The 43,974-nt window shown below is 48.7% G+C and carries 39 protein-coding genes and 1 pseudogene; 23 read left to right on the top strand and 17 right to left on the bottom strand.

All coding sequences use genetic code 11. The annotated features are described in order from the left end of the window. Positions 1-351: 351 nt before the first annotated feature. Both WG89_RS21280 and WG89_RS21285 read left to right on the top strand, forming a co-directional pair. Positions 352-1,185 carry a LuxR C-terminal-related transcriptional regulator gene (locus WG89_RS21280; RefSeq protein WP_062269590.1) on the top strand — a complete coding sequence of 278 codons (834 nt, stop codon included), beginning with the start codon at positions 352-354 and terminating at the stop codon, positions 1,183-1,185. A gap of 198 nt (positions 1,186-1,383) precedes the next feature. Then, entirely contained in the window at positions 1,384-2,679 is a 1,296-nt protein-coding gene (locus WG89_RS21285) for an MFS transporter (RefSeq protein WP_062269592.1), read from the top strand. A 15-nt stretch (positions 2,680-2,694) separates the two neighbouring features. Here the strand turns inward: WG89_RS21285 and nadB are convergent, their stop codons facing one another. Beyond that, entirely contained in the window at positions 2,695-4,323 is a 1,629-nt protein-coding gene (gene nadB / locus WG89_RS21290; RefSeq protein WP_062269594.1) for an L-aspartate oxidase, read from the bottom strand. 84 nt (positions 4,324-4,407) lie between these two features. Here nadB and WG89_RS21295 point away from each other — a divergent pair, with 84 nt between their 5' ends. The 14 genes from WG89_RS21295 to acpS all read left to right on the top strand — a co-directional run bounded on the left by WG89_RS21295 (position 4,408) and on the right by acpS (position 16,506). Beyond that, positions 4,408-4,668 carry a hypothetical protein gene (locus WG89_RS21295; protein ID WP_153301736.1) on the top strand — a complete coding sequence of 87 codons (261 nt, stop codon included), beginning with the start codon at positions 4,408-4,410 and terminating at the stop codon, positions 4,666-4,668. A 383-nt stretch (positions 4,669-5,051) separates the two neighbouring features. Then, entirely contained in the window at positions 5,052-5,636 is a 585-nt protein-coding gene (gene rpoE / locus WG89_RS21300) for an RNA polymerase sigma factor RpoE (protein WP_062269597.1), read from the top strand. Positions 5,637-5,721: 85 nt separating this feature from the next. Then, the gene (locus WG89_RS21305; protein WP_062269599.1) at positions 5,722-6,402 is read left to right on the top strand and encodes a sigma-E factor negative regulatory protein; all 681 of its coding nucleotides are present in this window, start codon (positions 5,722-5,724) and stop codon (positions 6,400-6,402) included. Positions 6,403-6,406: 4 nt separating this feature from the next. Beyond that, entirely contained in the window at positions 6,407-7,453 is a 1,047-nt protein-coding gene (locus tag WG89_RS21310) for a MucB/RseB C-terminal domain-containing protein (protein ID WP_153301737.1), read from the top strand. Beyond that, positions 7,450-7,929 (top strand): SoxR reducing system RseC family protein, encoded by a 480-nt coding sequence (locus tag WG89_RS21315; protein ID WP_062269603.1) that lies wholly within the window; start codon positions 7,450-7,452, stop codon positions 7,927-7,929. The genes WG89_RS21310 and WG89_RS21315 overlap by 4 nt, the downstream gene beginning before the upstream one ends. An 81-nt stretch (positions 7,930-8,010) precedes the next feature. Continuing rightward, the gene (locus tag WG89_RS21320; protein ID WP_062269605.1) at positions 8,011-9,432 is read left to right on the top strand and encodes a DegQ family serine endoprotease; all 1,422 of its coding nucleotides are present in this window, start codon (positions 8,011-8,013) and stop codon (positions 9,430-9,432) included. Between the two features lie 267 nt (positions 9,433-9,699). Beyond that, positions 9,700-11,499, top strand: a complete 1,800-nt coding sequence (gene lepA, locus WG89_RS21325) for a translation elongation factor 4 (protein WP_062269607.1) — start codon at positions 9,700-9,702, stop codon at positions 11,497-11,499. A 126-nt stretch (positions 11,500-11,625) separates the two neighbouring features. Beyond that, positions 11,626-12,444, top strand: a complete 819-nt coding sequence (gene lepB, locus WG89_RS21330; protein WP_062269609.1) for a signal peptidase I — start codon at positions 11,626-11,628, stop codon at positions 12,442-12,444. A 233-nt stretch (positions 12,445-12,677) separates the two neighbouring features. Then, on the top strand, positions 12,678-13,055 hold the full coding sequence (locus WG89_RS21335) for a DUF4845 domain-containing protein (RefSeq protein ID WP_153301738.1): 378 nt from the start codon (positions 12,678-12,680) through the stop codon (positions 13,053-13,055). Beyond that, the gene (gene rnc, locus WG89_RS21340; RefSeq protein ID WP_216638536.1) at positions 13,052-13,741 is read left to right on the top strand and encodes a ribonuclease III; all 690 of its coding nucleotides are present in this window, start codon (positions 13,052-13,054) and stop codon (positions 13,739-13,741) included. The genes WG89_RS21335 and rnc overlap by 4 nt, the downstream gene beginning before the upstream one ends. Then, positions 13,738-14,679, top strand: coding sequence for a GTPase Era (era, locus tag WG89_RS21345; protein ID WP_245662951.1), 942 nt, complete (start codon positions 13,738-13,740; stop codon positions 14,677-14,679). Before rnc ends, era begins: the two co-directional genes overlap by 4 nt. After that, positions 14,679-15,392 carry a DNA repair protein RecO gene (gene recO / locus WG89_RS21350; protein WP_062269615.1) on the top strand — a complete coding sequence of 238 codons (714 nt, stop codon included), beginning with the start codon at positions 14,679-14,681 and terminating at the stop codon, positions 15,390-15,392. The genes era and recO overlap by 1 nt, the downstream gene beginning before the upstream one ends. Then, the gene (gene pdxJ / locus WG89_RS21355) at positions 15,389-16,135 is read left to right on the top strand and encodes a pyridoxine 5'-phosphate synthase (protein WP_062269617.1); all 747 of its coding nucleotides are present in this window, start codon (positions 15,389-15,391) and stop codon (positions 16,133-16,135) included. The genes recO and pdxJ overlap by 4 nt, the downstream gene beginning before the upstream one ends. Next, the gene (acpS, locus tag WG89_RS21360; protein WP_062269619.1) at positions 16,132-16,506 is read left to right on the top strand and encodes a holo-ACP synthase; all 375 of its coding nucleotides are present in this window, start codon (positions 16,132-16,134) and stop codon (positions 16,504-16,506) included. The genes pdxJ and acpS overlap by 4 nt, the downstream gene beginning before the upstream one ends. A gap of 50 nt (positions 16,507-16,556) precedes the next feature. On the opposite strand, the gene WG89_RS21365 is transcribed toward acpS, so the two are convergent. Further along, positions 16,557-19,301: a response regulator gene (locus WG89_RS21365; protein ID WP_062269621.1), complete on the bottom strand. Its 2,745-nt coding sequence runs from the start codon at positions 19,299-19,301 to the stop codon at positions 16,557-16,559. 145 nt (positions 19,302-19,446) lie between these two features. On the opposite strand from WG89_RS21365, the gene cysM reads away from it, so the two are divergent. Then, a complete protein-coding gene (gene cysM, locus WG89_RS21370; RefSeq protein ID WP_062269623.1) occupies positions 19,447-20,337 on the top strand; it encodes a cysteine synthase CysM in 891 nt (296 codons plus the stop codon). A gap of 132 nt (positions 20,338-20,469) precedes the next feature. Here cysM and WG89_RS21375 read toward each other — a convergent pair whose 3' ends face one another. Together WG89_RS21375 and WG89_RS21380 are read right to left on the bottom strand one after the other, a co-directional pair. Continuing rightward, positions 20,470-21,150 carry a hypothetical protein gene (locus WG89_RS21375; protein WP_062269625.1) on the bottom strand — a complete coding sequence of 227 codons (681 nt, stop codon included), beginning with the start codon at positions 21,148-21,150 and terminating at the stop codon, positions 20,470-20,472. A gap of 4 nt (positions 21,151-21,154) precedes the next feature. Next, on the bottom strand, positions 21,155-21,769 hold the full coding sequence (locus tag WG89_RS21380) for a hypothetical protein (protein WP_153301739.1): 615 nt from the start codon (positions 21,767-21,769) through the stop codon (positions 21,155-21,157). Positions 21,770-22,121: 352 nt separating this feature from the next. Between WG89_RS21380 and rlmD the strand changes: the two genes are divergently transcribed. From rlmD to mazG, 3 genes are all read left to right on the top strand, one after another. Continuing rightward, a complete protein-coding gene (gene rlmD / locus WG89_RS21385; RefSeq protein ID WP_062269629.1) occupies positions 22,122-23,462 on the top strand; it encodes a 23S rRNA (uracil(1939)-C(5))-methyltransferase RlmD in 1,341 nt (446 codons plus the stop codon). 144 nt (positions 23,463-23,606) lie between these two features. Continuing rightward, on the top strand, positions 23,607-25,853 hold the full coding sequence (gene relA, locus WG89_RS21390) for a GTP diphosphokinase (protein ID WP_062269631.1): 2,247 nt from the start codon (positions 23,607-23,609) through the stop codon (positions 25,851-25,853). Next, the gene (gene mazG / locus WG89_RS21395; RefSeq protein ID WP_062269634.1) at positions 25,850-26,671 is read left to right on the top strand and encodes a nucleoside triphosphate pyrophosphohydrolase; all 822 of its coding nucleotides are present in this window, start codon (positions 25,850-25,852) and stop codon (positions 26,669-26,671) included. Before relA ends, mazG begins: the two co-directional genes overlap by 4 nt. A gap of 30 nt (positions 26,672-26,701) precedes the next feature. Here mazG and WG89_RS21400 read toward each other — a convergent pair whose 3' ends face one another. The 8 genes from WG89_RS21400 to rarD form a co-directional block, all read right to left on the bottom strand. Then, positions 26,702-28,246 (bottom strand): hypothetical protein, encoded by a 1,545-nt coding sequence (locus tag WG89_RS21400; protein ID WP_062269636.1) that lies wholly within the window; start codon positions 28,244-28,246, stop codon positions 26,702-26,704. Positions 28,247-28,404: 158 nt separating this feature from the next. Further along, positions 28,405-29,577 carry a glutathionylspermidine synthase family protein gene (locus tag WG89_RS21405; protein ID WP_062269637.1) on the bottom strand — a complete coding sequence of 391 codons (1,173 nt, stop codon included), beginning with the start codon at positions 29,575-29,577 and terminating at the stop codon, positions 28,405-28,407. 3 nt (positions 29,578-29,580) lie between these two features. Continuing rightward, positions 29,581-30,102, bottom strand: a complete 522-nt coding sequence (locus tag WG89_RS21410; RefSeq protein WP_062269640.1) for a DUF1190 domain-containing protein — start codon at positions 30,100-30,102, stop codon at positions 29,581-29,583. 14 nt (positions 30,103-30,116) lie between these two features. After that, positions 30,117-30,527, bottom strand: a complete 411-nt coding sequence (locus tag WG89_RS21415; protein ID WP_062269642.1) for a DUF350 domain-containing protein — start codon at positions 30,525-30,527, stop codon at positions 30,117-30,119. Positions 30,528-30,685: 158 nt separating this feature from the next. Next, positions 30,686-31,342: a DUF2491 family protein gene (locus WG89_RS21420; RefSeq protein WP_062269644.1), complete on the bottom strand. Its 657-nt coding sequence runs from the start codon at positions 31,340-31,342 to the stop codon at positions 30,686-30,688. Between the two features lie 110 nt (positions 31,343-31,452). Further along, positions 31,453-32,139, bottom strand: coding sequence for a PspA/IM30 family protein (locus WG89_RS21425; protein ID WP_062269646.1), 687 nt, complete (start codon positions 32,137-32,139; stop codon positions 31,453-31,455). A 47-nt stretch (positions 32,140-32,186) separates the two neighbouring features. Continuing rightward, positions 32,187-32,810 (bottom strand): YjfI family protein, encoded by a 624-nt coding sequence (locus WG89_RS21430; RefSeq protein WP_062269648.1) that lies wholly within the window; start codon positions 32,808-32,810, stop codon positions 32,187-32,189. 221 nt (positions 32,811-33,031) lie between these two features. Next, positions 33,032-33,958, bottom strand: a complete 927-nt coding sequence (gene rarD / locus WG89_RS21435) for an EamA family transporter RarD (RefSeq protein WP_245662952.1) — start codon at positions 33,956-33,958, stop codon at positions 33,032-33,034. 243 nt (positions 33,959-34,201) lie between these two features. Between rarD and WG89_RS21440 the strand changes: the two genes are divergently transcribed. Next, a complete protein-coding gene (locus WG89_RS21440) occupies positions 34,202-35,110 on the top strand; it encodes a hypothetical protein (protein ID WP_245662953.1) in 909 nt (302 codons plus the stop codon). Positions 35,111-35,121: 11 nt separating this feature from the next. On the opposite strand, the gene WG89_RS21445 is transcribed toward WG89_RS21440, so the two are convergent. Beyond that, on the bottom strand, positions 35,122-35,541 hold the full coding sequence (locus tag WG89_RS21445; RefSeq protein WP_062269649.1) for a GNAT family N-acetyltransferase: 420 nt from the start codon (positions 35,539-35,541) through the stop codon (positions 35,122-35,124). Then, positions 35,541-36,299 (bottom strand): tRNA (cytosine(32)/uridine(32)-2'-O)-methyltransferase TrmJ, encoded by a 759-nt coding sequence (trmJ, locus tag WG89_RS21450; RefSeq protein ID WP_062269650.1) that lies wholly within the window; start codon positions 36,297-36,299, stop codon positions 35,541-35,543. Before trmJ ends, WG89_RS21445 begins: the two co-directional genes overlap by 1 nt. Before the next feature lie 177 nt (positions 36,300-36,476). Between trmJ and cydD the strand changes: the two genes are divergently transcribed. After that, positions 36,477-38,252, top strand: a complete 1,776-nt coding sequence (gene cydD / locus WG89_RS21455; RefSeq protein ID WP_079253974.1) for a heme ABC transporter permease/ATP-binding protein CydD — start codon at positions 36,477-36,479, stop codon at positions 38,250-38,252. After that, positions 38,242-39,933, top strand: coding sequence for a heme ABC transporter ATP-binding protein/permease CydC (cydC, locus tag WG89_RS21460; RefSeq protein WP_079253975.1), 1,692 nt, complete (start codon positions 38,242-38,244; stop codon positions 39,931-39,933). Before cydD ends, cydC begins: the two co-directional genes overlap by 11 nt. Here cydC and WG89_RS21465 read toward each other — a convergent pair. From WG89_RS21465 to WG89_RS32285, 3 genes and pseudogenes are all read right to left on the bottom strand, one after another. Beyond that, entirely contained in the window at positions 39,926-40,897 is a 972-nt protein-coding gene (locus WG89_RS21465; protein ID WP_062269651.1) for a hypothetical protein, read from the bottom strand. The two genes, cydC and WG89_RS21465, sit on opposite strands and share 8 nt — an antisense overlap. A 63-nt stretch (positions 40,898-40,960) precedes the next feature. Beyond that, the gene (locus tag WG89_RS21470; protein ID WP_062269652.1) at positions 40,961-43,657 is read right to left on the bottom strand and encodes an inositol phosphate phosphatase SopB; all 2,697 of its coding nucleotides are present in this window, start codon (positions 43,655-43,657) and stop codon (positions 40,961-40,963) included. Positions 43,658-43,853: 196 nt separating this feature from the next. Next, positions 43,854-43,974: pseudogene (locus tag WG89_RS32285) on the bottom strand (IS5/IS1182 family transposase); the annotation flags it as partial.

Below are 43,974 nucleotides of genomic sequence, written 5' to 3' on the forward strand. Positions count from 1 at the left end.
CGGTAACGGAAATGACTGAGAGTTAACTCTATCCATCGGTAACACTCATCTTTAGACTCCCAGCCAGGTTCTATGTCTGGGACATGTTCAAGGAAGTCGCTGACCTGATCCAGGGTCTTGATGAGTTTGGTGTTCATGATAATCTTCATCCTCTCATCATGAACGACATCCTGGACCTTTACAGGCTCAGTTCGTATTGGAAACCGGGCTTTTGTTCAGGCTCATTTTATATTGGAAGAGACTGTTCGCACAGACATGGTCAATATTGGTCTATTCTTGTTCTTTCGTAGGTTGGGTTTGCCTGAATTTCAACTGATGGATTGGGACTGATGTTACTCTGGATAAGGCCATATGTGTCTTTCCGGGGAGCTATCCGGGTTGTTATTCGAACGTTATGTCAGGGTTGGCAATAGCAAGCCTTTTGAATTGAGTCATACTGATTGTGATAACAAAATGACCCGTATCGATAGCGTGCCTTCTTCTCCAGAGATCTCCAATGACTTCATGCAATTTATGGAACAAGACCGCGTGCAGGCTTGGGGGGTCCATGATTGCCATGCCAGAGCGTTTTATTTGAATGAGCATTCTTCATGGTTGTTTGGTATTCCCCGCCGTTACAAGGTTTGCGGTAAACGATTTACCGATATTCCTGCCCCTATTTTCAGTCGTTGCTCAGATCAGATTGTTGAGCAGAACAATATTTGCATCCGGGAGAAAAAAGAGATCACCGTTTTGAATGTTCATCCCGGTGGTAATGGCTGGTTCGCTTATATTTCCAAGAAAAAGCCTCACTACAATCACCTTCATCAGGTGGATGGTGTGCTGAGTCATGGCTATTCGGTGACCCAGTCCTGGATGAAGGCTGCTATGAATATTCGTTGTCTCATGAAGCTGGATGGCAGGGCAAATGGCCAGTCCTCCTTTCGTGTAGGGATTATGCCCAGTCTCAGCCCCAGAGAGTCAGAGGTGTTGTTCTTTCTGATCTGTAATCAGCAGATCAAGCAGATTGCGGGTATTCTCTCCCTGTCTGAAAATACCATTCGCTCTCATATTGAGCACCTTAAGAAAAAGTTTGAAGTGCACTCGATTGCCCAGCTTATTGAGGCTGCAATTTCAGTGGGCTGCCACGACTTCTTGCCTTCAACCCTGCGTCTCAACCAGCTCTCCATGATTATGGCGAACTGATCGGCGGTCGGGGAAAAGAGGGATAAACTTCCAGCCTGAGTTGTCAAAAGAAAGGTGTTGCACTGCGGGTAAATTGAGCAGGCAGCATCTTTTTTATTGGTTGCGTAGTTTGAATGCAAAGTCGAGATGGTGCCGTCAGTCATTCAAATATGAATGGTATTTTAAGTTCGCTTTAACCCATTACAGCAGGAAATCGTTATGGCGTTACCCCAGAGAAAAGTGATTGCAATTACCTCCCTGGGTGGACTTCTCGAAGCCTACGATTTTACTGTTTATGCCCATCTGGCTACCTATATTTCCCTGGTTTTTTTTCCCGCTGCGGATTCGGCCAGCTCATTGATCAATACTTTCATTACGTTTGCCGTGGGTTATCTTTCCAGACCGCTAGGGGCCATCGCTTTCAGTCATTGGGGGGATCGTCATAGTCGCAAAGCCAGCTTTACGGTCACCATTCTGCTCATGGCCGTTTCCACTCTCTTTATAGGACTTTTGCCTGGGTATGCTCATCTGGGCATTGTGGCGCCGGTATTATTGGCCGTGTTTCGATTCTTACAGGGCTTCTCATTTGCGGGGGAGTTTTCCGGAGCTTTCACCTATCTCTATGAAACAGTTCCTGTTCGCTCTCAGGGTTTTGCGGTCAGCATGCTGGGGGCAGGATCATTAGCCGGAATTCTCCTCGGAGTCATCGTTCATGGTGTTTTGATTCATGTCCTTACTATGGAGCAGGTTGTGGATTGGGGGTGGAGAGTACCTTTCCTGCTGGGCGGGTCGCTGGGTGCTATCAGCTATGTCATCAGGAGACGATTTGCTGAGCCCAGAGTGTTCAGTGATCTTGTGGCACAGGGGGGCGTCGAAAAGCTCCCTCTTTTAACTTTGCTCAGGTCTTATAAATCTCAGATTTTGACGGGGCTGCTATTAGTAATGCCTGTCCTGGTATCAGTGACCGTTCTGGTGTTGTTTATTCCAGGTTACCTCACACGCTTGCTTGATTATCCAGCCAGAGATGTTGCCTTTGCAAATGGGTTAAGTATGTTTGCAGGGGTGCCGGTTTGCCTGCTGATTGGTTGGTTGGCCGATAAAATGGACCGGCGTTATCTGATGCTGGGGTCGTCGCTGATGATTGCTGTAGCGGCCTGGCCACTTTTCTTCTGGTATGCCTCGGGAGAGGCTAACTTGCTGATCACAGCACTTGTCGGTGCTGTACTTTGGGGGAGTATCGAAGGTATTTCCTTGCTGTTGGTGGTTTCTTCTTTTCCCATTGGTATTCGTTATACCGGCATGGCTTCGGTATACAACATAGGGGCCATGATCTTTGCAGGCTTTGGGCCTGTTATCGCTATGGGGCTGATTCAAGTGTCTGAGCATCAGGCGGCTCCTGCTTTCTACCTGATGGTGAGTGGTTTGGCGGGTTGTCTGGGAGCCTTGCTGCTGGCTCCCGAACAAAGAAGAAATGCTGCGGTATCCGATGAAGTCGAGCCTCAATCCATAGGGTAAAGAGGTTCTTTTAGATTAGAGAGAAAGGGCGTTCTCGGGTTCAAAGTTTTCAGGGATAAGGATGGTTTCCTTGCTGTCTTCCTGAGTGAAAGGGAAGTCCAGGTTAAAGTGTAAGCCTCTGGATTCCTGTCGAGACAGAGCACAGTCGATAATCAACTCCGCGACTTGAGAAAGGTTTCTCAGCTCAATCAGATCATTACTGATCTTGAAGTGGCTATAAAAGTCATGGATTTCATGTTGCAACAGTCGTGAACGGTTCCTTGCCCTGAGCAGTCGCTTGGTGGTCCGAACGATGCCTACATAATCCCACATGAAACGTCTCAGCTCGTCCCAGTTATGAGAGATAACGACATTCTCGTCAGAATCGGTGACCTGACTGTCATCCCACTCAGGCATTTCCGGGCAAGGGGACAGGTTGGCAATGGTCTTGTTGATGTCTGCAGCGCAGCTTCTGGCACTGACAAAACATTCCAGCAAGGAGTTGCTGGCCAGACGGTTAGCACCATGAAGTCCTGTGAATGCACATTCACCGATGGCGTATAGGCCAGGAACATCTGTTTTTCCTTTCAGGTCGACCAGAACACCACCACAGGTGTAATGGGCCGCTGGGACAACCGGCAGGGGTTCACGGGTCATATCGATGCCGTATTCCAGGCAGCGCTCATAAATATTGGGGAAGTGAGAGATAATGAAGTCTTTCGGTTTATGGCTGATATCCAGGAACAGGCAGTCAGCCCCCAGTTTCTTCATCTCATGGTCAATGGCTCTGGCGACAATGTCTCTGGGAGCCAATTCACCCCTGTGATCGTAATCATCCATAAAGCGAGTGCCATCCGGACGAACCAGAAGACCGCCTTCGCCCCGAACCGCTTCGGAAACAAGGAAGGACTTCGCTTTAGGGTGGAACAGGCAGGTGGGATGAAACTGATTGAACTCCAGGTTGGCAACACGGCAACCCGCTCGCCATGCCATGGCGATACCATCTCCGCTGGCTCCGTCAGTATTGCTGGTGAAGAGGTAGGCTTTGCTGGCGCCACCACTGGCAATAGCGTGTGCTCGACCTTTAAAGAGTTTGACTTGATCCGACTTTACATCCAGTACATAAACACCCACGCATCTTTGGTCATTCAGGCCCAGTTTGCTGGTGGTTATCACATCGATGGCCAGGTGATGCTCGTAAAGATCAATGTTGGGCTGTTTGCGGGCTTTATCGATCAGGGTCTCGGAGATAGCACGGCCCGTAGCATCGGCTGCATGAATAATTCTTCTGGCGCTGTGACCGCCTTCCCGGGTCAGATGAAAATCGAAGTTCTTTTCTTCTTCTTGTTCACGGGTAAAGGGAACGCCCTGATCGATCAACCACTGGATGCTGGCATTACCTTGCTCAACCATATGTTTGACAGTAGATTCTTTGCAGAGTCCGGCGCCGGCAATAAGAGTGTCTTCTATATGCTTTTCGAGGCTGTCGTCCTGGGTATCCAATACTGCGGCGACGCCCCCCTGGGCACCGGCTGATGAGCCAGCGGTCAGCTCTCCCTTGCTGAGAATGGCCACTCTCAGGTGGCTGTCCAGGTGCAGAGCCAGGGTCAGTCCGGCTGCGCCACTGCCAATTATTACTACGTCATAGTCAAGTGTTGAATGCATGTATGTTCCCTGGTCCTAAAAATCACAGGCGACAAGACCTGTATCAGGAAAGCTGCCACTTTCAGGCTGTGATTCAGAATAATCATGAACACGATCTGGCATTCTATGCTCAATAATGTGTTCAGGAGCCTGTACAGTTTCCTGCACCAAAAACCTGACATTGTCGTAGGCTTTCGGTTTTCTGCTGTAAATATTGTTCAGCTTGCGGGGCTGAATAATGTTTCAGTAGATTTTGGCTGTTCTCTTCAGATGTTAATCGCTGGCCTGTCTTTCGGTGGCGTTCTGGTCGTTTTGCAGTTGAAACTGGAACTCGGAACCATGACGGTTAAACTCACTTCAATCTAAAGCTGCGTCACGGGTTGCCGATGGCTTGTACGGAGAATGTCTCACGTTTTTTCCAGGCAGGCTCAACGTACGGCGTTATAAAACACTGAGAAATCGGTATCAAGTATATAGAAATTATGGTGAGCACTATAGTACGCTGTAATGATCCGAATCAGTTTTCAGCCGATACTGTGAAATTTTTTTGAATGAGTTCGGGAACTTTCTGGCCGAAACATGGTCTATATAGAAGCAGATAGAATTCGCAGCACAGGCATGTGTTTGTGGAAGGGGGGAGAGTATGGTCAGCCTGAGTACAATAAATTGTACGCAGAGCCGATTATAGCATCTGTCCTTTCCTTCCCCGTTCGCCCGTGTTTTTTCTGCGATAGCGGGAGACCCCCTCTATGGTAGAGCATCCACAGGCGGATCAGCAGCTGGTACAGCGCGTGCAGAAGGGTGATAAAGCGGCCTTCGATATGCTCGTGCTCAAATATCAGCACCGGGTGCTGGGTCTGGTAGGCAGTTATATAACGGACTACCAGGAAGTGCAGGATGTAGCCCAGGAAGCTTTTATCAAAGCTTACCGGGCGATAGACAAGTTTCGCGGCGACAGTTCCTTTTACACCTGGTTGTACCGGATTGCCGTGAACACTGCCAAGAATCATCTGGTTTCCAAGGGGCGTAAGGTTCCGGAGTCTGACATTGATGTTCATGATGCCGACTTTCTGGATACCGCAGCTTCTCTCAGGGTGGTGGATACCCCTGAAAGGAATCTGTACCGGGATGAAATTGAGCAGGTGATCCACGATGTAATCCGGCGTTTGCCGGATGAGTTGCGAACTGCTGTGATGCTGAGAGAGTTTGATGGTCTCAGCTATGACGAAATTGCCAATGTCATGGACTGCCCGGTGGGAACGGTAAGATCAAGAATCTTTCGGGCCCGGGAGGCAATCGACAAGGAAGTGGAGCCACTGTTGCGTCGTGGCTGACAGGCAGTTAATGTGAAACACTGATCAAAGTGTCAGCATCATTTGCATCCGGTGCTGGCCTGACAAAGAGACCAGAGGTATGCCTATGAGTGAGAAACACTCTCACAATCATGCCCAGGAAAGGTTGAGTGAGTCACTGTCCGCAACAATGGACGGTGAGGCCGGTGAGTTCGAACTCCGGCGCGTGCTCGATAACATTGGCAGTGACGAAGACCTTCGGGATAAAGCCCGCCGGTATCAGATGATGGGCGACGCTCTCCGGCACGAAACCAATGAATTTATGAATATTGATCTGTCAGCAGGTATCCGTGACAGGCTCGAAAACGAAGCTGCACATTCTGTATCTGAAAAGACGCCAGGCACAAGTCGCGGTGCTCTGGCCACTGTCGAACAGTGGTGGTCGAAAGCAGGTCGCGTTGCTGTAGCGGCATCTGTTGCATTAGCGGTATTGCTTGGGGTGCAAAACTACAATACTTCCCCTGATTCAGTGCCACTGGTAACCGGTGTTACTGATCAGACTACCTTGTTGCAGCCCGTTCAAATTGCCCAGAATGGCTATGGTGCTGCAGGCATCAAAGCTGGATATAACTCCCGACAGCATGACAGCATTACACCAGAACAGCTGGCTCAGGCTCAGAGTGTTGCTGACCGTGCCACCAAGGAACGCTTCAGGGCTTACGCGCTGCAGCATGCTGAAATGAGTGCCATGAATTCAGGACAGGGGATTCTCCCTTTTGCGCGATTGACCACATTTGAATCACAATGAGTTTATGAAAGGAATTCGATTGAACAGGGGGCGCTTTATCCCGATGCTGCTGGTTTTGCTGGCGGCTTTGAGTGGGCAGACTTATGCTGCCGACGCTGCATCTGAACCCGCCGATACGCCTGAAAAATGGTTGGAAACCATGGTTCAGGCCACGCAAAACCTTACCTATCGCGGACACTTTGTTTACCAACAGGGTGCTAACCTAGAAACCCTGGCTGTTACGCATACGCTTCAGACAGTGAATGGTAAGTCAGAGGAGCTGGAAAGCATTGCTTTTCTTGATGGGCTGCCCAGAGAAATGGTGCGTCAGGGAAGTAATATAACCTTTGCCAGTGCCGGAAGAGAACCAGCGAGATTTGAGCATGAGTCTCTGGTCCCGATGGTAGGCCGTTTTACTGCCGGTAACTTTGATCAACATTACAAACTGAAACCGGCTGCTCTGGATCGTGTAGCAGGCCGAGAGGCAGTTCAGGTTCTGGTGGTGCCAACGGATCGTTTTCGTTATGGCTACCAACTCTGGCTTGATCGTCGAACCGGTCTTCTGCTGAAATCCGTCATGGTGGATAATGAAGGCAGGATCATTGAGAGAATGCAGTTCACCAGCCTGGAGTTTCCCGGGGTGTTATCCAGTGAAGAACTGGAACGTCTGAAGCGAAAGCTGCCACAGTCGCCAGACAAGAATGTGGTAAAACTGAAAAGTGATTCCGTTCCCGAGAAAGTGGAGTGGAACTGGGAGGCCAGCTGGGTACCGGAGGGCTTTAAAGCCCGCGGACACAGTAGTCGCAACTCTGCTGTGAGTAATCAGAAAGTCGATACGCTGAATTTTTCTGATGGACTGGCCAGCTTTTCAGTGTTTGTTGAACCGGACGAAACCCGGGTTTTGAGTCAGGCAACCGAACAGATTGGTTCCATGGCTGCAGTCTCCAAAGTGTTTCGTAATGGTGAAAAATATTTTCATGTCACTGTTCTTGGAGAGATACCTCTGGGCACCGCCGAGAGAATTGCAGTATCCGTCCGTCCCAGGGAACAGAGTCAGCAGGCAGATAAATGATTGAGGAAGAGGGCAGGGTTGTAGCCGTTGAGCAGGGAGCCGTGTGGGTGGAAACCATTCGCAAGAGTACCTGTTCCAGTTGCAGTGCACGTAATGGCTGCGGGCAGAATCTGCTTGAGAAGTATCGAGCCAGCAAACAGCAAGCCTATATTCGGGCAACCAGTGAATGGTCGATTGATGAAGATGATCGGGTCATTATTGGTATTCCGGAAAGCGCCCTGATGAAAGCTTCTTTGCTGGTTTATCTCATGCCGCTGATATTCATGATGGGGTCGCTCTGGCTGGCTAATGCCGTTGGCTGGAATGATCTGCTTACCGCCTTGTCTGCTATGGCAGGCCTTGCTGCCGGGTTTATACCGGTGCGAATGCTGGGCCACTCAACCAGCGACATGTGTCGCGTTAAAGTGATTAAGGTACTGCCTCGTAAGGTAGTCGGACCTGAACTTATAACAATCAGTCAGTCCTGGTCCGCTTAGTCTTTAATCCGTTAAAATAACTTCCACTCACAATACCCATTCTGGGTCTTTAACCACAGGATGTAAGGAGAAGTCAGGTTCATGAACAGGGTCAACCTTCTCTTCAGGAACTTTATTTATTTTCTGAGTCTCTCACTGCTCTCTGTACAGATGGTACAGGCCGGCAATCTTCCGGATTTTACCCGACTGTTTGAAGAGGCTTCGCCCGCTGTCGTTAATATCAGCACGCTTTCAACGCCAAAACAGGGGCGGTCTCAGGTTTATGGGCCGGGTGGTGAGGAAATACCGGAGATATTCCGCCGTTACTTCGGTATTCCAATGCCTGATGCGCCCTCTGGCAAGCAGCAGCCGATGTCCTCGGGTTCGGGTTTTATTATTTCAAACGACGGTTATATTCTGACTAATAACCATGTGGTGGACGGTGCCGAAAAAATTATTGTTCGCCTGCATGATCGCAGCGAAAGGGTTGCCGAACTGATTGGTGCCGACAAACGTTCTGATCTGGCTCTGTTGAAAATTGAAAGTGACCGGAAGCTCCCCGTTGTTAAAATGGGCGACTCTGAGAACATAAAACCAGGGGAGTGGGTTGCCGCTATTGGTTCACCTTTCAACTTCGAGTACTCCATCACCAAGGGTATCGTCAGTGCTTTGAACAGAAGTCTGCCCAGTGATGCTTATGTGCCCTTTATTCAAACCGATGTGCCTATCAATCCCGGTAACTCGGGTGGCCCACTCTTCAATATGAAGGGTGAAGTGATTGGTATTAATTCCCAGATTTTTACCCGCTCAGGTGGTTTCATGGGGCTCTCTTTTGCTATTCCATCCGACCATGTTGAGTGGGCTGTGGATCAGCTGAAAGAGAAAGGTTATGTCTCTCGAGGCTGGCTGGGTGTAGCGATTCAGGAAGTGGACCGCGATCTGGCGGAATCTTTCGGGTTGGAAAAGCCAATGGGGGCTCTGATCAGTCAGGTGGTGCCAGGAGGCCCTGCCGACAAGGCCAAGCTGCATCCCGGAGACATTATTACGCGCGTCAATGGTCGTGACATTATGAGGTCAGGCAGTCTGCCTATGGCCATCGGTGTGATCAAACCCGGTGACAAGGCAACGCTTGAGTTAATTCGTAATGGCAAGAAAAAATCTGTCCAGGTTGAAGTGGGCGAGTTGCCTGATGAGCAGGGCCAGAGCGCTGATCGTCCAACAACACCTGACATGAAAAAGAATCGCATGGGTATTCAGGTGGAAGAGCTGAATGATGATTATCGTAATAAACTGAGACTGGATCAGGACGTGAAAGGGGTAGTCGTCACAGGTGTTATTTCGGGTGTAGGTCGTTCCATTGGTCTCCGTCAGGGTGATGTGGTGACGGATCTGAATAATAACCGGATCGAATCCGTTAAGGCGTTCAATAAAGTGGTGGCCGATCTTCCCAAGGATCGTTCGATTTCCATGAGGGTCCTGCGCGGTGGTCAGTCAGGTTATATCTCTTTCCGGTTGTCTGAGTAACAGGCTATGACCTGATGCAGTGTTCTGCTTCAGGTCATTATCAGCTTTGAAGATTATTTCCTGTCTATTGCCACTCTGATGGAGAGCAGTAGTCGGTCTTTCAAGACTTCAGGGGTGATCTGATTCTTCAGATGCTGTAGAATCGTCCTGATATACAGCAGCTTCGCGCCTGTAATAAGGCTGGCGAAGACCCTGCAAGCTGAACAACTGTCCTCGTGAAAGAGATTGAACTCTGAGCGGGGACAAATTTTTTGTAGTGATGACAACGTGAGCGACTTAAGCCATATCCGGAATTTTTCCATAATTGCCCATATCGACCACGGTAAGTCGACACTGGCAGATCGCTTTATCCAGAACTGTGGAGGCTTGAGCGATCGCGAAATGCAGGCTCAGGTGCTTGACTCCATGGAGCTTGAGCGTGAGCGTGGTATTACCATTAAGGCTCAGAGTGTAACTCTGGACTATACCGCGCAGGATGGTAAAACCTATCAGTTGAATTTTATCGACACGCCCGGGCACGTAGACTTTTCCTATGAAGTGTCTCGTTCTCTTTCTGCCTGTGAAGGTGCGCTGCTGGTGGTCGATGCTGCCCAGGGTGTTGAAGCTCAATCCGTAGCGAACTGCTATACCGCTATTGAGCAGGGGCTGGAAGTGATGCCCGTACTCAATAAAATGGATCTGCCCCAGGCTGAGCCAGAGCGAGTAGCTCAGGAAATTGAAGAGATTATCGGCATTGATGCCCTGGATGCAGTGCGTTGTTCGGCCAAAAGTGGTCTGGGTATCGAAGATGTTCTTGAGCGTCTCGTTCAGACTATCCCCGCTCCGGAAGGTGATGTGGACGGTGAACTGCAAGCTCTGATTATTGACTCATGGTTTGATAATTATCTGGGCATTGTCTCTCTGGTGCGGGTCAAGAATGGTACCTTGAAAAAAGGTGATAAGATTCTTGTCAAGTCTACCGGTCAGACTCATGGCGTCGATAATATCGGCATCTTTTCTCCCAAAATGGAAGTTACCGGTGAGCTGAAAGCGGGTGAAGTGGGCTACGTTATAGCCGGTATCAAGGACATTCATGGTGCTCCTGTAGGTGATACCCTGACTCTGGCAAAAACCCCGGATGTTCCGGAACTGCCGGGCTTCCAGAAGGTCAAACCTCAGGTTTATGCCGGTTTGTTCCCGGTCAGTTCCGATGACTTTGAGTCATTCCGTGAAGCGCTGGAAAAACTGAGCCTGAACGATGCCTCCCTGTTCTATGAACCTGAGAGCAGTGATGCCTTGGGTTTTGGTTTTCGTTGTGGCTTCCTGGGTATGCTGCACATGGAAATCATTCAGGAACGTCTGGAACGTGAATACAACCTCGACCTGATTACTACGGCGCCAACGGTAATCTATGAAGTTGAGATGAAGAACGGTGATCTGGTTGAGGTGGATAACCCCTCCAAACTTCCAGATCCGGCCGGCATCCAGGAAGTCAGGGAGCCGATTGTTCAGGCCAATATTCTGGTGCCACAGGATTATCTGGGTAATGTGATCACCTTGTGTGTTGAGCGCCGTGGTGTTCAGAAAGACATGCAGTTCACTGGCAGTCAGGTGGCGATCACCTATGATATGCCCATGAACGAGGTGGTTCTGGATTTCTTTGACCGTCTAAAGTCTGTAAGCCGTGGCTTTGCTTCTCTGGATTACAGTTTTGATCGTTTCGAAATGGCCAACATGGTGAAGCTGGACATTCTGATCAATGGCGAAAAGGTGGATGCCCTGGCCTTGATTGCTCACAGGGATCATGCGGTTTCCCGTGGTCGCTCTCTGGCAGAGAAGATGAAAGAAATCATCCCTCGGCAGATGTTTGATGTGGCTATCCAGGCTGCTGTGGGTGGCCAGATTTGTGCTCGAACCACCGTTAAAGCCCTGCGCAAGAACGTGACGGCTAAATGTTACGGTGGTGACGCTTCTCGTAAGCGTAAACTGCTTGAGAAACAGAAAGCAGGTAAGAAGCGGATGAAGCAGGTAGGTCGGGTTGAAATTCCGCAGGAAGCTTTCCTTGCGGTATTGAAGGTCGATAAATAAAAGTGATGAGCCTGCCGTTTGGCAGGCTTTTCTGAAAGTGCCAACTTCTCCCGTTAAAACAGTGGTGTTATCTGTTTTGACAGATTATCGGTAGAAAATAGATCGGGTATCTGAGAACAAATTACCATGGATATTAATTTTCCCCTGCTGCTGGTTCTGGCGGTTTTTATAACGGGTTTGATTGCACTGTTCGACAGGCTGGTTCTGTTACCCAAGAGAAAGGCTGCCGTCGAAGGATTCAAGTCCAGTACCGGAGCTGATCCTGATCAGGATGCTCTGGCCAAACTGGAGAAAGAGCCCAGTATTGTTGAGACTTCAAAATCGATTTTCCCGGTTTTGGCACTGGTGCTGATACTGAGATCTTTCCTCTTTGAACCGTTTCAGATTCCCTCAGGCTCCATGATTCCTACGCTTCAGGTAGGTGACTTTATTTTGGTCAACAAGTTCGATTATGGACTTCGCCTGCCAGTTGTTGGCACCAAAATCCTGTCGGTGAATGAACCTGAGCGTGGCGATGTTATGGTCTTCAAGGAGCCTGCCAATCCTAATATCAATTTCATCAAGCGTGTCATTGGTATTCCAGGTGATGAAGTTCGCTACCAGAACAAGAAGCTGACCATCAACGGCAAGCCGGTTCCTGAGAAGTACATCGCGGAACTGAGGGATGAAGGTGGACCTTACCAGCTGTTTGAAGAGACTATTGATGGCAAAAGCCATGAGATTCGCAAGGATCTGGCATTGAGAAGCCTGCGTGCCGAAGGCGTCTGGGTGATTCCTGAAGGCCAATATTTCATGATGGGTGATAACCGTGACCGCAGTAATGACAGTCGTTACTGGGGCACTGTACCTGAGAAAAATATTGTCGGTAAGGCCGTTTATATCTGGATGCATTGGCCAAGCTGGACTCAGCTGCCTAGCTTCAAGAATAATGGCACAATAGAGTAATTACTCTTCAGTTTCGGCTTCTGCCCGCTTCTGGCGGGCAGAGTTGTCTGGAGAGTCAGCAAAGAGAGTGCTGTTTATCATTTCAGTAGAGGTATTTCAGTTTTGAGATGTCTGTTTCTGAAATTATAAAAAGTATTTTCGCAGGGATATTGCTTTGAGAGCTTTTCTGAAAAGTCGGGCTCTTGGGTGATCAGGATTGTCCGGCAAATAAAAATAACCCGGCGGGAGGGATAATGACCGTTGCAAAAAGCAGACAAAAAGGACTGAGTACTTTGGGCTGGCTGGTAGCTATACTGGTCGGTGGTTTTATGATCATGTTGACCTTTAAGGTAGCACCGATTTATCTGGATGATTATGCGGTGTCAAAAGTCCTGAATTCTCTGGATACCAAGCCCGGAGTTGAAGAGGCCGGTGTACCGCAGGTAAGAGAGTGGCTCAACAAAGGGCTGCTGACAAACCGGATCAAGCTGGCCAAGGGAGAATCTAAAGTTCTCCGTGACAAAGGCAAGGCGGTAACTGTTGATATCAACTACGAACGCCGTTTACACCTGATGTACAACATTGATCTTGTATTAACTTTTGAACATAACTGGAAAGTAAAATCTCAGTGAAGACTGATGAACTTGCCCGGCTTGAACGTCGGCTGGGCTATACATTTTCTGATCGCAGCCAGCTGGAGCTGGCTCTGACCCACAGAAGCTGTGGCAGCCGTAATAATGAACGACTCGAATTTCTCGGGGATTCCATTGTTAACTTTGTGATCGCAGAAGCCTTGTTTGAGCGTTTTCCTGATGCCCGGGAAGGTCAGCTCAGCCGGTTGCGTGCCCGTATGGTACGGGGTGCCACCCTGGCGGAAATTGGCCGTGAGTTTCAATTAGGAGACTGTCTGCGACTGGGTTCAGGTGAGTTGAAAAGCGGCGGCTATCGTCGCGAGTCCATTCTGGCAGATGCGGTAGAGGCGATTATTGGTGCCATTTACCTGGATGCTGGTATGGAAACCTGCCGTGAGCGTATTCGCAGCTGGTTTACTGACCGACTGGCCGGGTTGTCTATTACGGATCAGCAGAATAAGGATCCCAAAACCCGTCTGCAGGAGTTTTTGCAGGCACGCCAGAACCCTCTGCCCAAATATAAGGTGCTGAATATCGAAGGTGACGCCCATGATCAGGTGTTTACTGTCGTCTGTGAGCTGCAAAGTCTAGACATCAGCAGTGAGGGGCAGGGGCCAAGTCGCCGTGGGGCAGAGCAGCAGGCTGCCCGTTTTGCATTGGAAAAACTGGGAGTAGACAGCCAATGAACTCAGCCGTGACCGAATCTGAAGAAGTAATGGATGGTCAACGATGTGGCTATGTGGCTATTGTCGGACGCCCGAATGTTGGTAAATCAACGCTTTTGAACCATATTCTTGGTCAGAAGCTATCGATTACTTCTCGTCGCCCACAGACCACACGACACCAGGTGTTGGGCATTAAAACGGAAAATAATGTCCAGACCATTTTTGTGGATACCCCGGGTATGCACAAAGTGGAAAAAAGAGCGATTAACCGTTACATGAACCGGGCTGCCAGTAGTGCGCTGACAGGTGTTGATGCGGTTGTATTTGTAGTGGATCGCCTGAATTGGACGGAAGAAGATCAGCTGGTACTGAACAAACTGAACCCAGCCAAGTATCCAGTCATTTTGGTGTTGAACAAGGTTGACCGACTCAAGGAACGTAAAGAAGAGTTGATGCAGTTTCTTCAGGAAGTCTCTGAAAAAGCAGACTTTAAAGCCATAATGCCGGTTTCAGCCCTGCATGGACATAACCTGAAAGAACTGGAAACCATGATTGATGAGCTGATGCCGGAAGGGGTCCATTTCTTCCCGGAAGATCAGATTACCGATCGAAGCTCCCGTTTCATGGCTTCTGAACTCATTCGTGAAAAGATTATGCGTCAGCTCGGTGATGAGCTGCCCTATGAAATGACGGTAGAAATAGAAGAGTTCAAACAGGAAATGCGTCCTAAAGGACCGCTGCTGGTGATCAGTGGCCTGATTCTGGTGGAGCGTTCCAGTCAAAAAGCCATTGTCATTGGTGACAAGGGCGCCAGGCTTCGCCAGATTGGTCAGGAAGCTCGTATTGATATGGAGAAGATGTTTGACAATAAAGTCATGCTGAATCTCTGGGTCAAGGTCAAGGGTGGCTGGTCTGATGATGACAGAGCCTTGAAAAGTCTGGGTTACGACTTTACCTGATGAACGAATTGAGCGCAGCCTGGATGCTGCACAGCAGGCCTTACAAGGAACGTTCTGTTATTGCTGAATTTCTGGTGAAGGACCATGGCCGTATAGCCATGGTCATCAGAGGTGTTCGCCAAGCCAAATCCCGCTCCTGTGCTGTTCAACCATTTACCCGGGTCTATGTCAGTTGGAGAGGGCGCTCTGAGCTTAAAACCCTGAACAGTTTTGAAACGGCTGCCGCTGTTCATCTGAAAGGAAAATCCCTCTATTGTGGTTTCTACCTTAATGAGTTACTGATGCGTTCAGTGCTACCAGGGCAGCACATTGAAGGTTTGTTTGACCTTTACAGTGTTGTTTTGGAGCAACTGGCCAGTGATGCTCCTGTTCAGCCTTTGTTGAGAGTGTTTGAACTGGAATTGTTGGAAATGACGGGCTACGCGCCTTCATTTACCTGCGATGGGGCCACTGGCGCTGCGATTGAGCAAGGCTGCCTCTATGAATTCAAAGCGGGTGTGGGCTTTATTCCCGTACTCAGGCCAAGGGAAAAGGATCAACCTCGCTACTTTTCCGGAGAGTTGCTGTTGTCTCTGGCTGAAAGACGTTTCAATGACGTCCGCCACTTTCCGGGTTTTAAACGATTAACCCGTCTGGCGCTCACCCCATTACTGGGTGAAAAGCCTCTAAAAAGCCGGGAACTATTCCGTACCAGGGAGAAGTCTGTCTCATGATTCCTCACAACCGCATCCTGCTGGGTGTGAATATCGATCATATCGCTACTATCCGTCAGGCCCGTGGTGGAACCTATCCTGACCCGGTTCAGGCAGCTATTGAGGCTGAGCAGGCTGGGGCCGATGGTATTACCCTGCATCTTCGTGAAGATCGACGTCACATTCTGGATCGTGATGTCCGCCTGATCCGTAATGTGCTGCAAACCCGTATGAATCTGGAAATGGCCGTCACAGAAGAGATGATTGCCATTGCTGAAGAGGTGTTGCCACAGGCCGTTTGTCTGGTTCCTGAAAAACGTGAAGAGTTGACTACTGAAGGTGGTCTGGATGTTGTTGGACACATGTCTTCCGTTTCTTCGGCTTGTGAACGATTGGGTAAAGCAGGCATTGAAGTTTCACTGTTTATTGATCCTGATCTAGGCCAGATTGAGGCTTCTGTTGCTGCGGGAGCACCAGTCATTGAGCTTCATACAGGAGCCTATGCTGAAGCAGAATCTCCGGAAGCGATGCAGGCAGAGCTGGATAGGCTCAAGAAGGCGACCGAATTTGCTCTGTCAAAAGGTTTGATTGTGAATGCCGGGCACGGACTGAATTATCAGAATGTTGAGCCAGTCGCTGCTATCAATGGCATCAATGAATTGAATATTGGTCATTCCATTATTGGTCGTGCGTTCTTTACCGGTTTGAAAACCGCTGTAAAAGAAATGAAGACACTGATGTTGAGAGCTGCTCTCCATAAATGATTGCGGGTATTGGTACAGACATCGCCCGTATAGGGCGATTTCAGAAGATTGTGGAACGGAATAAAGAGGCTTTTGCCCGTCGTGTACTCACGGATTCCGAGCTGGAAATCTTTAAATCCCATCCTCAGCAGGCAGCCTGGCTGGCCAAGCGCTTTGCTGCAAAAGAGGCTGCGGCTAAAGCTTTGGGTACAGGGATTGGTAAGGTGTCATTTCAACATCTCGAGACGTACAGTGATGAGCTGGGTGCGCCTCATATGCGGTTTCACGGTTATGCTCTGGAGCTTCAGAAACAACGGGGTATTTCAGCCATTCATCTGAGTCTTTCTGATGAAGAAGATCATGCATTAGCTTTCGTTGTGCTAGAAACCTGACTTAGGTATTAAGCTGCTTCAGTCTTGAAACAGCTTAATACACCCATTGCTCAAGCTAAAATGGCTTCCTCTCTTTTGGCCTGCCACTCCAGTAATTCCCTGATCGATCCGATCACTTCCTCAACGCCATGAATAATGTTGGGGGAATTCAGGTGGATGGTCTGCTTAAGACTGGTTTCCAGTTCAAGGCAGGCATCCAGCAGTTTAGGAGCAGCGCAGTAACGGCAAGCACCATGGAGTCTGTGGACACGCTCCAGTAAAGGTTCATGTAAGTTGTTTCTGAAACTCTCTTCGATAGTTTTAAGGTCTTCCGGTAAGCCATCCAGTAGCATGTCCAGCATTTCCCTTGCGAGCTGCTGGTTGCCTGCCGCAAGTTGAATGCTTTTCTCTTCATCAACGGGCGAGCAGTCAGGTTGCAACTTTTCCGGAAGGTCTTCTTCTGAAGGCTCGTCTGGGGCCTGTACGGAATTACCTGTCCAGTGGCTGATAGTAGAGACCAGCTGTCGGGTATTAACCGGCTTGGTCATATAGTCGTCCATACCACTTTGCAGAATCTGTTTTCGTTCTTCCGGGAGTGCGTGGGCTGTGACGGCGATGATGGGGATTCGTTTATAAATATTATTGATGGTCCGGATGCGCTGTGTGGTCTCAAGGCCATCAATATCAGGCATCTGAACATCCATTAAAACCAGATCGAAAGCTTTCTGGTGGCAGAGTTCAATGGCCTCAAAACCATTGTTAGCCGTCAGAACAGATTGGTCCATCTTGAGCAGAATGGTTTCCAGCAGTTTCAGGTTAACGGGGTTGTCGTCCACCACCAGTATATCCAGCTGCTTTTCAAAAACAGCCTTGGCGGGTTGCATAACATCCGGGCTCTGAAGGGTTTTTGAAGTCATGCCCTGTATGGCCATCAGCAGCTTGTTTCTGGCTACGGGTTTAAGCAAACAGTGAATACCAGGAGGCAGGTTTTCAGGGTGGTTGCTGCTGCCTGCCATGGCTAGAATAAGGACAGGGGTTTGCTGTACATACTTTTCGGAAATTTTAATAGTACGTTGCAAATGATCATCGCCCTGGCTCAGTAGCAGCAGGTCATGATTGTTGTGCGTCTCTATATATTGCTGGAGCTCACCCAGAGATTGAAAGGACGTGACTTGTAAACCAAGGCTTTGTACCTGATGACCAATGGAGAGCCTTGATAATTCCTGAGGCTCATAGAGCAGTACATGGTTGCAGCCAGGTATCGGCTCAGGTTTGAATAAGATGTTTTCGTCTTCGACCGGACGGGTTCGTATTGTAAACCAGAACGTAGAACCTCTGCCCAGGTCTGAATCCAGACCAATTTCACCATGCATCTGTTCGACAAGACTTTTGCTGATGGCCAGACCCAGGCCAGTACCGCCAGCCTGACGGGTTCGACTGGAATCGGCTTGAGAGAAAGCTTTAAATATTCTTGAATGCTGCTCTGAAGTCAGTCCGGATCCGGTATCTGTAACTGTAAATTTCAGGGTATGGATATCAGTGTCATCCACTTGCTCCAGCATGACTCTGATAGCGACGCTGCCGTAGTTGGTAAACTTGACTGCATTGCTGACCAGATTGGTCAGAATCTGAGAAAGACGCTGTTTGTCGCCTATTATCTCTTCCGGAGTGTCTTCATAAATGAAACTGACAAGTTCCAGAGATTTCTGGTGAGCTGCCGGAGCCATAATAGCCAGTACATCGTCTATAACTTCACGAATGCTCAGTTGTTGATTGTCGAGCTCCAGTTTGCCCGCTTCAATGCGGGAGAAGTCCAGAATGTCGTTCAGCATGGTCATCAGACCCAGGGCTGATTTCTCAATGGTGGACAGGTATTCCCTTTGCTGGGACTTCAACTCAGTTTCAAGCAGCAGAGCGGTGTATCCAGAGATACCGTTGAGTGGTGTACGGATTTCATGGCTCATATTGGCCAGGAATTCACTTTTACTCCGACTGGCCTCCAGGGCTTCTTTCCGTGCAAGGTCCAGTTCCACATTTTGAATCTCAATGGTTTCCAGTGTTTCCTGTAACTCGTTAGTAGAAAGATCAACGCTGCGCTGCAACTCATCTCTGGAGTATGAGAGCCGTTCAAGAAGTCGGTTAATAGCCAGTTCCAGGGTGGCATAAAGGCTATTTGGAGAACTGTCCAGGCGACTTCCCAGGTCATAGGCGTCAATTTCATCCAGTTCATCTGCAATGGATTGCAGCGGATTAATCAGGGAGCGGGACAGCTTCATACAGAGTGAAAATGCGATGCCGATGGCCAATGCCAACAAAATAATGCCCAGCAGGGTGGCGCGGTATTTCTGAATACGGGTTTCTGAGTAGGCGTATTCCAATTGCAGCCAGCCAATGGTTTCGGATTGATCACCACTCAGACGGACTACGGGCGCAATGGCTCTGAGTGTGTCGTGGGTGGTATAGAGTGAAACCGATCCGGGCAAAGGTTGAGCCAGACCAATGGGTAATAAATTGGGGCCTGCATGGAGCAATTCCTTGCCATTTCGGTCCAGCAGGCTGACGGCTCTGATGTCAGTATCGTCCAGTGTCTGGCTGGCCAGTGCCTGTGTACTCTCCATTTCGCCGCTTTCCATGGAGTACACAACGAGTGTCGCTAGCCGTCGGGTCATTTCTTCAGCTTTGGTGATCAGCTGTTGATCCAGCTCAGTGAAGCGAGCCCACAGATAAAGACTGCACATGAGGACAGAGATGAGAGCGCCTGGTAGCAGTGCAAGAACCAGAATTCTGCGCTGAACAGTCTGGGAAGTTGTTTTCATACGTAATAATTGTACAGACTGGATTATTATCATTTATGCTGGGCGCCTATCGAACCGCTATGATCGGACAGGCACCTGACGCATCATAAGAGTTATACGTACGTTTTGGAAGTTTTGGTTCAGAGAACGTTTGTTAAGGAGAGCTATGGATTACCCCACAATTGAGTCCCTGGTGGGTAACACCCCACTGATCCGGTTGCAGAGACTGTCTGCCGGTCGAGGCAATACCATTCTGCTCAAGATGGAAGGGAATAACCCTGCGGGCTCAGTCAAGGATCGTCCTGCGCTCTCCATGATCTCTGAAGCAGAAGCCATAGGGGCCATTAAACCGGGTGAAACCCTGATTGAAGCCACCAGTGGCAATACGGGTATTGCCCTGGCTATGGCAGCTGCTATCAAGGGGTATAGGATGATACTGATCATGCCGGACCATATGAGTGAGGAAAGGCGTGCCGCCATGACTGCTTATGGTGCCGAGTTAAAACTGGTCAGTAAGGAAGAGGGTATGGAAGGTGCCCGGGATCTGGCGTTGGCCATGGAAAAAGAAGGTCTGGGCAAAGTCTTGAATCAATTCGCCAACCAGGATAATCCATTGGCGCACTATAAAGGCACTGGGCCTGAGATCTGGCAACAAACAGGTGGGGAGATCACCCACTTCGTCAGCTCTATGGGAACCACGGGAACCATTATGGGGACATCAAGGTTCCTTAAAGAGCAAAATCCCAATATTCAAATAGTAGGCCTGCAACCGGCTGATGGTGCCAGCATTCCAGGTATAAGACGTTGGCCGGTTGAATACCTCCCGGAAATATTTGACGAAAGTCGTGTTGATCGGGTGATGGATATTAATCAAACAGAAGCGGAAGAGACCATGAAAACCCTGGCGACAAAAGAGGGTATCTTCTGTGGGGTTTCTTCGGGTGGTGCGGTAGCCGGAGCTTTGAGACTGGCCGAAGAAGTGGAGAATGCCACTATTGTTTGCATTATCTGCGACCGGGGTGATCGATACCTTTCCACTGGGGTGTTTAATTCATAAGAATCGAGTGTCTGCTCTTCCAGGTTTAATGTTTGTGGCTCATTCAGTGGGCCACAACTGGCCTTTAAATTGATGAATTGAACCCCCCATACTGTTCGCACTGAGCCTGTATTGTCTTAATGCTTGGCTGCACTAGTTTATTGATTCAAGCAAAGGCTGTCGCTCAGGATTCTTCAACCGCTTCAAGCGAGTGTGGAAAATAAAAAGAGTGACCAGCCCGGCATTATCTATCGTAATCATCATCATCGATGGCACAATGTTGCCTATGTAGGAACTGTAGGTATCGTCACCGTTCAACCAGTCAAACGTGAAGTGGGCAATAAAGAAAATATTGCACACCTTATCCAGCAATAGCCAGCCATAGCTACTGAGTGGCACCGGAAGCTTTTTCCGGTAATGGGCTACATAGTTGTGAATGATCTCAGAGCCTGGTCCAATAATCGTGGATGCTCCTGATATGTAGGAGGAAGCTTTGGAAAAACGCTGGAGGTTTTGATTAATCTCGGGTTTGGTTGCATTGGCGCACTCCAGTGGAATCAGTGCGCTGCCGGAGCCTGAGGCCTGTTCTTCTTCCATCTGGGCTTTTTTGATGGAAATTAAGCGGTCGTTTTCTACGATTTTCGTGGCATTTTCCTTAACTCGGTCTCTTAACTCATCTCTATATTGAAGTAATTCCTTTACAGTCCAGTCATCATAAGTTTCTTCATTTGCCGTGCTGTTGAAACTGAGGCATGTGATGGCAAGATAGAGGAGGGGCGTGGGTGATAATTGCAGGAGAAGTTTCAGGCATCCTGAAAGGGTGAATCTTTTCATAACTCTACCAGCCGGAATGCAGGCCGTACTTACGGCCGTAATGAATCAGTGATACTACCGTGTAAAGGCTGGTTAGTATGATCATGGTTGTGGGTATGCCATTTAAAATTTTATGTAACAGGTCTTCCTCCTGATTCGTGAAAATATGCATATCAAAAAATGAATTGCCAAAAGTAGAAGCGACTGGCCAGGTAAATGCCGTCCAGAGTACTGGCTTTTTTTCAACATTGAAGGTTAAGTGATGTCGATAAGCCTCAACGGCGGGGCCAATAATGGCAGGTATGGAAGCCAGGCCTAACGTCGTGTAACTGCTTATTTTGTAAGCCAGATTGCCGGGGTGGTTGTTTGGGTTGCTGCAGTTCATAGGGCTCTGATGGAGGTCGGCATCCCAAGGCTCGTACTGAGGCATATCGAAATAGAATTTATCAAGCTGAGATAGTACGGTTTCCTGTTCATTCAGCACTTCTTTTTGTTGTTCAAGTATGAGCTTGAGTGTCTCTATTTCTGTAATAATGGAGTGTCTGTCGGTTTCGGGTATGGGAATAGAATAGGCAGGAAAGTTACATGCCAGCAGGCACAATAATACTAATGTCGATTTTAGATTAAAGAATATCCTCATTTTGATCCCAGTAGAACCGCATTACACTGAAGGCAGTACGTCCCTGGACTGTCTGAGTTGTTTCATGGATACAGTGTAAGCTAAATTTTTCCTACTGCAGGGACGATTAGCCATATATTTCACTGCTCAATCTCTGTTCTCTATCTGATCACAAAATATTTACACTCTTATTGCTCTGGAGCACTGAAAATTCACAGGGCTGTAGGTATAATGCGCAGCGTTGTTTATTCTTTACGCAGCTTTTTATATGAAAATACAAGGTTACAAACCTCTTGAGTAATGCTTGCCAGGGTGACTTGTATTTTTTGTTTTGAGCTGCTTGCATATTTCTGAATCTGAAGGATACAGCTTCATGCGATCTCAAAAGGCTTCTCCTGGCGCCCGGCGCCGAGTAGTAGGAGAAGTTCTTGTGCACGGTCTGTCCCATGACGGCCGTGGTCTTGCCCGAGTGAAGGGCAAAACCCTCTTTGTTGAAGGAGGGCTGCCCGGTGAACAGGTTTCAGTTCTGTTGACGGAAGACCGAAGGCGTTATGCCAGTGGCCGGGTGAATACTATTGAGTCTGCCTCTTCAGAGCGGGTGGAACCTCCCTGTCGACATTTTAAAACCTGTGGTGGCTGCAGCCTGCAATACTGGTCTCATGAAGGTCAGCTGCAGGGCAAACAGAGCATTGTGCTGGATCAGCTTCAACGCTTTTCATCACTGCAGCCTGCTGAAGTCTCCGAACCACTGGTTTCTCATCCTTACGGTTACCGTTACCGGTGCCGACTATCCATTATCTGGAAAAAAGGCCGCCTCTCTCTGGGCTTCAGGGAAAAACAAAGTAAAAATATCGTTGATATCAAAGAGTGTCCGGTATTGGCGGAGCCTCTTCAGCCTCTGCCGGAAAAGTTGCGCGCCTTGTTATCTGAATTGAAACAACGTGAAGCGGTCAGTCATGCTGAATTGTTTCTGGCGGACTCTGGCAGAGCCATTTTGCTCAGACATATCAGGGATCTGCCGCCTGCAGATCTTAACAAGCTCGAAGTCTTTGCCCGTGAAGAGCAGCTGCATCTCTATCTAAAAGGGGATGAGCAGCACGTCGGCTGTCTTTATGCTCCAGTGGATGATCCCTGGATGTATTACCGGATTCCGGAGCTGGATCTCAAGTTTCAATTCCGGCCCGCAGACTTTACCCAGGTAAACTGGTCTGTGAATTGCGCAATGGTGCTGCAGGCTCTGGACTGGCTGGATCTTAAGCCAGAAGAGAAAGTGTTGGATCTATTTTGCGGGCTGGGAAACTTTTCGCTGGCACTGGCCCGAAAAGCCGCTTCTGTAGTAGGCGTTGAAGGCAGTGCTGGCGCCGTAGAACGGGCATCCTTCAATGCTGACCTGAATGGCCTGAAGAATTGTCGCTTTTATCAGGCTGATCTGGCAGCACTGGTGGGGGGCAAGCAGGCCGAGGGTTGGCTAACTGAAAACTATGACGCCATGTTGCTGGATCCACCGAGAACCGGGGCCATCGAAATCATTGAGCAGATGGCCGATTATCTTCCCGACCGGCTGCTTTATGTTTCATGTAATCCAGCCACTCTGGCCAGGGATGCCGGGGCTTTAGCCAAACTGGGTTTCAGTCTGGAGAGACTGGGTGTCATGGATATGTTCCCGCAAACCGGGCATGTCGAATCCATGGCGCTGTTTAAAAAACACACATAATACTCATTTTTGTCTAGTGAACAGGTGTCATGGCCTGCAGAGACTGTTTTAATAAGTGATAAGTTTCGTAATCTGCAGCCGTGAACCTGGAAGTGTTGCCCTTCAGCCTGGCAAGACTTCCAAAGAATCAAGTGGAAAACTTTCATGGTAAAGGTAAGAGAAGATCATCCCGTCCGTTACGATGGCTCCGTCGATCTGGAAGCCTGGCTGGCCCGATTGCAGGATAGCTTTGGGGTCACCGGTACGGATCGTCTGAGAGCAGCCTGTGAGCTTAGCCGATGGGCTGAGGATGAGGCACGTCAGCAGGCTGATACTGTCTGGCCCACCGGGCCTGGCTGTTTCCGTACCGGTCTGGAAATGGTCGAAATCCTTGCAGAACTAAAGCTGGACACCGAGACTCTGGTCGCGGCAGCACTGTATCGTGCAGTACGCGAGCGTAAGCTGTCCATGAAGCAGGTGGAAGAAGATTTCGGTAAGACCGTGGTTCGCCTGATCAAGGATGTACAGGGCATGGCGGCCATCAGTGAGCTGCTTAACCCCGCCAGAACCCAGGTATTGGATCAGAGTCAGGACCAGCTGGAAAAAGTCCGCAAAATGCTGGTTTCAATCATCGATGATGTTCGTGTGGCTTTGCTGAAGCTGGCAGAACGTACCTGTGCCATCAGGGCTCTCAGAGATGCGGATAAAGACAAGCGCCGCCGGGTAGCCAGAGAAGTCTTCGAAATCTATGCCCCATTGGCTCACCGTCTTGGTATCGGTTACATCAAATGGGAGCTGGAAGATCTTTCTTTCCGTTACCTGAACCCCCAGGATTACAAGCGTATTGCCCGTTTGCTCGATGAAAAAAGAACGGATCGCCAGCAATACATCGATCATGTTGTTGATCAGCTCAAGCAGGCTCTTGGTGAGGCTCATATTGAGGCACATGTTTATGGCCGGGCCAAGCACATCTACAGCATCTGGCGCAAAATGAAGCGTAAAGGTCTGGATTTCAGGGACCTCTACGATATCCGAGCCTTCCGGGTGATCACCAAGGAAGTCAGGGACTGTTATGCAGCTCTGGGTGTGGTGCACTCGCTGTTTAACCATATTCCCCAGGAGTTTGACGATTACATCGCAACACCCAAAGAGAATGGTTACCGCTCGCTTCATACTGCGGTATTTGGTCCTGAGGGCAAAACCCTGGAAGTGCAGATCAGAACAGAAGCCATGCACGAAGAAGCCGAACTTGGGGTTTGCGCGCACTGGAAATACAAGGGCACTGACGTTAACACCAAGAGTGACAGTTACGAAGAAAAACTTAACTGGCTGCGTAATGTCATGGAGTGGCATGAAGAACTGGGTGACCTGGGCGGTATTGCCGAGGAGTGGCGATCAGATGTAGAGCCGGATCGTATTTATGTGTTCACCAAAGCAGGTCATGTGGTGGATCTTTCTGTGGGTGCAACACCGATCGACTTTGCTTTCAGAATCCACTCTGAAGTCGGTTTGAAGTGTCGTGGTGCCAAGGTGGCAGGTCGCATTGTACCGCTTAATCACAGTCTCAAAACCGGTGATCAGGTGGAGATCCTGACCGGCCCGAATGCCCAACCAAGCCGTGATTGGCTTAATCCTGACCTGGGATATGTCACCACCAACCGTGCCAGAGCAAAAATCACCAGCTGGCTGAAAAAACAGGATCGTGATTCCAATATTATTGATGGCAGTAATTCTCTGAATGCTGAGCTTAAGCGACTGGCATTGACTGGTATTAGTTTCAACGAACTGTTGCCCCAGACGCCTTTCAAAGAGATGGATGATATGTACGCCGCCATTGGTGCGGGTGACTATCGTGTGACTCAGGCCGTGGCGCTTGCGCAAAGAGAACTGGAGCCGGAAGAGGAGAAAGAGTTCGAAATTCGAACGCGTACGCCTCAGGAGAAAATTTCTGACAGTACGATCACCATTGACGGTGTGGGGAACCTTTTGACTCAGATGGCAGGTTGCTGTCATCCGGTGCCCGGCGATCCCATTATTGGCTATATCACGGTGGGTCGTGGTGTCACCATTCACCGTCAGGATTGTAACAATGCCCTGAGTCTGCAGGAGCAGGAGCCGGAAAGGTTAATTGAGGTTAACTGGGGCTATTCACCGGAATACATGTATCCGGTGGAGATTATCATAACGGCTTACGATCGCTCTGGACTGTTGCGTGATATCACCATCGTATTAGCCAATGAGCGGGTGAATGTTCTGTCGGTTCAGACCCGTACCAGCAAGGAAGATAATATTGCCAATATGCTGTTGACGGTGGAGGTTCAGAGTCTGCAGCAATTAAGTACAGTATTGGCAAAAGTGAATCAATTACCTAATGTCATTGAAGTGGCACGTCATCGAAAGGAAGGTAAATGAGCCGAAGCAGTCTTGAAGATCTGCTCTATCTCATGAGTCGGCTTCGGGATCCCGAAGCTGGCTGCCCTTGGGATCTGGAGCAGGATTTTACGACCATTGCCCCTTATACCCTGGAAGAAACCTGCGAAGTGCTTGATGCTATTGCCAGCGAGGATTTTGACAATCTTCGTGAAGAGCTGGGTGATCTGCTGTTTCAGGTAGTGTTCCATTCAAGAATGGCAGAAGAGGCGGGGCACTTTGATTTTCATCAGGTGGCTGCCGGTTTGGTGGAAAAAATGGTGCGTCGCCATCCCCATGTTTTTCCTGCGGGCACTCTGGAATCGAGAAAGTCGGCTGATGATGCAACCACTTCTGACGAGGTGGTTGATAACTGGCAGGCGATCAAGCGAAAAGAAAAGCTGGCGAAGGGTGGGAGTGTTTCACCATCGGCTATGCCGGATAAGTTACCTTCTGCGCTGCCCTCATTAACCCGATCCTGTAAACTGCAAAAATCTGTCGCAAAAGTAGGCTTTGACTGGCCTGACGCCGAGCCGGTTTTTGACAAGATACTGGAAGAGATCGACGAAATTCGTGAAGCCGTATCAGAAGAGCAGGGGAAGGAACGAGTGGAAGAGGAAATAGGGGACCTGTTGTTTGCTTGCGTAAACCTGTCCCGGCATCTTTCGGTCGATCCGGATATGGCAATGCGTAAAGCCAATGACAAGTTTGAAAAACGTTTCCGCTCCATGGAGAGGCGAGCTGCTGAAGACGGTTATGAGTTTCAGCAGCTGTCATTGGATGAGATGGAGTCTTATTGGCAGCAGGGAAAAGCCAGTTAACCTGCTTTCCCCTATAGAAATCTTTAAGGGCTATTGTTGATCGATAGCCTTGTATCTTGACTTCGGCTCAGCACGCTTCTTAAAGCTAACGATTTCAAACTCTTCCGAATACTCAATCGATTCTTTGAGCTTTCCATCCTCAATGACTGATCGGATGTAAGTACACTGATCATTAACCTCGCTTCTTCTGCCTATGAACTGTTCCTCTTCTACAGTCACTCTGCACAGCATGGCAGCGTGAGGGTCATGCCAGTGAGATAGTCTCTGATCGCCAAATCGGGTCAATCCTTCTGATGGGCAATCCAGTTCGCCTACGGAAATATGGATACCTTCACAGTTGCGCTCAACAGTGACATCGCAAAGTGTTTTGTTGGCGCTGGGTATTGCGTCTTGCCACCGTTGCCATTGCAGGGTGTCATCAGAGTTGCCTGCCAATATCTGGAAACCTTGTGATAAATGGATAATTTCTCCCTGTCTGGAGATAAAGTTGCAACGTTTGTCTCTGGATAAGCTATTCATAGCTCCCAGGTTTCCGCTCAAATCCCTGCAGGGAATCGGTCTGCCCTTGAGTAGAACTTTGGCATTCTTCACTAAAGCCAGGCTGTTTTCCGGAGGCTTTTTCTCGTCAGTAAAGGGTGTCCAATACCACGGACTCATAACTCTTTTCATAAAGGCTTCATTGTATTTCAGACGGGCAAAATAGATCGAATCCGGGCCATCCATGTAACTGGTATAAGCAATATGACCCAGAAAGTTTTGTCGTGTCATGAGTGCCCGTTTGAATTTTTCATCAATGTCCGGGTAGAAAAAAATGGATGTTTCCTGAGCGGTGTTGATGGATTCAAGTGAACGGGTGTCCTGTAGCTTTTTCTTTTTGGGGAGGCTGTATGCACCAAAGTAACCGAGCAGATTTTCAACTTTTCGGAGCTGTGGCGTAATCACTCCTAGGAGTCCTGGCTCAAATTTATGAAAAGGTGGGATTCTGGCCGGATGAGCAACAGGATAATAATGGCATCTGCAGTCAGGGGCATTCAGAGTGACAAGTGTACCTGGCAGGTTTTGCGTTTCTTTAAAGTCAAGAGAAGCAATTTTTAAATCCCGGTTGTAGCCAAGAAATTCATGCAGTCTGTCTATTTCCAGTAAGGTGAGTTGCAAAGCGTTGCTTTCTATGGGAAATCCGCCCTCATCCGGCCTGACGATGGGGTAAATCAGGGAGTAGTTGATTTTGTCTTGCCAGGAACTGGAGGCAAACAGGGCAATTTCCTCAATGCCTTTAGGGAAGGCAGCGCAAACGCCCTTGGGTTTTCCATTGGCACCGGGGTGACAATGTTCGAGTCGGTTGGTGGGAACAGCAATCCAGTGCAAACCTACAATAATCCCTGGTACTGCCTTACATTCATCGGAGATTCTGGCTTGTTCGGGGCCAGTAAAATGGGATGCAGGGCAGTCCATGACCAGGATGGCCGATTTTTCAGCATCGCCTGAATAGGCAAGGTTGGATAAAAGAAACAAACTGATCAGGCTCAGAGCTTTTACGAAAACTTGCGGGCTAAATAATATCGCACGGGTGCGCATGGCCGCATACTCTTTTATGAAAGTGGATCTTAAATCTAATTTATATTGTCAGGAGGACTTAAACTGAATTGTCATATCAAGCGCTTTGCTGATCAGGGCTTAAACTAAAGTCTTCTGTAGAGGTAGAGTGCACTTAATGGTGTTTTTAGCTTCTCTAATCAGTCCAGAATAATGTGAGGAAGAAATCGGGAGCTGTCCTTGGTGATGACCGATGAATCTTCACGTATACCAATACCCGCTGAACGATCACCGACGACCCAACTGCCTATCAAAGTGTAATTCCCTGAAAAACTGGGTACAGGGTGGAAGCTTTGCAGTATGTAACCGCTGTCATCGTAGGGGCCGTCGACAAAGTCTGTTTGCTGTCCGTTTTTAATGACACTGATGTTAGAGCCTTCGCGGGAAAATACTGGCTTCTTCACATAGTGCTGACCGAGATCGTCGCCTATTTTCCCTTTCTCAAAATAGCTGGGTAGCAGGTTTGGATGCCCGGGAAATTCTTGCCAGAGCAGAGGGAGGATGGCTTTGTTGGAGAGGATGGATTTCCAGGCCGGTTCAACAAACAGTGTTTCCGATCCTTCTATGCTGGGGCCGAATTCCTCTTCAAACATAAACTCCCAGGGGTAGAGCTTGAACAGGGCTGGAATGGTCATGTCCTGCAGATCGGTAAACTCACCTTTTGGGCTCAGGCCAATGTCTTCGACGAAAATAAATTTAGTATCCAGACCGGCCTGGGTGGCACAGTCTCGAAAGTATTCGACGGTCCCGTAATCCTCATCAGTATCTTTGCAACTGGCAAAGTAGAGGGGCTCATTGCCTACATGTTTTTGTTTAAGAAGAACCAGGGCTTCAATCAACATTTCCTGAATGATGTTGAACTGATCGGTTTCGGCGGGCAGCCGTCCGGTAGCGACCATCTCTTCCAGCCAGAGCCATTGGAAAAAAGCGGATTCGTACAGTGACGTGGGTGTATCGGCGTTGTACTCAAAGAATTTGGCGGGCCCATTGCCGTTGTAAGCAAAATCCATGCGGCCATATAAATGAGGGTCAGCGTTTGCCCAGGATTGTTGCACGTAATCCCAGTACTGCTCGGGAATACGCAGGCGTGTCATGATCTCTTCAGATCGAACCGCCTTGTCCACCAGTTGCAGGCACATCTGGTGTATTTCTTCAGTGGGGGTTTCCAGATCGTTTTCTATCTGTTGAAGGCTGAAGCGGTAATAGGCGGATTCATCCCAGTATTTTTCACCTTCAATGGTATGAAACTTAAAACCCAGAGATTGGGCTTGCTGTTTCCAGTTCTCCCTTGGTTCAGACAGAATACGTCGCATAAGTCAGCCCCCCCAGCTGCCTCGGGCCGCAGAACGGCTGCCAAAGCCGCCACGCTTCATGGTGGTGCTCTTCAGGGTGGGTTTCGCTGTAGCACTTTTGTTAACGACCACTTTACCCTGTTTGTAGCTGCTGCCCAGGCGGTCATAGTTGCCGGTTCGATAAGAGCCTCCACTGCCCAGATAGAGAGGGATAATAGTGAATGAACTGCGGTTTGAGGACTGCTGATTAGGGGACAGCATAAAGCCCTGCATAGTGGGGATGTATTCCCCGGAAGAGGTTGTCTGACAAAGCTCGAAATCACTGAAACAGTCAGAGGAATACTTGTATCGAGGAGCCGTCGAAAGATGAGTTTGCAATGCTCGATTGTATTCGTAATTACATACTTCTTCAGAGACTACATTGTCGCGGGCGCAACTTTGAGCATCTTTATAAATCAGTGTGCTCTTGGTGGGCTCAGAGCACCCCGCCAGCATTAAAGGCGTGGCGCCAAGAAAAGCGAGTTGGAGTTTTTTAGAGCGTTTCATTCTCTTAACTCCATTCAGTAAGTCAGGCTGGCTGCGTTCAGCAGGCCGGCAGCAATGGAGATGGCGCCGAGCCAGATACCAGCGGCCATTTCATTGTTGGTAATGCGCTCAGAAATCTTTGGCATGAACAGTCTCAGAACAAAGAAAGTAGCGAGCTGAACAATGAGAGCTATAGCTCCCCAGAGCGCCATATCGATAATGTCTACGGAGTTTTCAATAACACTGGACAATGGCAGCACAAAACCAATCAGGCTACCGGCAAAAGCAACGGAGGCTGCGGGCTTATTTTCCTTGATCAGTGTCATTTCCTTATGAGGGGTGATCATGGTGTAAATGAAGACGTAGATCGCAGTGAGCGCCAGGGCAATACCGAAGTAGCCCAGAAAGAGAGGTACGCCCGCCAGATAGTCGGTAATAGCTAGCATTGTCTTGTCCGATAGTTTAAACGTTGATGGAGTTGTTATTTTTATGGCTCATGGCTGTTTCTCAGGCATCATTTTTCATTCACTGCATCACAATGAATGAAAAGCGATGTCATAAAGTCATGGCAGTTATGAACGTAGAATACTGCAAACTCTGTCGTTTACATAATGCTCATGGAAGAAATTTCCAGATCAATGCCTACACTCACAACGGCAGTGGCTTCGTCTTCACTGGTGAATTCCAGTGAGCTCAGCAGGTATTCATAATGTTCACTGTCTGGTATACGCCTTTGATAGAGCATCGCCAGGTGGTCCACATCGTAAGTGGCTGTATTTTTATCACTGGAATAAACGGTTTCAGTAAACTGAACCGGCTCTATCTTGCCCGTAACTTCACTGTCCCACACGCGTTCATATTGAGTGGTGTTTAATGTGAATCCAGTTTGACCGATCTTGCCGTTCTCGCCCGCCCAGAGGTTAACGCCACTTTGAGACGCCAGATTCTCGGTCTGCTCAAAGACGAACAGTTTGATGTCATTAATATGCTGGGTTTCAAATCCGCCTGTGGTCGAGATTTGAAAGAATCCGTCATCGGCCGTATAGAATCGACATAGTGAAGCTCCGCCACCCAAATCAATGATGCCTATGGCTTCTATGGTTTGAACGCCTGAAGGCAGGGTCAGGTTCAACTGTTGCTGAATCATCTGAAAAGGCAAGAGATCCAGTTCAACAGCACCGCCAAGCCTCAAGTTCAATGGCGCAGGCAACGATGGCTCTTTATCATCTGCTTTCTTCTTGCGAAACAGGTCAAAAATCATGTTCTCGGTTCCATTAAAGAGCTATGAGCAGAGAGTGTTTCTATAAATACCGATAAAGCACTTCCTGACTCAGAAAGTGCTTTTAAAATTTGCTTTCCAGCTTTCAATTACTACTGCTTGGCTTTCAGTCGCTCCAGAACACTGCTGGCATCGGAATCACTTTTGGTGATGCCTGCGGCTTTCAGCTTGCTCTGCAGGTCGGATTCCGCTGAATCACCAGACAGTTCACTAGCGGCTTCCATTTGCGCAGCTCTTTCTGCCTGTCTCTGCTTGATGCGTTCCAGGGAGTCAGTCGCAGTAGCCATTTTAGAGTTAACACCACTGTGCTTGGCTGCGCAGGCCGCCTGAGCCTTTTGTACAGACTCTGTCGCTTTTACAGTATCAACCTGTTGCTTCAGGCGACGCAGATTTGCTTCCGCGTCAACAATGGCCTTTTTAAGGCTGGCTACGCTGTTGGTGAAGCTGCTTTCCATTTCCTGTTCGGAGTTAAGCTGAGCTTCATAGTCTGCGATCTTGGTCGCCACGTCGGTAGCCAGAGCTTCATCACCCTGTTCCAGGGCTTTAATAGCATAGCCTTCGTACTCGGCCACTTTCCCTTTCAGTTCGGTGCATTTCTGGGCAGACAGTTTCTGCTTGGCCATAATGCCAGCCAGCTGGGTTTTGGACTGTTGGAGCTGGTCGCTGGCTTCACGGATTTCCTGGTCCAGGATGCGCAGGGCATTGCTGTCGGCAATGGCTTCACCGACTTCGTTTCCGGCGCCTTTGAGAGCGGTAATCACTTTTCCCCAAATACTCATAATGTCGTTTCCTTATAAAGTTGAAAGAGTTTGTTCCGGCTTGGGCCTTAGGCCAGGTGCTGGCTGTAGGCTTCAGTGGCCTTGATGGCGTTGGCAGCCAGGGTTTCAATTTCCAGAACGACATTCTGGAGCAGTGACGCAGAACTCAGGGCGCCAAAAATGGTGTAGTAATCTTCACCACCCGGGAAGCGATCCAGGCTGATGGTGGACAGTGGGAACAGCTTGTGGGTTCTCAGGATCTCATCATTCAGGGCGTGAGCATCCTTAACCTGTGTCAGTGGCCACAGTATGGCATCGGCAATGATCTGCTCGCCGGAGACAGTAACGTAAATGGGCAGATCACCAAACTCGGTCATGGTGATCTCGAGGCAAGGATCAGTTCCATCTACGAGTTGCAGAGTGGCATTACCGCTGGCAAACAGAGGGGCATTGCTCAGGGCTTGATAAAGGCTCTGCATGGACCAGATTTCATGAGGCTTGTTTTCGCTGGTGGTCATTGGGTTGCTTCCTGATGATACGGTTGATTGGGTTAATCTCAGATCGCGCTCTACATCCCGCAAGCGACCGGCATTTTCGGGCAAGATCCAAACTTCTTTTTTAACCAGCCCCTGCTCCCGCATTCGGGCGCGGAACTGGCGCTGATAGTGTGCGGCATTTTTTGGAGGAGCCATTGTGTTACTCCAGAGAAGATTAAATCTACTTTTCTTTTATATCTTAATATTACATGTAATAACCTTACATGTAATAAATCGGCTTGTGAAGAAAATTCTGGAAAGAAAACCGTAAAGATTGCCTGCAGACTGTAAATTTGCAGGCTTTTGAAAGACTTAGGGTAGCTGAAAAAGTGACAAAAATGGCCAGAATGCTCTGGCCATTTTCTGAAGGAGAGGGGTTACTCGGCTGTCTGAGTGGCTGGTGATGTTTGTTTGTTGGTCTTGGGTATAGGCTTCTTACGCATTCCATCAAAGGTGAATATGGCCAAGGCGAACCAGATCAGGCCAAAGGTGATCAATTGTGCCTGTGTCACTTCTTCTTTATAGATAAACAGACCCACCAGAAATGATATGGAAGGGCCGAGGTATTGCAGGATGCCAATAGTGGTCAGCGTCAGCTTCTTTGCTGCCATATTAAACAGAACCAGAGGGACCGTGGTCACCAGACCCGCCAGTGCCAGCAACAAGCTGGTGCGACTGTCAGAAAATCGGAAGCTGTGATCGCCCGTTTTATAGAGCCAGAAGAAGTATCCCAGGGTCACAGGTAGCAGAATTAATGTTTCAAATGCCAGACCCGGTACAGCTGATACCTGGGTTGTTTTTCTTACCAGACCGTACATACCAAAGCTTAATGCCAGGGCAAAGGCTACCCAGGGGACGATGCCGAGCATTAGAATTTGATAGAGCACTGCCAAAGCGGCGAGCATCACAGCCATCAGCTTAAGGGGTGTCAGTTTTTCATTGAGAATCAGGTAACCCAGCAGCACATTCAGCAGCGGGTTAATGTAATAGCCAAGGCTGGTTTCAAGAATACGATCATTGGTCACGCCCCAGATAAAAATCAACCAGTTAGTGGCGACCAGAATAGCGGAGACGGTGAGGGCTCCTGACAGTTTGAGGCTGCTGAAAATGGTTTTCAATTCAGCCATCTTGCCAGTCATTTTCAGAAGAACCATCAACAAAAAGACCGACCAGAATACTCGATGGCCTAAAACTTCCAAAGGTGGGACATGATCCAGTGCTTTGAAATAGATGGGGACCAGTCCCCATATGGTAAACGCCATGACACCCAGTGCCAGGCCAGAAGAATCTCTTTGTTCAGACACACGCTTTCCCTACTTGGTAATTTTTCATCTCTCAGGTGTGGCGATGAAAATTTATTTCTTCCCGCTTTTGACGGTATCGGGCATTGTGCCTGAACATTCGTTCCTGGTTAATCCGAATCTTGCGAATTTCTTGCAAAATGACAACCGGGATTAATATCTGCAGATAACCCTTTCTTGTGTTGAGAAAAAAAATCTGAAGCCGATGACTTTATTCAAGGATGAGTAAAGGATGCAAAGGCAGGTATGCGTTGGATTGCAGGCTTTTTGATGGTTGTTCTGAGTTTGTCAGCACAGGCTGAGGCTCGCCTCCCTGTTTATAGAGTGGCTATTATTGACCGGTTTTTTCCGCCTGCAGAAGGCTTTGAAAACGATGAGGAGCGGGTTCAGCATGGCTGGTTGTACGGCATGATGGATCTGGACGACGATGAACGTCGAGAGCCTTTTTATCATGGCGATGTGGTCAGGCTGATCGCATCTCATCCCCAGATTACTTTCATCCAGTATCCGATTTTGGATGGCAGGAATCCCATGTCAGAAATTCTTACGAACATTCAGAACATTCTCGCCCGTTTTGACAAACAGCCAGTGGACGCGGTGCTGCTTTCCTGGGAGTCATCAACACTGATCAATGCTTTTAATAAACCTCTCAAACTAGAGAAGGTCAATGAGTACAAAGAGAACGTACGACAGATGGGGCAACAGGATCCTGTCTGGAAAACCACCTATGAAATTATTCTGGCTCTGGAATCTCTGACTGAAAAGGGCATCCGGGTGTACACCATTGCCGGAAACGGTGGAACCGGAATGATTAACACGTTTTCGTTTGCAGAAGATGTTGTCACGGTCGGGGCAGTAGAAAGTGAGCTTAAGTATTTTGTTGCCAATAATCCTTTTGTTGATACTTATGCCCAGGCTGCCTATGAAGTCACCCGAGTGGATAATTCTGAAGGTGAGCCCATCGGTTATGACCTGAATGGTGATCAGTGTGTAGATATTCCCTTGGAGCGACTCACTGGCTATTCCAGTTCTGTGACAGAGTATCCAAAAAAATTCTGGCGTCTTTTAACCGGTTCTTCTTTTGCTGCCCCTGCTGCCCTTAAAGCAGCACTTTTTGCCCACTTACCTCTACAGCCTTGCTATAGCACTCACTAATTGCTCGCAGTTCAATAAGCTTGATAAGCCATTAACAGAAATGACTCACCTTTATTCAGGTAACTGAGATAAGGACCACTGATTTCAGAGGGCGCTTCATCAGGTGAGGTCTTTTGAAAACCCAGATGGGCATAAAAGGCTTCCAGATGATTATAGGGATAGCACCAGCATGGAGAGGGAGAGAGTTGTTCCAGTGTTGTTTTGACTAATTGACTGCCGAGACCTTCAGAGCGCCTTCCAATCTGCACCCAGACACTTCTTAACAGATAACCGTCAGCTTTCGGGGTGGCTCTGAGAGCTGCAACTATGGGTTTCCCGTCCCGCAGAATAAAAACACGTTCATTTGAGCGTGCCTTTCCCTTGTGACCATTCTCTTTAAAGAAACGATTGGCCAGTGGAAAGGCGACAGGTTGAAGCTCTTCAGGCGTCATCAGGTGTCTTTTTTATCTTCAGTTTTCTCGTTGCCGGTTTTTTTCTGAATCGCCGCCAGAATACCTCTGAGCATATTCAGTTCTTTGGCTTCGGGTCTTGCCTTGTTAAACAGACGGCGAAGGCGGGTCATAACCAGTCCGGGGTGTTGCTTGATAATGAAGTTAATGTCGTTGAGGGTTTCTTCCAGATGCTCGTAGAAGAATTCCAGCTCACGAGTTAATGGGTATTCTGCCGCTTCTTTATTGGCATAGTCTGGCTGGCTCTTGCGCAGCTCTGCCTTGCGGATCTCATAACAGAGGATTTGAATGGCAGAAGCGACATTCAGAACCGGGTATTCAGGGTTGGCATCAATGGACACATGATAGTGACACTTTTCCAGCTCCTGATTGGTGAGTCCCATAGTTTCCTGGCCAAAAACCAGGGCGACAGGATGCTGGCCGGCTTCAGCCACCAGTTTGTCTGAACACTCATCTGCGCCGAGCATTGGGCGGGTAAAGGTATGATTTCGGGTTCGTGCACTGGTACCAACCACCATTGAACAATCGGCTATGGCGTCATCCAGTGTCTGAAACACCCGGGCACCTGCCAGAACATCCTGGGCACCAGCGGCCATAGATTCAGCTTCAGGGTCAGGAAAGCGCTGGGGTGTGACCAGACAAAGATCCGATAAGCCCATGGTTTTCATGGCTCTGGCTGAGGATCCAATATTTCCAGGATGAAAGGTATTAATCAGAATAATGCGAATGTTGGACAGCATTTTAACCCGAATTAGCACTGAGAGAGGAGTTGAAGGGCGCTCATTATACTGTGAGTCGTTTGGAGATACGACTGCTATTCAATGAATGTGATGTAAGGGTTTAGTCTATCTGACTGTATAACCCTCGGAGTTCAGATAGAATACCCCTCTTTTTCCCTTCAGGTTGTATCCTCTGCTATGAGTCGTATCTCGGAGAAGCAGGCTTACAAGTGGTTGATGGGCCAGCTCAGTCCTACCCGAAGCTGGTTAATGGCATCAATTGCTCTGGGTCTGATTAATGGTCTTCTGTTCCTGGCGCAGGCTGCGTTGCTGGCAAAAATAATTCATCAGATGGTGATGGAAGATACTCTACGAGAGTCTCTGGTGAATGACTTTTTGCTGACAGGAGGTATTATTGCGCTCAGGGCTCTTTGCCACTGGGGGCGAGAAATTACCGGTTTCAGAGCCGGTCTGATTATCAAGGAAAGTATCCGGGGGGCCATCCTCAATAAATTGAAAGCCCTTGGCCCTCTGGTGATAGCTGAACAACCCGCTGGCAGCTGGTCCACTATGGTGGTGGAGCAGGTTGAAGAGCTGCAGGACTTTATTGCCCGATATTTGCCACAAATGGCACTGGCGGTGATGATCCCGCTGATTATTATTGTGGTAGCATTTCCTATGAACTGGACCGCAGGCTTGATTTTCCTCGGTACAGCGCCACTCATTCCCGTCTTCATGGCTCTTGTAGGTATGAAGGCAGCAGAAGCCAATCGACGAAACTTTCAAGCGCTTAACAGGCTGGGAGGCTTTTTTCTGGACCGACTGCAGGGAATGGAAACACTAAGGCTCTTCAAACGGGCCCGTTATGAACATCAGTCTCTGGAGTGGGCCAGTGAAGACTTCAGACATAAAACCATGCAGGTTTTGCGTCTGGCTTTTTTATCTTCAACCGTACTGGAGTTTTTCGCTTCGGTTTCCATTGCCATTCTTGCGGTTTACCTGGGCATGAGTTTTCTCGGGTATCTGAATTTTGGCAGCTATGGAGCCGGTGTCAGTCTTTATACCGGTTTGTTTCTTCTGCTGCTGGCTCCCGAGTTTTATCAGCCGCTTCGTGATCTCGGAACCCATTACCATGCCAAATCAAAAGCCGTCGGTGCCGCTGAATTGATTCTGGAACTGCTGAATCGTGAAGAGTCTGAAAGACATCAGGGTAAGGAAACGCTTGCGCTGGAAGCCCCGGTCTCCATTGCGGCTGACTCACTGACTGTTCAAGGCAGTGCCGGTGGCAGGGCATTACTGAAAGACCTTTCATTTTCTATCGGTGCAGGTGAGCGGGTAGCCATTATCGGTCCAAGCGGTGCCGGCAAATCAACGCTGGTGAATACCTTGATGGGATTCTGGAATTATCAGGGCGACATCAAGGTAGCCGGAGAAAATCTCTCAGATTTATCGATGGATAACTGGCGAAAACGCATTGCCTGGCTGGGTCAGCAACCCCTGATTATTCATGGCACCGTTTATGAGAATGTATCCTTTGGGCGTGATCTGGATGAATCCCAGGTCAAACTGGCTCTGGCCAGAGCACAGGCTATGGAAATTGTTGAGCAGTTGCCAGATGGGCTGAACAGTTTGCTGCAGGAGCAGGGAGGTAATCTCTCTGTGGGTCAGGCTCAACGAATTGCTTTGGCAAGAGCCATTGCCGAGCCAGTGAAACTACTGATTCTGGATGAGCCCACCGCCAGCCTGGACTCTTATAATGAACGACTGGTTCTCGATGCTCTGGAAGCTATTGATCCGGAATGCACGGTTATAACTGTAACTCATCGTCTCAAACAGATTGACTCAATGAACCGGGTTCTGATGCTGGAAAATGGTCAGCTGGTGGCCGATGGAAGTCCACAGTCGCTTAAGCAGGATTCAGCGCCGGTGAAGGCATTTATGGCCGGTTTAAAAGGGAGTCTGGATGATGAGTGAGTTGCTGCCTTATTTAAAACTGTATCGTAAACACTGGGGCGCATTATCGGTAGGTATGTTGCTGGCACTGGCTACGCTTTTGTTCAGTCTTGGCTTGCTGGCTCTTTCAGGCTGGTTTATTACGGCTACTGCATTGGCAGGCCTTACCGCCGCTACAGCTCAAACCTTTGATTTTTTCTCGCCGGGCGCAGGTGTCAGAGGCTTCTCCATAGGTCGTACGGCGTCGCGATATTTTGAGCGTCTGGTCAGTCACGACGCCACATTCAAACTGTTGGCCTGGTTGCGCAGCTGGTTTTTTGAAAAGCTGTTGCCGCTTTCCCTTACCCAGTTAAAACGCTATAGAAAAGCTGAACTGTTGAATCGGCTGGTAGCCGACGTTGATGCTCTGGATCAACTGTATCTCCGGTTATTCAGCCCTGTCATTGCAGCCATTCTTGTGGTGGCACTGCTATCTCTTGGGCTGGGTTTCTTTAGTCCGGTACTGGGCTGGGGAACGTTGGCTCTGATGGGATTCTGGCTGTTGGTTTTGCCGGTTATCTTCTATCGACTGGGTTATAAAAGTGGTCGGGCTCAGTGTGAACTGCTGGGAGAGCTCAGACAGAAAGCACTGGATTATCTGCAGGGTATGGCCGAGTCCAGAATTTATGGCTCTGAAGCCAGAATGAGAGAAAGAACTGAAACCACAGAAAGCCGTTTGCACGGTGCTCAGCAAAAAATGTCCAGACTGGAAGGTGTGGGTGGTGCGTTGATGGTTATTGGCGCCGGTCTTTCAGCAGTGATCATGCTGTATCTGGCCGCTGGTGAGTATCAGCAGGGTGTGATTTCCGGGCCGGTGATGGTGATGTCTGTGTTTGCGGTTCTGGCAGGCTTTGAAGCTTTAATGCCACTACCTGGTGCTTTTCAATTTTTAGGACACACTCAGCTGGCCGCTTCCAGACTGACTGAGGTTCTGGAAGAAGAAGCCATTCAGTTTGGTGAGCAGGCTATTCCAGAATCCTTCAAAGGTCATATTTCTATTCAGGATGTTAGTTTTCAATACCCTTCATTAAGCGGTAGCGATGCAGCCGGGGTGAAGATTCTTGAGGGAATCAGTCTTGATATCCCGGCGGGTCAGCATTTGGCATTGTTGGGCAAAACCGGTTGTGGCAAGTCTACATTGATCCGATTGATTACCCGTCAGCTAACAGGTTTGGAGGGACGGATTGAAATGGGTGGGATCTCTATAGCTTCCTATACGGAATCTGCCCTCTACGGTCTACTGGCCGTGATCCCCCAGCAAACTCATGTATTCAGTGCCAGCCTGAGAGAGAATCTTAAAATGGCTCGACCTGAGGCTCAGGATGATGAGTTACTTGAAATCATTAAGCAGGTTGGACTGGACAGTCTTGCGGCGGCTGAAGGTGATGAATCTATTCTAAGCCTCTGGTTAGGGCAGGGTGGCGTTGCTTTGTCAGGTGGTGAGCAGCGAAGACTGGCCATAGCCAGAGCTTTGTTGAAAAACGCTGAGGTGCTCATAATGGATGAAGCCAGCGAAGGTCTTGATCCTGTCAGTGAAGAGCTTCTGATGAACCGTATTCTGGATGCTTATCGAGAGAAAACCGTCATTATGATTACCCATAAAAAAGCCATGCTGGATCGCATGGATAGGGTGATTCGAATGGATGGGGGAAGAGTTATTTAAGCGGTCGGCCTTGCTGATCCAATTCGGTATCAAAGTCGATCAGGAAGTCATTATTGCTATCCCAGTCGGCTTCGGTACGTTGAGCCTCTTCGGTCAATGTGTCGGTATCAAGAGGCAGTGAGGAGCTACCCGCTCTTCTATGGAGAAATTCAGCCGTTTCCTGCTTTTGACGATCACTGATTACTTTTTTTAGCAGGTTTTGTTCGGATAACCGATGGCTTTGAGGGTTGATAGCCAGCTCATCCCTGCAGGCTTTCAACAGTTCGATCTGTTCGCTGGGTGTGTAATTCCCTATAAAACTGTCCAGGTACATATCCGCTGATTCTTCATTATGATGGAGGTTCAGGAGTATTTCGTTGTACCTTTCCTTTCCTGCAATCTCGTCAGGGGTATCGGTAGGCAACAGGGTTAGCATGCTCTCTCTCTGATCTTTGGCTTCAGAAGGATTGAGCAGTTTTACCGCTACACTGAGACGAATTGACAAGCGTGCGGCATCGTTTCGATTCAGTCCCAGGCTGGCGAATTGTTCCATTTGCCAGGGGATGAGTTCAGCCACCAGAAAGTGCTGGGGAAAGGCTTGATCGTTTTCAATGCACCAGAGTGCGAAACTGTATGGGTCTTTTTGCCAAAGTTCCCGGGCAAGCGCAGTGCGTTCGACCAGCTCCTGTTCAGGGACATTGGCGGGGAAAAATTGCTGATCAACCAGTCCTGCACCGGCAACACTCCGAGCCCAGCGGCATTCCTGGATTTCCCGTTTATTTACCTTCTTATTACTGAGCCAGCCTCGATCTCTAAGAATATCAGCCAGTTTAAGACCGAAATCCCTGACTTTTCTAACCATGCGGCCACCCAGCCAGAGGGGTTTATTATCAGGTTCAGAGACCTGCTGGCTCATCGTCTGAGTGCTTTCCTGAAGAAGATCCTGACGGAGTACGTTCAGACAGTTTTCAACGCTGGTGGCCATAATGAAGTCCTTGTGAAACAGCCCTTATTACGTTTTGGAAGTAAACATTCTCAGTATAGAAGGCTACTTGAGCCAAGACGTCTGGGCGCTGACTCCCCGGTTTATGAGTGCATAAACCGCCATGGCAATGCCCAGCATATATTCCGGCACTTTAAAGCCCGGGACTCCAGTGTTCTTCAGCTGGTTCTCCATCTGACCACTGTTCAGAATTAACTGACAGGCATTGAAGATCTCGGCAAAAGTAACCGGTTGGCCGGGCTTGGGTGTGATACTGCCTCTCTTGCCGTTTCTTAGCCATCGCGCTCTTGCCATAAAGCAGTCTATGCAGAATTTGATATCCATGGCGCTTTTCAGTCCGGTTCGATCCTTCGCACTCTTACAACCAATAACGTTGGCAAAATCCAGCAAACGGCAGAGTTCACTGGTCAAATTACTGGTATAGAAAGGGTTTTTAGTCAGTTGGTGGTGACGGTCTTTGTCGTACATGAAACGGATATAACGGACAACTTCTACTAACTCCTGCTTGATTTCGGGCGGAGTCGAATCTTTTCTGAGTAGCTCTCCTACCTCGCCGCCGATATCGGCATCGGGCTCCATTGAACCCATTAACTCTGTCAGAGTCTCTCTGTTGACTTCATCAGCCAGCTCCCAGGTGCCTGTCATGGCCCCCAGTTTGGTAAATGCCATGTTGTTACAGGGATCAATAAAAAGGTGGATTCTGGGCTTGACCAGAATTCTCTGTTGTTCACCTGAGCGATCCCTGACAGAGATAATGCGTGTACCTCGTTCTCTGATCTGTTTAACCGCTTCCCTGACTTTCTCGCACCAGATTAACTCGGGATCATTCTTTTCGTGTTCGATCAGGTTAGGGCGGAGTCTGTCGGGACTTAACAAAAGCTTGTAACAGATATCAACTTCTATTGGGTCGTGATTGGGGTTGCTTATGGCTTCAGCCAGCGCTTCCGGCTTCTTTTGCAGAAGGGCTGCAATAACCATTTCTTCCATTCTCCGGTTGGTGACTTCTCTGCGCCGGTGTTCCGGTACGGCGAAGGCGTAGGGCACTCCGAGACGGGTCTCCATATAAACTGGAGCTTCAACACCCGCCATCCTTAAAATCATATTCATGAGATTGACGGCGTGTCCGGTTTCATTTCGTTTCATGGATGGACAGAACTTGTCCTTGTATCCCGGGTAGAAGAGGTCTACAAATGGCGCTGCCAGGTGAGCCAGGTCATCACTGCTTTCAGGAGGAGCCAGCATGGCTGCAGGGAGATACTGCAATACACAGTGCTGGTAACCTTCTGGGTATTTCATCATCAGTTCTTTATCGATGGAGCGTGTACCTTCACTTCCCTGTAAGAGCTTGACCAATGCTGCCTGATATTTTTTGCCCAGTTGTAAGGGGGACAAAGCTGACAGTATTTTCTTTTGAAGTCCAAGAAGTCGTGGAATCATTGGGGCAGAAGGGTCAAAGCGCACACTAGCTTTGCTTTGCAAGTCCATAATTTTTTGAAAAGCTGGATTTGAGGCCTCTATAGCTTCATCCGCAAGAAGCTGAATAGCCGCTGAACATTGCAGGTTGACACTGTGCAGGAAGTTAGCTTTTGATCGACAATCAAAAGTGGCTACGACTTTCATGGCTTCAATAAAAGGCAAGATGGCCTTGTTGACTGAGTTTAAGTCTGTTTCGAGGCAACGTGCGAGCTCAGGCTTCAGGCCTTTTTTATCGGGCGAAGTGAATTTCGTCCAGCCATCCAGTAATTCTGTTGCTCTCGCAATCAGCTTGTCAGAATCCACCAGACCGGCTTGTTGTGCATAAATAGGCTGTTCCATAAGCTGCAGTGTTTCCCGGACCAGTTTTTTCCAATCGGCACGGGTACTCTCGCTGGTAAACATAGGTTTAAAGGAGCTGAGGGTCAGAGGTCGACTCGCTTTACGCTCTTTAATCAGGGCTTCCGAGGCTTCGGGCATTAGTCGTTCAACCAGTGTCTGGTGATCTGCCAGAAAAGCTTTGAAGGTATCTTCATTCACATCCTTTGGATTATGAATACATAGGTACTCGTGAGCCGATGTCTGTAAATGTTTTTTTTCGTACTCGCTGAATTTCTCAAGCTTGAGGCCTTTGCTCTTCATGGCTTTTGAAAGAGGAGAGCTTCTATCATCGAGGTTGGTGTAACGAAATTCCGGAAACAGGTCATCAAAGGCTACAACGGGCTCTTCCAGAGGGTCTTGCATGAGGGGAGCTGGTGGTGGAAATACACGCTCCTCCTGAAGTGAAGAGGGTGTAGATAAACTCTCGTAACCATCATCATCGAAAGGAATATCATCATCCTCAAAGAAGAAGGTCATTCTTTTGGCCATATCTTCCTTGAAGGATTCATTGTTGACGGCACCCAGCTTTTTACTTAACTCCTCCATGAAGCCTTCATCAACAAAGGCTCTCATGCTTTCGTCAACAAAGCCGGTCGCCATGGAAAAGTGTCTCTTGGCTCGTTCCGATGAACCGCCGGAAGAATAGAGAGGAGATCCGGATGCGGTGGGTTGCATTGTTTGCAGGCGTCTTCTGTCAAAGCCTGAGCCATCGGTTTCAAAAGGATCGGAAGTAAAACTGGTCTCAGTCTGTGAGTCCTTTCCAACCGATTTCCTTATCCACTTGCCGGGAGATGATGATTCAGAGTCCTCGTCATCCTTCGCCTCACGGCGTGGTCGCATGGGTATATCAATAGGCTTTGAGGGCTTATCGGGTGGCTTTGAATCCATGGTTTTATCCGGTATTCACCTTATCTGGCGGCTATCGGCCGGATAAATGCAAGCTTTAATCTTTTATGGCTAAGGAACCTGCGAATAACCTCTAATTTACTTCCCTTCTTGAATCGAGTTCGAAGTAGGACTGAAATCAGAGGTCTCAACCCCTTATTTGTATGATATTTAGCCACTTTCGTGACTTCAGGGCGGACTAACCCTGTGCCCGGATCATTTGATCCAGTCGAACAATATTCGCCAGGGCAAATAAAGTAGACAGTTTATTGTCATTCTTCTTCAAACCTCGATACCTGGCTTTTATAAATCCAAATTGA

This window comes from Endozoicomonas arenosclerae (assembly GCF_001562015.1).
Taxonomy (GTDB): domain Bacteria; phylum Pseudomonadota; class Gammaproteobacteria; order Pseudomonadales; family Endozoicomonadaceae; genus Endozoicomonas_A; species Endozoicomonas_A arenosclerae.

What these genes read in the sequence shown, in the direction of transcription:
- WG89_RS21320 (WP_062269605.1), top strand. Translation starts at nt 8,011, where the DNA reads ATGAACAGGGTCAACCTTCTCTTCAGGAACTTTATTTATTTTCTGAGT.
- cysM (WP_062269623.1), top strand. Translation starts at nt 19,447, where the DNA reads ATGGATTACCCCACAATTGAGTCCCTGGTGGGTAACACCCCACTGATC.
- nadB (WP_062269594.1), bottom strand. Translation starts at nt 4,323, where the DNA reads ATGCATTCAACACTTGACTATGACGTAGTAATAATTGGCAGTGGCGCA.
- WG89_RS21400 (WP_062269636.1), bottom strand. Translation starts at nt 28,246, where the DNA reads ATGCGCACCCGTGCGATATTATTTAGCCCGCAAGTTTTCGTAAAAGCT.
- WG89_RS21375 (WP_062269625.1), bottom strand. Translation starts at nt 21,150, where the DNA reads ATGAAAAGATTCACCCTTTCAGGATGCCTGAAACTTCTCCTGCAATTA.
- WG89_RS21365 (WP_062269621.1), bottom strand. Translation starts at nt 19,301, where the DNA reads ATGAAAACAACTTCCCAGACTGTTCAGCGCAGAATTCTGGTTCTTGCA.
- WG89_RS21430 (WP_062269648.1), bottom strand. Translation starts at nt 32,810, where the DNA reads ATGGCTCCTCCAAAAAATGCCGCACACTATCAGCGCCAGTTCCGCGCC.
- lepB (WP_062269609.1), top strand. Translation starts at nt 11,626, where the DNA reads ATGGATATTAATTTTCCCCTGCTGCTGGTTCTGGCGGTTTTTATAACG.
- WG89_RS21315 (WP_062269603.1), top strand. Translation starts at nt 7,450, where the DNA reads ATGATTGAGGAAGAGGGCAGGGTTGTAGCCGTTGAGCAGGGAGCCGTG.
- acpS (WP_062269619.1), top strand. Translation starts at nt 16,132, where the DNA reads ATGATTGCGGGTATTGGTACAGACATCGCCCGTATAGGGCGATTTCAG.
- pdxJ (WP_062269617.1), top strand. Translation starts at nt 15,389, where the DNA reads ATGATTCCTCACAACCGCATCCTGCTGGGTGTGAATATCGATCATATC.
- era (WP_245662951.1), top strand. Translation starts at nt 13,738, where the DNA reads ATGAACTCAGCCGTGACCGAATCTGAAGAAGTAATGGATGGTCAACGA.
- mazG (WP_062269634.1), top strand. Translation starts at nt 25,850, where the DNA reads ATGAGCCGAAGCAGTCTTGAAGATCTGCTCTATCTCATGAGTCGGCTT.
- cydD (WP_079253974.1), top strand. Translation starts at nt 36,477, where the DNA reads ATGAGTCGTATCTCGGAGAAGCAGGCTTACAAGTGGTTGATGGGCCAG.
- WG89_RS21280 (WP_062269590.1), top strand. Translation starts at nt 352, where the DNA reads ATGTGTCTTTCCGGGGAGCTATCCGGGTTGTTATTCGAACGTTATGTC.
- trmJ (WP_062269650.1), bottom strand. Translation starts at nt 36,299, where the DNA reads ATGCTGTCCAACATTCGCATTATTCTGATTAATACCTTTCATCCTGGA.
- WG89_RS21405 (WP_062269637.1), bottom strand. Translation starts at nt 29,577, where the DNA reads ATGCGACGTATTCTGTCTGAACCAAGGGAGAACTGGAAACAGCAAGCC.
- WG89_RS21305 (WP_062269599.1), top strand. Translation starts at nt 5,722, where the DNA reads ATGAGTGAGAAACACTCTCACAATCATGCCCAGGAAAGGTTGAGTGAG.
- WG89_RS21285 (WP_062269592.1), top strand. Translation starts at nt 1,384, where the DNA reads ATGGCGTTACCCCAGAGAAAAGTGATTGCAATTACCTCCCTGGGTGGA.
- WG89_RS21310 (WP_153301737.1), top strand. Translation starts at nt 6,407, where the DNA reads ATGAAAGGAATTCGATTGAACAGGGGGCGCTTTATCCCGATGCTGCTG.
- WG89_RS21470 (WP_062269652.1), bottom strand. Translation starts at nt 43,657, where the DNA reads ATGGATTCAAAGCCACCCGATAAGCCCTCAAAGCCTATTGATATACCC.
- relA (WP_062269631.1), top strand. Translation starts at nt 23,607, where the DNA reads ATGGTAAAGGTAAGAGAAGATCATCCCGTCCGTTACGATGGCTCCGTC.
- WG89_RS21425 (WP_062269646.1), bottom strand. Translation starts at nt 32,139, where the DNA reads ATGAGTATTTGGGGAAAAGTGATTACCGCTCTCAAAGGCGCCGGAAAC.
- WG89_RS21335 (WP_153301738.1), top strand. Translation starts at nt 12,678, where the DNA reads ATGACCGTTGCAAAAAGCAGACAAAAAGGACTGAGTACTTTGGGCTGG.
- WG89_RS21295 (WP_153301736.1), top strand. Translation starts at nt 4,408, where the DNA reads ATGAACACGATCTGGCATTCTATGCTCAATAATGTGTTCAGGAGCCTG.
- rpoE (WP_062269597.1), top strand. Translation starts at nt 5,052, where the DNA reads ATGGTAGAGCATCCACAGGCGGATCAGCAGCTGGTACAGCGCGTGCAG.
- WG89_RS21465 (WP_062269651.1), bottom strand. Translation starts at nt 40,897, where the DNA reads ATGGCCACCAGCGTTGAAAACTGTCTGAACGTACTCCGTCAGGATCTT.
- WG89_RS21415 (WP_062269642.1), bottom strand. Translation starts at nt 30,527, where the DNA reads ATGCTAGCTATTACCGACTATCTGGCGGGCGTACCTCTCTTTCTGGGC.
- recO (WP_062269615.1), top strand. Translation starts at nt 14,679, where the DNA reads ATGAACGAATTGAGCGCAGCCTGGATGCTGCACAGCAGGCCTTACAAG.
- rlmD (WP_062269629.1), top strand. Translation starts at nt 22,122, where the DNA reads ATGCGATCTCAAAAGGCTTCTCCTGGCGCCCGGCGCCGAGTAGTAGGA.
- WG89_RS21445 (WP_062269649.1), bottom strand. Translation starts at nt 35,541, where the DNA reads ATGACGCCTGAAGAGCTTCAACCTGTCGCCTTTCCACTGGCCAATCGT.
- WG89_RS21380 (WP_153301739.1), bottom strand. Translation starts at nt 21,769, where the DNA reads ATGAGGATATTCTTTAATCTAAAATCGACATTAGTATTATTGTGCCTG.
- WG89_RS21420 (WP_062269644.1), bottom strand. Translation starts at nt 31,342, where the DNA reads ATGATTTTTGACCTGTTTCGCAAGAAGAAAGCAGATGATAAAGAGCCA.
- WG89_RS21410 (WP_062269640.1), bottom strand. Translation starts at nt 30,102, where the DNA reads ATGAAACGCTCTAAAAAACTCCAACTCGCTTTTCTTGGCGCCACGCCT.
- WG89_RS21440 (WP_245662953.1), top strand. Translation starts at nt 34,202, where the DNA reads ATGCGTTGGATTGCAGGCTTTTTGATGGTTGTTCTGAGTTTGTCAGCA.
- cydC (WP_079253975.1), top strand. Translation starts at nt 38,242, where the DNA reads ATGATGAGTGAGTTGCTGCCTTATTTAAAACTGTATCGTAAACACTGG.